Genomic DNA, 44,446 nt, shown 5'->3' on the forward strand with positions numbered 1-44,446 from the left:
CCCGGCCCCCCTTGCCCTGCGCCACGCGCCGCGCCTGCGCCCGGCCCCCGGCCCGCGGCTGCGGCACCCCGCCGTCGCCGCCCTCGGCCGTGAGCGCGCCGGGCGCGTCGTCACCACGAGCCGGGCCCTCGCCCCACTGACCTGACATCCGTGTACCTTTCACCGGCCGACGCGACGCCCCACGACCGGGCACTCCGCATACAAGAAGGACGGTCCGGGCCGCCCCCAGGTTGCACATACGAAGGTCGTAATGACCGACGAACGCCCCCGCGACCCTTCCCACCCCGTCCCCCGGAGCCCCCGCAGGCACCACAAGCCCCTGTCGGAGCATACAAGCCGGTCATATTATTCCAGCCGCCTCGCCCACCCCCGCCCCCCGACCAGGACCCCACCCCCATCTCCCCCGGCCCCCAAGGCACTTCGGCCGAACGCCCGACCCCCACCACCCGTCCGGGCTGGACCGCGAACCCCTGACGCACACTCACCAGCGCACCGGGCGGCGAGCCGCCCCGCCCGCCCGGCGGCCCGCTGCCGGAAACCCGAAAGGCCCCGGTCAGACGGTGTCTGACCGGGGCCTTCACAGGTGGGCCGCCAGGGGCTCGAACCCTGAACCTACGGATTAAAAGTCCGCAGCTCTGCCAATTGAGCTAGCGGCCCGTCGGCCGCCCCGTGCGGGGCGGGCCAGGGCGATCCTACCCGTTGGCGCCCACGCCTCCGCCAGTGGATTGTGCGGACGCGCCGGGCTCAGCGGGCGGCCGGGACGGGTGGGGTGCGGACGAGCGGGGTGTCCTGGGCGGGCGGGGTGTAGTGGGCGGCGCGGACGCGGCGGAGCCAGGCCTCGGCGGGGCGCGGGTCCGGCGCCGGGGGGAGGACGCCGGGGCGGGCGAAGCGTTCGGCGGCGGCGGCGAGCAGCGGCTCGGCGGCGGCGGGGTGTTCGGCGATGCGGTCGCCGAGCGCGCGCACCCGCTCCGGGTCGGGCAGCCGGACGACGTTCTCGCCCGTCTCGTGGAGCCGGACGCCCTGCTCGGTGAGCCGGACCAGGTGGCGGGCGTGCTTGGCGGCCCGGCGGAGACCGGCCGGGTCCGCGGTGTCCCGGCCGAGCAGCTTGCGGAACTGCTGGTCGGCGTAGCCGAGATAGGAGTTCCGGACGGCCGGGGCGCTCAGGAAGGAGCCGCGGATCGCGATCAGCTCCTCGCCCAGCGGGCTGCGCACTTCGTACAGGTCCGCCGGCAGCCAGACCAGTTCGGAGGCGGTCGGGTTGCAGGTGAGCGCCAGGCGGCACCACTTGGCGGCCTCGTGCAGGGTGGTGTCGGGCTCGGTGGTGACCTGGGACTCCGCCGGGCGGTGCAGGCCGTGGAAGTCCTCGGTCGGCGCGGCGAACAGGCCGAGCCGGTCGACGTCCGAGCCGGCGTGCGCGAAGCCGTACGCGGTCGAGCCGACCACGCCCGCGAGCAGGACGGTGCCGGGTGCGGGGGGCATGAGGTCTCCTCGGGAGTCGCGGCGGTCCGAGGAGTGTGCCCCGCCCGGGCCGCTCGGGGCGAACGAATTCCGGTGCCCCGAACCGGTGTCGGCCGCTCCCGCCGGCCACCGGGGTAGCGTGCGGACCATGGACTCCTCCCTTCCTCCCGCCGCCGACCGCCCCGAGGTCCTCCTGGTCACCGGTGCCGGGCGCGGCATCGGCGCGGCCACCGCCCTGCTGGCCGGGCGGCGCGGCTACCGGGTCTGCGTCAACTACCGCGCCGACGAGGCCGCCGCCACCGCCGTGGTGGACGCCGTCCGGGCCGGGGGCGGTACCGCCCTCGCCGTCCGGGCCGACGTCACCCGGACCGCCGAGGTGGAGCGGCTGTTCGCCACCGTGGACGCCGAACTGGGCCCGCTCACCGCCCTGGTGAACAACGCCGGCACGCTGGAGAAGCAGTGCCGGCTGGAGGAGATCGACGAGGACCGGCTGAACCGGATCTGGGCCTCCAACATCACCGGCCCGTTCCTCTGCGCGAAGCAGGCCGTCCGCCGGATGTCCACCCGGTACGGCGGGCGCGGCGGCGCCATCGTCAACGTCTCCTCCGCCGCCTCCCGGATCGGCTCGCCGAACGAGTACGTGGACTACGCGGCCGCCAAGGGCGCCGTCGACTCGATGACCCGCGGACTCGCCCTGGAGGTCGCCGCCGAGGGCATCCGGGTCAACGCCGTGCGCCCCGGCCTGATCCACACCGACATCCACGCCCTGGGCGGTGAGCCCGGCCGGGTCGACCGGGTCGCGCCCGGGCTGCCGATGCGGCGGGGCGGACGGCCGGAGGAGGTCGCCGAGGCGATCCTCTACCTGCTCTCCCCCGCCGCCTCGTACAGCACGGGCACCTTCCTGGACGTCTCCGGCGGCCGCTGAGACGACGCCGTCCGTTTCCTTCCCCGGCCGCCTCTCCCGCCCGTACGGTGGAGGCCATGACCGACGACCTGCCGGACCGTGAACCCGACCTGCCGTCCGCGTTCCTCGACATCCCCGGCGTGCGCAACTTCCGCGACGCCGGGGGCGTCGGCGCCCTGCGCACGGGCGTGCTCTACCGCTCCGGCTCCTTCCACAACCTCACGCCGGAGGGCGCCCAGCGGCTCAAGGACCTCGGCCTGCGCACCGTGATCGACCTGCGCAGCCCCTTCGAGCTGGCGACCTGGCCCGACCTGCGGTTCGGGCTCGACCACGAGGCGCTCAGCCTCCCCACCCTCCCGGCCAACCGCGAGGACATCGACCGTCCGTGGCCCGAGGACCAGGCCGAGCTCTACCCCTTCATGGCCGAGACCGCCGGCCCCTCGCTGGTCGCCGCGATCCGCCGGCTCGGTACCCCCGGCGGCGTACCGGCCGTCGTGCACTGCGCCGTCGGCAAGGACCGCACCGGTCTGACCATCGCGGTCGTGCAGTCCCTGCTGGGCGCCTCCGACGCCGAGCTGATGGCCGACTTCCTGCTCTCCAACGCCGGCCTCGGCCTGCTCGACGGCCCGACCCCCTACCTCGACGAGACCGGCACCGAACGCGTCTCCCGCCCGATCTCCACCCCGCTCCTGGCCTCGTCCCTCAGCTGGATCCGGGCCCGGCACGGCTCCCTCGCCGACTACCTGCACGCCCACGGCACCACCGACGAGGAGTTGACCGCCCTCCGGACCAACCTCTCGGCCTGACCGGGCCCGCGGGCCGCCCCGCCGCGGCCCGCGGGGCACCCCCTACCCCTGGCGCTCCAGGCGCCACCACTGCGCGGGCGAGTCGTCGTCCTCGCGCTGTTCGACCGGACTGCCGGGGGTGGTGGCGGTGAGCGGCTTGCCGCTGATGAAGCTGGTCAGGGTGTAGGTGCCCGGAGCGTCGAGGTGGTGTTCGAGGAGCCATTCCTGCGCCCCGAAGGCGTTGGGCGACCACTGCTGGATCAGGACGCCGTCCTCCGGGGAGGCACCGGTGACGTCCAGGCGCTTCCCGCTGGCGGCGTTCTCGACGTGGTACAGGGCGCCACCCGGGTGGACGGCGCCGAACCGCCAGAGCTGGGCCTCGGAGCCGCTCTCCGCTCCGAGGACGACCTTGGCACCGCTGCGGCGGCTCCCGTCGGCGACCTCCAGCAGCAGCCCGCTGCCGACGTTGCGCACCCGGTAGAGGCCGTCCGTGATCACGTGGTCAGTCACGCCGGCAGTCTCTCACCGGGGCGGCCGCCCCCGTGCCCGACGGCTCGGCCGGGCAGTCCCGACGGCCGACCGGGCCGGTGGGCGGCTCGTCGCCCCCCGGTAGCGGGCCACCACCGGGCGGGCGCCTATGCTGCGGCGAATGGTGTCCGACCGCATTCCCCCGCACGACGGCTCCCCGGATCCGTCGGACCGTCAGCAACCCGCCCTCGACCGGGCGACGGCCGAACTGGAGGCAACCGTCGCGGCCGGCGACGACGAGCGGGTGGCGGCCGCGTTCCAACGGCTCGGCGGGCTGCTGGGCCCGGCCGGCGAGGCCGAGTCGGCGGCGGTCGGCCCCCGCCTGGCGGCGCTGCTCCCGGAGCTGCCACCGTTCCCCCGGGCGCGGCTGGCGATGATGGTGGGCGCCTGCGTCGAGCGCGGCGCCGACCCGGTGGCCTGCGCCGGACAGGTGCTGGCGGGCCTGCGCGAAGCGCTGAGCGGCGCGCTGCTGCTGGTCGAGCGCTGGGCCGAGACCGGCGGCGGCGACCTGCCCGACCCGGACGAGGACGACCCGGCCCTGGCGCACGCCCGGATCGAGGACCCGGACCGGCCGGGCGAGTGGCACGCCCACCGGGCGGTGATCGGCTGGTGGACGCTCCACCTGTGGCAGATGGCCTCGTTCGCGGTCTGCACCCACGCGGCCGTCCGCACCGCGGCCTGGGCCGACGGCGTGACGGACGTCCTGCTCGAACTGATCGACCGCTACGGCGAGGGACAGCACGACCTCAAGGGCCTGACCCACCTGGCGAAGACGCTCGACGACGAGCCGCTGCTGGTGCTGGACCGCCCGAGCGGTACCGGCTACCTGCTGCGGATGGACGGTCTGACCGACAACTTCCAGTTGCACACGCTGCTCGCCGACGTGCTGATCGGCGGCGGACACCTGCCCGGCTCCCCGCCGGACCCGGAGGCCGTCGCGCTCAGCCGGACCGAGGAGCTGGACGGGCGCCGCCGGGTCACCGCGTACGGCTCGTTCAATCTGGTCGCGCCCGACGGGACGTGGATCTGGAACGAGGGCACGCCGAGCGACATCCCGGTGGTGGACGGCTTCCGCACCCTGGTGCTGGAGCCGCAGGCGTACGAGCGCAGTTGGTCGGCGGGCCGGTACATCCAGCAGGTGCCGGGGGACCTCCGGCTGGAGCGGGTGCTGGCACCGGCCGAGGCCGCGGACCGGCTCTCCCGGGCGGCGCGGGCACTGCCGTTCGAGGAGGCCTTCCGGTAGCCGTCCGGGCGGCCCCACCCGGTAGGGGCGCCCGTCGGCCCGGAGCCGGGCCGGGTGGGAGCCGGGCCGGGTGGGAGCCGGGCCGGGTGGGAGCCGGGCCGGGTGGGAGCCGGGCCGGGTGGGAGCCGGGCCGGGTGGGAGCCGGGGCCGGGTGGGAGCCGGGGCCGGTTTGGAGCCGGGCCGGGAGTCCGGCGGGTTAGGGTCGGACGATTCGAGGATGCCGAGGAGTGGAGTCGACGATGGCGAGGATCCCGAACGTGCTCTCGACCGCCGCGCCCGCCGCGCTGACCGCGGCGAGCGGCCTGGTCGGCGGCTACGGCGTCGCCCGGTGGACCGGCCGGCGCGAACTGGGCGGTGCCGTCCTGGCCGTGACCGGGGCGGGCGCCGCCGCGCAGTGGCACCGCAGCTCGGGCGCGGCCACCGCCGCCGCCCTGACCGGCCTCTACGTGGCGGCCTTCGGCGGCTCGCATCCGCTGGCGAAGAGGATCGGCGCCTGGCCGTCCGTCCTCGCCGTCACCGGCGTGGTCGCCGCCGCCTCGACCGCCGCGAGCGTGCTGGGCTCCCGCCGGAGCTGAGCCGGCCCGCCCGGACCCCGGTGGCGGCCGCCCGTCAGCCGGCCACCACGCCGAACCTGGCCTCGAAAGCGGCCCGGTTCGGCGAGACGGGCGTGCGGTCCCAGACCGCGAACACGACCCGCTCGAAGGCCGCGCCGTACTGCGCCAGCGCCCCCTCGAAGGCCTCCGCCACCTGTGCCGGGTCGTTGCCGAACACCCCGCAGCCCCAGGCCCCCAGCACCAGCGCGCGCACCTGGTGCCGGGCCGCCGCCGCGAGCACCCGGACCGCCCGCTCGGCGAGCACGCCCCGGACGTCCACCTCCGCCGAACGCCGTGCCAACTGGCCGGCGTTGGGCGCCGGCGAGGTCAGGAACGTCACCGGGTAGGGCTCTGCCAGCAGCTCGCCGTGCCCGCCCCGGATCACCGGCACGTCGGGCGAGACGATCACCCGGTGGCTGTACCGCAGGTCGTCACTGGCGCGGTGCGCCGCGTAGTAGTCCGGGGCCTCGCGCAGGCAGGTGTACAGCAGGGCGCTGCGGCAGAGGTCCTCCTCCTGGGCCCGGGCGCCGCGCAGATAGCCGCCGCCCGGGTTGCGCGCCGAGGCGAAGTTGAGCACCCCGACCCGGCCCGCACCGGCCGCCACCAGGCGCCGGGCGGCCGCGATGCTGCCCTCGGCCGTCACCTCGACGGCCGCCGCCCCCGACGCCGCCGGGGCCGGACCGGGCCCGGGCGCCGCCGCCCGCAGCAGCTCGTCCAGCGTCTGCGGCCGGTAGGACACCGTCCCCGCCCTGGCCGCCGCCAGTCGCTCCGTCACCTGGACGAGCTCGCCCCCGGCTGCCCGGTAGCTCCCCCGCTCGGCGATCTCCTCGTTCACCACCGCCACGCCATGCAGTCTGCTGCTCATGTCGGTGACCGTAAGGGACGGGGCCGCCCGCGCGCCACAGGTTATTCTCACCAGCAGAACAACGCGGCGACCGGCGGGCGGGGGAACGCGGACGGGCCCGCCCCACCGAAGTGGAGCGGGCCCGTCGGGCGTCGGCGCGGTCGCGCTACGCGGGGTCAGTTCTTCCAGCGCGGCTTGCGGTCGTCGCGGTTGAAGCCACCGGAGTTGAAGCCGCCGGAGCGGCCACCGCGGTCGTCGCCGCGGTCACGGTTGAAGCCGCCGGAGGCCTGCGGGCGGCCACCGGAGCGGTGGTCGTCACGGCGGGAGAACGGACGGCTGCTGCTGCCGGCGGCGCCACGCTCGTCGCGGTCACGGCCGAAGGCCGGGCGGTCACCGAAGGTGCGGGCCGGACGGTCGCCGAAGGAGCGGCCGCCGCGGTCGTCGCGGTCACGGTTGAAGCCACCGCCGCGGTTGTCGCGGTCGCCGAAGGAGCGGCCACCGCGGTCGTCACGGTTGAAGCCACCGGAGCCACCGCCACGGTTGTCACGGTCACCGAAGGAACGGCCGCCACGGTCGTCACGGCTGAAGCCACCGGAGCGGCCACCACGGTCGTCACGGTCACGGTTGAAGCCACCGCCGCGGTTGTCGCGGTCGCCGAAGGAGCGGCCACCGCGGTCGTCACGGTTGAAGCCACCGGAGCCACCGCCGCGGTTGTCACGGTCACCGAAGGAACGGCCGCCACGGTCGTCACGGTTGAAGCCACCGGAGCGGCCACCACGGTCGTCACGGTCACGGTTGAAGCCACCGCCGCGGTTGTCACGGTCGCCGAAGGAGCGGCCACCGCGGTCGTCACGGTCACGGTTATACGCCGGGCGCTCGGTGCGCGCCTCGCGGTAGGACGGGGCCCGCTCCTCGGTCACGGCGGCGGCCGGGGCGGCCGTCTCCGCGGGAACCTCGGCGGCCTCGGCGGTCTCGACGATCTCGGCCTCGGCGGCGGGCGCCTCGTCCTCGATGCCCAGGTCGGCGCGCTCGCGCGCGGCGCGGGCGGCCAGGCGGTCGGCCTCCTCGCGCAGCTCGGTGGCGCGGCGCTGCGCGCGCTCCAGCTGGCGGGTCATGTCGGCGAGCTCGCGCTCGGCGGCACCGGCGATGCCGGCGGCGCTCTCGGCCTGGACCTCGATCAGCGAACGGGCCCCGGTGATCTTGGCGACCTCGGCGTCGAAGGCGTGGTCGAGGATGTGGCGCGAGGCGTCGACGCCCGCGTCCTCCATCAGGCGGAACACGCCACGGCGCTGGTGCGGCAGCACCAGGGTGACGACGGCGCCGGAGCGGCCGGCGCGGGCGGTGCGGCCGGAGCGGTGCAGGTAGTCCTTGTGGTCACCGGCCGGGTCCACGTTCAGGACCAGGTCGATGCCGTCGACGTGGATGCCGCGGGCGGCGACGTCGGTCGCGACGACGACGTTGACGTAGCCGTCCTTGAAGTCGCCGAGGACGCGGGTACGGGCGCCCTGGGTCATGCCGCCGTGCAGCGCGTCGGCCTTCACGCCGGCCTCGATGAGCTGCTCGGCGACGCGGTCGGCGCCCATCTGGGTGCGGACGAAGATGATCGTGCGGCCCTTGCGGGCGGCGATCGCGTTGGTGATCGGCGCCTTGTCCTTGGGCTTCACCACGAGGATGTGGTGGGTCATGGTGGTGACCGCGCCGGCCGACGGGTCGACCTCGTGGGTGACCGGGTTCTTCAGGTAGCGCTTGACCAGGGTGTCGATCTCGTTCTCCAGGGTGGCGGAGAACAGCAGGCGCTGGCCGCCGGCCGGCACCTGGTCGAGGATCTCGGTGACCTCGGGCAGGAAGCCCATGTCGGCCATCTGGTCGGCCTCGTCGAGCACGACGGTCTTGACCTCGCCCAGCTTGGCGCTGCCGCGGTTCAGCAGGTCGCGCAGGCGGCCCGGGGTGGCGACGAGGACGTCGACGCCGCGCTCCAGCGCGTAGATCTGGTTCGACATCGAGGTGCCGCCGCAGACGACCTTGAGCTTGAGGCCGAGCACCGAGCCGAACGGCTCCAGCGCGTCGGCGACCTGCATGGCCAGCTCGCGGGTCGGGACGAGGATCAGGCCGCGCGGGTGCTTGGGCTTGGTGCGCTCGCCGCCGGCGAGGCGGGTCAGCAGCGGCAGGCCGAAGCTGAGGGTCTTGCCGGAGCCGGTACGGCCGCGGCCCAGCACGTCCTTGCCGGCCAGCGCGTCCGGGATGGTCGCGGCCTGGATCGGGAACGGGGTGGTGACGCCGCGCTTGGCGAGGGCGCGCACGACGTCGTCGTGCAGGCCCAGGTCGCCGAAGGTGATGGTGGGCTCGGCGGCCTCGGCGCTCTCCTCGGTCGCGGCCTCGTCGGCGGCGTCCTGGTCGGCGGTGGGGTCGAGGTCCTGGTCGGCGTCGATCAGCTCGACCTCGGGGGCATCGACGGGGGTGACATCGGCGGCGGACTCGCTCGCGGGCATGGCGAAGCGGGCGTCGTCAACGAGAGACATGCAAAACCTTCCGGAAGTGGCACGCGCCAAAGTCCGGGTTCTGTTTCACAACCGCCTCTATGCGGTCAGCCACGGATCGCCGGTACGCGCCAAGGGCGCCAGATGGGAATTAGGGCGCCAGTCAAATGAATCAAACGAACGATCTACCACCATAGGGGAACCTCGGGATCAAAGGCAAATGCACTGGCCAGCGCGCTAGTGGCCGCCCGAAGCGGCGCTCGGGGCCGAAGATCCGGAGTTGCCGGGCGTGGGCTCGGGCGCCGGCGTGGCGGGCGGGGCGGGGGTGACCGGGCTCGGATCGGGGGAGGCCGACGGCCGGACGGTCGGGGTCGCCGCCGGCGGGGTCGCGGCGCCGCCGCCGGAGCGCCCGTCCCCGGTGCCGCCGGTGGAACCGCCGCTGCCGGTGCCTCCGGCCGCCCCCGCACCGCCTGTGCCACCCGTACCGGCCGCCGCCCCGCCGGCCGAGGTACCGGTACCCGGTTGGGGTGCGCTACTGGCGTTCACGCCCCCGGCATCACCGTTCGCGCCCGGCGCGTCCTGCCCGGGGACGGCTCCCGGGGCCTCCTCCGCACCGGCGGCCGCACCGTTCGCGCCCGAGGACGCCCCGCCCGCCGCCGCGGTCTGACCCGCTCCCGGCGTGCTCCCGGGCTGCGCGCTCCCGGAACGCTCCGGCCGCCCGGACGCGCCACCCTGGCGGACGCCGGCCGGCGTGGCCGACGCGCCGCCCGCGGGCTTGCCCACCGTTCCGGCCTGCCCGACCGGGACGGTGCCGTGCTTCTCGTCCGCGCCCGGTCCGACCGACATGCACCCGGTCAGGCCCAGTCCGGCCACCGCCAGCACCGCCGCCGCGCGCACCACGCCGTCGCGCACCGCCACCGCCCTGGGCTTGCGCTCCGGCGCCTGCCGGACCACCACGGCCCGCACCACGACCGGCCGGTCGACCGCCGGACGGACCACCGGCGCCCGACCGGCAGAACGTTCCTTCTGAGCACCCACCTCGCGCACCGAACGCATCGCCGCCACCGAGCTCCCTCTTCCACTGCCCCACCCGGGCCCGGGCCGCCGCCGTCGCGCGCGGCACTTTCGGTGCCCAACGCGCGCCCCGGGCACCGGGACACGGGCCGCCCGACAGGAAGCGCCCGGCGCCATCCACCCGGCGCAACACCACCGGCGCGAACCCCGGCGCTCACCCCGGCGCTCGCCAAGACGCTCGCCCGGCGCTCGCCACGACGCCGAACACCGGTACGAGCGTCGACGGAATCCCCGACGACCGTGCCGGACCCGCCCGGACCCGCCCGGCCCGCTCAGCCCCAGAGCGCCGAGGCCGCCTCCGCCCCCGCGTACACCGCGGCGAGCCCCGCCGCCACGCTGCCCGCCACGTTGGCCAGCGCGTACCGCCCGGCCCCGCCCTCGGCCAGCCGCAGGGTCTCCCAGGAGAAGGTCGAATAGGTCGTCAGCGCCCCGCAGAACCCCGTCCCGAGCAGGAGTTGGACGTGCGAGGAGGCCGCGCCGGCCGCCACCGCCCCGGTCACCAGCCCGAGCACCAGGCAGCCGGCCACGTTCACGGTGAAGGTGCCCCACGGGAACGCCGAGTCGTGCCGGGCCCGCACCGCCCGGTCGGTCAGGTACCGCAGCGGCGCGCCGACCACCGCCCCGGCCACCACCAGCAACCAGTTCACCGCCCCGCCCCCTCCTCCGGCGCCTGAACGGCGGGCGCCCCGGCCGACCCCGCCGGCCGCCTCACCCCGGCCTCCGGACCCCGCCCGGGAGCAGACGGCGCGTCATCCCCGCCGCCGCCCCCACCGCGGCCAGCGCCACCAGCAGCGTCAGCCCCAGGTAGGCCGCCCCGGCCCCGGGCCGCCCGTGCGCCAGCAGCTGCCGGATGTCCAGCGCGTACGTGGAGAAGGTGGTGAACCCGCCCAGCACCCCCGTGCCGAAGAACGGCCGCAGCAACGGGTGCGCGGGCCGCCCCTCGGTGACCACCACCAGGAAGACCCCGATCACCGCGCAGCCGGTCCCGTTCACGACCAGCGTGGTCCACGGGAAGCCGGCCGGCCCGGTCGGCCAGAGCAGACCGGCCCCGTACCGCGCCGACGCCCCGATCGCGCCGCCCAGCGCGACCGCCGCCACCGCGGGCCCCTGCCCGCGCAGCACCGGCTCCCGGCGCGGGGGCGCCGCGTCGGCCGCCGCGCCCGGCCCGCCCTCCGATGTCGTCATGGGCCCATGAAACACCGGCCTCCACCGCCTGGCACACCGTCACCGCAGACCCGACAATGATCCGGTGGAGATGACCCGGGAAGACTTCGAGACGCTCGTCAGCGACGCCCTCGACCGGATCCCCCCGAAACTCGCGGCCATGATGGACAACGTCGCGGTGTTCGTCGAGGAGGAGCCCGACCCCGCCGACCCGGAGCTCCTCGGCCTCTACGAGGGCACCCCGCTCACCGAGCGCGGCGAGTGGTACGCCGGCGTGCTCCCCGACCGGATCATCATCTACCGGGGCCCGACCCTGCGGCACTGCGAGACCCACGAGCAGGCGGTCGAGGAGGTCCGCACCACGGTCATCCACGAGGTCGCCCACCACTTCGGCTTCGACGACCACGAGCTCGACGAGCTCGGCTGGTCCTGACCGGCCCGCCGGGCCCGCCACCCGGCCGGGCCGAAGTCGTTTTGGCGATCCGCCCGACATCCCATATGCTTCTCGACGTCCCCGAACGCTGGAAACAGCCGGACAGGCCGCAAGCCCTCATCGTCTAGTGGCCCAGGACGCCGCCCTTTCAAGGCGGTAGCACGGGTTCGAATCCCGTTGGGGGCACAGCAGTACCGTAGTAAAGTGCAGTGCGCAAGACCTATGTGGAGCAATCCACACCAGGTCCCGTGGAGCAGTTGGTTAGCTCGCCACCCTGTCAAGGTGGAGGTCGCGGGTTCAAGTCCCGTCGGGATCGCTCGTCTCGCAAGAGACGGTGCAGTACGGCCAGGTAGCTCAGTTGGTACGAGCGTCCGCCTGAAAAGCGGAAGGTCGCCGGTTCGACCCCGGCCCTGGCCACAGCTGCGAACAGCAGGAAGGCCCCGGAGAGTTCGCTCTCCGGGGCCTTTTGCGTGCCTGCCGCGGCCCTGCCCGGCGGCGCCGGGGCACGCCGACGGGGCGGGTACTCGATCCGAGTACCCGCCCCGTCGGCGAAGTGCAGTGCGGTGTGCGCGCCGGTCCTCCAGCTCCCGGCCGGGAGGGGCCTCAGTAGGCCGAGATCCGCTCGGGTTCCCGCGCGGCGCCGGCCGCCGCGTGCCGGGGGTGGGCGACCGCCGCGGGGCGGGGCCGGACCGGCCACCAGAGGGAGCGGCCCAGGAGGGCGGCCAGGGCGGGGACCAGGACCAGGGACAGCACGAGTGCCGAGAGCATGATGCCGAGCGCCATCGCGAAGGCGACCTGTTCGCTGCCCGGGGTGGTGGCGAGGGTGGCGAAGGAGCCGGCGAGCACCAGTCCGGCCATCGCGATGGCGGGTGTGGTGTGCCGGACCGCTCGGGCCACGGCGCCCCGGGCCGGGCCCGGGCGCTGCATCTCCTCGCGGATCCGGTCGGTGATCAGGATGTTGTAGTCGGTGCCCAGTGCCACCACGAACAGGAACAGCACCAGGGGGAGGGTGAAGCTGATGCCCGGCTCGCCGAGGGCGTGCTGGAAGAGCAGCGTCGCCGCGCCGAGGGTGGCGACGAAACCGAGGCCGACCGAGAGCATCAGGACCACCGGGGCGAGCAGGCTGCGCAGGAGCAGCAGCAGGATCAGCGCGATCAGCGCGGCCGCGACCGGGAAGACGATCCTGAGGTCGTGGTCGACGGCGGCCGAGACGTCGGCGAAGATCGCCGGTGTGCCGCCGACGTGGGCCGTCGTCCCGGCGGGCGTGTGCTGGGCGACCGCGGCCCGGATCGGGCCGGAGGCCAGGTCACGGGCCTCCGGGCTCTGCGGGTCGACGGTCGGGTAGAGGTCGATCCGGGCGGCGCGGTGGTCCTGGTTCAGCACGGTGGCCGCGACCTGGCCCACGCCGTCGACCCGGGCGAGGGCCCCGGAGAGGCCGGTCAGCCGGTCCGTGCTGAGGGTGCCCCCGTCCGTGACGGTGACGTAGACGCTCGTCGGGTCCGACACGCCGGCAGGCAACGCGTGGGAGATCTCGACCGCGGTGGCCGCCGCCGCGGTCTGCGGGCCGGAGTCGCCCCGGCCGTAGTCCATCCGCAGGCCGATCGTCCCGGCCGCCAGTGCGGCGAGCAGCGTGACGGAGGCGGCCAGCATCAGCAGCGGCCGCCGGGCGACCAGTTCGCCGAAGCGGGCGGCGCGGCGGTCGCGCGGCTCGCGGAGCAGCGCCTTGGAGGGCCAGAACATCTTGCGCCCGGCGACGGCGAGCAGCGCCGGCAGCAGGGTGAGGCTGCCCAGCAGCATCACCAGGACCGCGACGGCTATCGCGGGGCCCATCGAGCGGAACTGCCCGAAGGTGGCCAGGCCCAGCGTGGCGAACGCGGCCACGATGGTCAGCGCCGCCGAGGTGATCGCGGTACCCACCCGGGCGGAGACCTGCGCGGCGGCCTCCCGGGCCGGCTGCTCGGGCCGGGCGCGCAGGTGCTCGCGGAAGCGGAACAGCAGGAACAGCATGTAGTCGATGCCGATGCCCAGCAGGACGACGCTGATCAGCCCCGGGGTGCCCGCGTCCAGCTTGAGCCCGGTGAGCAGGGCGGCCCCCGCGACGGCCCCGCCCGCCACGCCGCCGATCAGGGCGACCGCGAGCAGCGGCAGCACCGCGGCCAGCGCGCTGCGGAACACCAGCACGTTGAGCAGGACGATGAGCCCCATCACCACGGCGCCCCCGACCGTGGACGCGGTCTTGTGGGAGTCGGCGGAGTCGACGGCGTCGGCGAGGCCGCCGGTGAAGCCGGTGCGCATCCCCGCCTCGGCGAACTGCGTCCGGGTGCCGTCCCGGAAGGCCCGGTAGACGCCCTGGACGCCCTGGTCGGCGGCGTTCCCGACCAGCTCGACCGAGAGCAGCTCGAAGCTCCGGTCGGGCGCCACCATCGCCGGGGCGATCCGGGGCGTCTGGGAACGGTCGGGGAGCAGGAACGTCGGCTCGTCGTCCGCCCTAGGCATGGCGACCCGGCGCTTGCCCAGCTTCTCCGCCTCGGCCTCGACCCGCGTCTGGTCCGCCGCGCTGAGGGCCTTGCCGTCGGACCGGGCGACCAGCACCGTCACGACGGTGGCGTCGGGGTTCAGCCCGAACTGCTCCTCGGCGATCCGCATCGCGGCGGCCGAGTCGTAGCTGCGGGGCAGGAAGTCGGCGGTCTGGCTCTGCGTGACGCGGGACATCAGCATCGGGGCCAGCGCGGTCAGGACGACGGCCAGCACGCCCCAGAGGGCGACGACCTTCCAGGGATGTCTGGTGGAGTACCCGGTCAGGGCGCGGATCACGATGTCCTCCGACGGACGGACTTGAGTGCGGATGCCTGCCGGGGACGGACTCCCCGACCGGTCTCAAGACCATCACCGCGCAGGCCCTCCGGGCGTCGTGGCGGCGGATGATCCGCACCGGGGCCCGCGCTCCCGCCCGGGCCCGCACCCAGGACCCTGGTCCTGGTCAGGGCCCCGTCCCCGGCCGTCGGGCGGGTCCGCGCACGGCGGCGGCTGTGCGAGGCTGTCGGGGGGACAGGAGGCCGGACGCAGGGGGAGTACCCAGATGCCCAGGAACCGAGGGAGCGGGCCCGGCGATGCCCGGGAGCCGCTGGACGCCGACGGCTTCGAGCCGCCGTGGACCCGCAACGACGCGCTGGTGACCGGCGGGGCCTGCGCGATGAACCTGCTCAGCTACGTGTTCTTCGCCTACCCCGACGGCCGGCACGCCGTGAGCGTGCTCGGGTTCCTCCTCGTCGCGCTGGCGGCCCTGCCGCTGCTCGCCCGGCGCAGCCACCCGGGGGCGGTGCTGTCCGCCGTCCTGGTGCTCGACGCGGCCTCCTCTCTGACGGCCTCACTGCCCGTCCACTTCGGGTCCGTGCTGGTGGTCGCCCTGTTCTCGGCGGCCCGGGCCTGCACCGGCCGGGTGACGGCGGTCGCGGCCGTCGCGACGGTGACGCTGACGCTGCTGAGCCAGAGCCACGGCCGGACGCCGACCTGGGAGGCCACCGTCAGCGCGGTCCTCTCCACCCTGATCGTGGTCGGCACCGCGCTGGCGGTGAACCAGTGGCAGCGGCAGGTGGCGGCCAACCGGCAGCTCCTCGCCGACCGCGCGGTGGCGGACGAACGGCGCCGCATCGCCCGGGAGCTGCACGACATCGTGGCCCACCACATCACCACCATGCAGCTGATGGCCGGGGGCGCCCGGGCCAACCTCGGCCGTCCGGAGGTGGTCCGGGAGGCCCTGGTCACCCTGGAGTCCTCCGGGCGGCTCGCGCTGCGCGAGATGCGCCAGCTGCTCGACGTGCTGCGGGCCGGCGACGAACCGGAGGCCGCGCCGTCGCCGCCCCAGCCCGGCGCCGACGACCTCGACCGCCTGGTGGGCGAGGCCCGGCTCGGCGGGCTGCCGACCGAGTTCGTCGTCCGCGGGCCGCAGCGTCCGCTGCCGCCGACCGTCGGCCTCACGGTGTTCCGGATCGTCCAGGAGGCCCTCACCAACACCCGCAAGTACGCCGGGCCGGCCCGTGCCTCCGTGCACCTGACGTACCGCCGGGACGGGGTCACCGTCGAGGTGCGGGACGACGGCGGGGGCGCTGTACCGGCGGAGCGGACGCCGGCGACGGGTCCGGGCGGTTACGGCCTGATCGGCATGCGCGAGCGGGTCGCCCTGCACGGCGGCACCCTCACCGTCGGTCCGCAGGCCGGCGGCGGCTTCGCGGTGCTGGCCGACCTGCCGCTGACCGGCAACGACACGGCCGACGCGGCTGAAGCGGCCGACGCGGGTGACACGGACCGGACGGCCGGGGCGGCCGTCCGACAGGAAGGGGCGTACCGATGACCGGGACGGCGACGACGGGGCCGACGACACCGCCGAGGATCAGGGTGCTGATCGTGGACGACCAGCCGCTGGTCCGGCGCGGCCTGTCACTGATCCTCTCCCCCGACCCGTCCTTCGAGGTGGTCGGGGAGGCCGAGAACGGCGCCGAGGCCGTCACCCTCGCCCGACGGCTGCGCCCGGACGTGGTGGTGATGGACATCCGGATGCCCGTCCTCGACGGGGTCGGCGCGACCGGCGAACTCGCCGCCACCGTGCCCGGCTGCCGCGTCCTGGCCCTCAGCACCTTCGACCTCGACGAGTACGTGGTGGGCGCCCTGCGCGCCGGCGCCTACGGGTTCCTGCCCAAGGACAGCTCGCCGGAGGACCTCGCCGCGGCGATCCACACCGTCCACGCGGGCGAGGCCGCCGTCGCGCCGCGCCTGCTCACCCGGCTGATCTCCACCTACGTCCGGGCCCCCGGCGGTCCGCGGCCGGCGCCCACCGGTCTGGGCGACCTGACCCCGCGCGAGGTCGAGGTGTGGCGCCTGATGGCCACCGGCCTCGACAACGGCGGGATCTCCCGCGCGCTGGACATCAGCGTCTCCACGGTCAAGAACTACATCACCAGCATCTTCGACAAGCTCGCCGTCCGGGACCGCGCCCAGGCGGTCATCGCGGCCTACGAGTCCGGACTGGTCACCGCGCGGGCGACGGCCGGGGACCAGCCCGGGTAGCACGCGCGGGTGCCTCCCCGGCCGTGGGTCGGGGAGGCACCGGTGCGTCGACGCCTCAGGAGCGGCGGCGCAGGCGGCGGCCGAGGAGGACGGCGCCGGCGCCGAGGGTGGCGAGGACGGCGGCGGCGATCGCGGGGGCGGTGCCGGACCCGGAGCCGGTGGCGGCGAGTTCACCGGTGGTCTGGGCGGCCGGGGCGACCGCGGCGGGGGCGGGGGCCTGCGGGGCCGGGGCGGCGACCGCGGCGGCAGCGGCCGGGGCGGCGGCCGGCTTGACCTCGGCGGCGGGCTTGACCGCGGCCGGGGCGGTGGGCTTCCTCGTGGCCGGCTTCGCTGCGGCGGGCTTCGCCGTGGTGGGCGCTGCGGTGGGCGTCGCGGTCGGCGTCGGGGCCGGTGCGAGGACGGTGACGGTGCTGTCCGTCTCGCACATGGTGGTGCCCTTGAACGGGGTGTCCCCCTCGTTGACGAAGAGGCAGGGACTGAGCCGGGTTGCCCCGAGCGGGGTGTTCACGTCGTAGGCGACCCGGACCCGGGTGGTCTCGGTCCGGCCGGCGGCGATGCCGGAGTTGCGGCCCTGGAGGTAGACGCCGGACAGTTCGTCACCGGTGACCTTGGCGAGGGTGTCCCAGGTGCCGTCGGCCTTGCGGATCTGAACGGTGGCGTGGGGGTCACTGAAGAGCACGTTGCCGAGGTTGACGTAGCCGGACGCGGTGGCATTGGTGAGGACGGCGTCGAACTCGATCGGCGCACCGCCGGCGACCGCGGTGTCGGGGACGGAGGCGAGGGAGGTGCGGATGGAGTCGACCCCGATGGTCCTGGTCTGCTCGGCGAGCTTGACCCAGCCGCCGGGCGCGGTCACGACGGAGCGCAGGCCGATGGAGTCGAAGCCGCCGTTGGTCGCCCCGTCGTGCGGCAGACCCATGGGCGCGCCGATGCGCAGGTCCACGGTGACCGTCCGGCCGGCCGCGACGGTGATGCCCGGCACGCTGCCCTCGTAGCTGGCCGACCCGGGGCCGGACTGGAACGACAGCGGGACGGACTCCCAGCTGCCGGTCGTGGGGTTCCGGTAGTCGATGGTGATGGCGTCCGACGGGGTGCCGAGGTCGCTGGTGGTGTCCAGTTCGAGCAGGAAGTCGGTGGTCTTCTCGCCGGTGTTGGTGATGGTCTCGGTGAACGCGACCGGCTGCCCGGCGAAGCCGACCGACGCCGGGGCCTGGACCGACAGCTTCGCGCCCTTCACCTCGTCGGCGAACGCCTGCGTCGGCAGGGCCAGCGAGCCGCCGAGTGCGACGACTCCGAGCGTGGCGGCGAGGGCGGCGGTGCGGCGCGAACGGCTGACGCGGGCGGTGCTGGACATGGTTCCCCCTGGAACGTGCCGGTTGCGGGCATGCCGAGGACAGGCCCGGCGACGCCGGCGAAGACTGGATGTGTGAGTGAGTGGCCGGGACGGGGCCGGTGAACCACCGGGTCACGGGCGAGGGATCCCCCCCGCCTTCGGAAGGTGGCCCACCTTCCGTGCCTCTCACTGAACTAGACGTGTGACCCCCGCCCGGGTTGCAGGTGGATTCGAAGAATCTTCGGGCGATCTCGCTCCACCGGCTCCACCGCAGGTCAACGGCCCTTCGACGGTCCCGGCCGATCGGCGTCCGGACCACGCGACGCGCCGAGCGGAACCTGCTGCTGATCCGCCGCCAGTTCGACGCGCACGCCCCGCTGGAGCTGCTGCCGAGCGAGAACACCGACCTGGTCTCACCCGCCGTGGGCAAGAGCCGCAACCCCGATCTCACGTACCTTCCGAGCGAGGTGCTGGAGACCACCGACCATCAGGTGCCGGCCGAGGCCGCCGCCGTCGCCGTCGAACTGGTCTCCCCCTCGAACCCCGAGAACGACTGGGTCGGCAAGGTCCGCGACTACCCCCAGATGGGCATCCCGCTCTATCTGCTGATCGACGCCGGGCAACGGACCGTCACCCTGTTCAGCCGGCCCGACGGCACGAAGTACCACCGCCGCGAGGACGTCGACTTCGGCGAGGCGCTGCACATCCCCGAGCCGTTCGGCTTCGACCTGGTCACGGGTGACCTGCTGCCGTACTGAGCGGGCGCCGGGGCCCGCGCCGCCCGTCAGGCTGTTCGGGTCTCCGTCGGACGGGTCAGCTCCGTGGTGAGCCAGTCCGCGGTGGCGGGGAGCCAGTCGGCGAGGGCGTTGCCGAGCAGGTGGTTGCCGTGCGGGACGTGCAGGAGTTCGCCCCGGGGTGCCCGGTGGGCCAGTGCCCCGGCGTTGGTGACACCGGGGATCCGGTCCTCGCCGCCCTCGACGACCAGCAGCGGGACGGTGATCTCCGGGGCCAGGGCGGTCAGGTCGACCCGGCGGGCGAAGGCGCGGGCGGCGTCCGCGCTCCCGCAGCGCTGGGTCAGGGTCGCGGTGACGAACGGGACCAGGGCGTCCCAGTCCAGCCGGTAGGGGCCGCTGACCACGGCGGCCGCCCGGATCCGCGGTTCGCGGGCGGCCGTCACCGCCGCGTAGTAGCCGCCCAGGCTGAGCCCGGTCACGCCGATCCGCCCGGTGTCCACGCCCTCCCGCCCGGTGATCGCGTCGATCGCCCGGCCGACCACCCGGTGGTAGTCCGGCTCCGGCGCGGCGGCCCCGGCCAGCACGCCCTGCCCCGGGCCGTCCAGGGCGAGGACGGCCGTACCGCGCGCCAGCAGCGCCTCGGCGACGGCGTGGAACTCCTCCTTGCCGGAGTCCATCCCCGGGACGACGATCACCAGCGGTGCGGGGCCGGGTCCGACCGGGCGGCGGAGCCAGCCCACGAAGGACTCGCCCTCGATCCGCTCGGCCGTCGGTTCGAGGTGGGCCAGCGCGGCCCGCATCGCCTCGTCCGCCTCGGTGGCGGTCGCGCCGGCCGCCGCTCGATCGGGGTGCGGGAGCAGGCCGGCGAAGTGGAACCAGCGGGCGGCCCTCCGGTAGGCCTCGCCGGCCGACACCGACCGGCCCTCGGCGGCGGCGCGGTCGGCGGCGGCGCGGTGCCGCCGGCCGGCCGCCCGGAACGCCTCGGGCCACTCCTGTGCGGAGCGCAGCGCCGAGGTGACCCGGGTGTACTCGTGCGGGTCCAGGCCGGCGCCGGTGGCCCGCGGGCGGTTCTCCTCGACGAGGGCGGCCGGCAGGTCGGGGTGGTCGAGGAAGGACAGGTCGGGGGAGCCGGTCATCGGGGAGCACGCTCATCTCATGGTCGGTGGTGCACGGTCGGGCGAAGTCAGGACGGGCTCTCGGGGCTCTCAGGGCGTGCTCAGGGCGCTCAGGGCGCTCAGGGCAGGGTGAGGACGGCCTTGCCCCGGATCCGCCGCTCCCGCAGATCGGTCAGCACGGCGGCGGTCCGCGCCCAGGGCGCGACCCGGCCGACCTCCGGGGTCAGCCGCCCCTCCCCCACCAGGCGGACCAGGGTGGCGAGGTCCTCACCGTCGGGTACGTCGGAGTCCGTGTAGTGGAAGTGCCGGAGCGTGGCGGACTCCGGCCCGGCGAAGAAGTCGAAGAAGTCCAGCGTCACCGGGGTCCGGGAGGCCTGGCCGAACCAGATCAGCGTCCCCCGGCGGGCCAGCCGGGCGAGCGCGAGCGGCAGGTCGGCGCCGCCCGTCGACTCCAGCACCAGGTCGTACGGGCCGCGGGCCGCGCCCACCGAGTGGACCACCTCCGCCGCGCCCAGCTCGACCAGCCGCCGCCCGCGCTCCGCCGAGGCGGTGACCGCGGTCAGCTCCGCGCCCGCCGCCGAGGCCAGCTCGGTGACGTAGTGGCCGACGCCCCCGGAGGCGCCGGTGAGCAGCACCCGGCGGCCGGCCAGCGCACCGGCGGTGCGCAGCAGCCGCAGCGCGGTGAGACCGGCCAGCGGCAGGGCGGCGGCGCGGACGGCGTCCAGCCCGTCCGGGATCTCGGCGAGCGAGCCGACCGGCACGCACACGTACTCGGCCCAGCCGCCGGCCGGCGGGTGGCCGACGACGCGGCGGCAGACGGCCGGCCCGGAGCCGTCGGCGGCGGCCTGCACGACCAGGCCCGCGATGTCCTTGCCGGGGCGCCAGCCCGGCCGGGGCGCCTCCAGCTGGAACGTCTCGCCGCGGTTCACCGCGAACGCCTCGACCTTCACCAGGGCCTCGCCCGGTCCCGGTCGCGGCTGCGTCACCTCCGCGAACGCCACCGTCGCGTCCGCCCGTCCGGTCGGTGTCAGCGCCCTCATGGCCCTCGGCCCTCCGTCTCCCCCTCGCCGGCCGGTCCGGCCGAGCTCGTGGTCCCAGCAGACCGCGACCGCCCGGAGCCGGTCCAACAACCGCTCGGCGGCCCCGACAACCGACCGTTGTCGGGGCCCTCCGGACGGCGGCAGGCCGTGGGCGGGCCTGGAGGCCCTAGGGTGGGCGGCCATGGATCTCGATCTCTCCCAGGTCCGCGCCTTCACCACGGCGGCCGAGGAACTGCACTTCGGCCGCGCCGCCGCCCGGCTGGCGATCAGCCAGCAGGCCCTGTCCAAGCGGATCGCCCGGCTGGAGGCGGCGCTCGGCGCCCGGCTGCTCGACCGCGACCCGCGCGGCGTCGTGCTCACCGGGGCCGGGCACCGGTTCCTGGAGCCCGCCCGGCGGCTGCTCGCCCAGGGCGACCGCGCCGTGGCGGCGGTGGCCCGTACCCGGCGCCCGCTGCGCGTCGACGTCTGGGGGCACCTGTACGCGCCGATGCGGACGGTCGCCCGGGCCGTCGACGGGGTGCCCGGGCTGGAGGTGGAGCCCGTTCCGGGGCGGGACCTCCCCTCGGTGGCGGCGGCCCTGCTGCGCGGCGAGTCGGACGCGGGCTTCGGCCGGGTGCACCCGCTGCCCGACGGCCGGGACGCGGGGCTGGCGCACCGGCTGGTCCGGCTGGAGCCGGTGGACGCGCTGCTGAGCACCGACCACCCGCTGGCCGGCCGCGACGTGCTGCGCCCGGAGGACCTGCGCTCCGACGTGCTGCGCTACCCGGCGGCGGTGGACCGGCTGGACTTCCTGACCCGGTTCGCGGACCGCTTCGGCATCGCGGAGCGGGCCGGCTCGACCAATCTGGGCCTGGAGAGCTTCGCCGACCGGATCCGCACCGACCCGTCCTGCTTCTCGCTGCTCCCCGCCGACTGCCCGCTGCCCGGCCCCGGCCGCCCCGGCATCCGGACCGTCCCGCTGGTCGACCCCACCCCGCTCTACGCCTGGTCGCTGCTCTGGCGCGACGGCGACGAGCCGGCGGCCCGGCTGGACCCGCTGCTCGGGGCGTTCACCGAGGCGGCCCGGCGCAGCCGCTGGCTGGAGTACGACCCGGCCCGTGACTGGCTGCCCGGCCCGGACGAGGCGGCCCTGGACGGCTGACGGCCTCCGGGCGGCCCGTCCTCGGCGCCCCCGGCGCCCGGAGCCCCGACCGTCGCCCCGGTCCGCCGCGGTTCCCCGGGCGCCGCCCCGGGGGCGGGGTTCGCCCGGAGGCCGTGGCGGCTGTGACACTGGAGGGGCTCGAAAACCGAGGTGCGCGCCGCCGCATCTCCTTGCGAACCTAGAGGGATGCCCGCAGTGAGTTCTCCCGCAGTCCAGTCCGCCGACGCGTCCACGGAGGGCGGCGGCCCCGGTATCGGCGAGCTGGCCGCCCGTCTGCCCGAACTGACCCTGCGCGACCAGGTGCGGATCGGGCGGCGGCTGGAGGGCGCCCGGCGGGTCCGCAAGCCCGAGGCCCGGCAGAAGGTCGCCGCCGAGATCGCCCGCGACGTCGAGCGCGCCGAGCTGCTGGTCGCGCAGCGCCGGGCCGCCGTCCCCGAGATCACCTATCCCGCCGAGCTGCCGGTCAGCCAGAAGAAGGACGAGATCCTCGCCGCCATCCGCGACCACCAGGTGGTGATCGTGGCGGGTGAGACCGGCTCCGGCAAGACCACCCAGATCCCGAAGATCTGTCTGGAGCTGGGCCGCGGGGTCCGCGGCCTGGTCGGGCACACCCAGCCCCGCCGGATCGCCGCCCGGACGGTGGCCGAGCGCGTCGCGGAGGAGATGCGCACGCCGCTCGGCGAGGCGGTCGGCTGGAAGGTCCGGTTCACCGACCAGGTCGGCCCGGACACCCTGGTCAAGCTGATGACCGACGGCATCCTGCTCGCCGAGATCCAGACCGACCGTGAGCTGCGCCAGTACGACACCCTGATCATCGACGAGGCGCACGAGCGCAGCCTCAACATCGACTTCATCCTCGGCTACATCAAGCAGCTGCTGCCCCGCCGGCCCGACCTCAAGGTCGTCATCACCTCGGCGACCATCGACCCCGAGCGCTTCGCCCACCACTTCGGCGACGCCCCGATCGTCGAGGTCTCCGGCCGCACCTACCCGGTCGAGGTCCGCTACCGGCCGATCGTCGAGGACGCCGACGACGCGGACGGCGACCACGGCCCCAGCGACGCCGACCGGGACCGCGACCAGATCCAGGCGATCTGCGAGGCCGCCGAGGAGCTCCAGGCCGAGGGCCCCGGCGACATCCTGGTCTTCCTCTCCGGCGAGCGCGAGATCCGCGACACCGCCGACGCCCTCAACAAGCTGAAGCTGAAGTTCACCGAGGTCCTCCCGCTCTACGCCCGGCTGAGTTCGGCGGAGCAGCACAAGGTCTTCCAGCGCTCCAGCTCCCGCCGGATCGTCCTGGCGACCAACGTCGCCGAGACCAGCCTCACCGTCCCGGGCATCAAGTACGTGATCGACCCGGGCACCGCGCGCATCTCCCGCTACAGCCACCGCACCAAGGTGCAGCGGCTGCCGATCGAGGCGATCAGCCAGGCCAGCGCCAACCAGCGCAAGGGCCGCTGCGGCCGTACCTCGGACGGCATCTGCATCCGGCTGTACTCGGAGGAGGACTTCCTCTCCCGCCCCGAGTTCACCGACGCCGAGATCCTGCGCACCAACCTGGCCTCGGTCATCCTCCAGATGACCGCCGCCGGCCTCGGCGACATCGCCGCCTTCCCGTTCCTGGACCCGCCGGACTCCCGCAACATCAAGGACGGCGTCAACCTCCTCCACGAACTCGGCGCCCTGGACCCCGACGAGAAGGACGTCCGCAAGCGCCTCACCCCGCTCGGCCGCCAGCTGGCCCAGCTCCCGGTGGACCCGCGGATGGCCCGGATGGTCCTGGAGGCCGACAAGAACGGCTGTGTCCGCGACGTCATGGTGATCGCCGCCGCGCTCTCCATCCAGGACCCGCGCGAACGCCCCACCGAGAAGCGCCAGGCCGCCGACGACCGGCACCGCCGCTTCCAGTCCGAGACCTCCGACTTCCTCTCCTACCTCGCCATGTGGCGCTACGTGCGGGAGCAGCAGAAGGAGCTCTCCTCCTCGGCCTTCCGCCGGATGTGCAAGGCCGAGTTCCTCAACTACCTGCGGATACGGGAGTGGCAGGACATCTACTCGCAGCTCCGCACGGTCGCCAAACAGCTCGGCGTCACCATCGAGGAGCCCCATCCCGACGCCGAACCGGACGCCGACCGGATCCACCAGTCGCTGCTGGCCGGCCTGCTCTCGCACCTCGGCCTCTACGACGTCGAGAAGCGCGAGTACGGCGGCGCCCGCGGCGCCCGGTTCGCGGTCTTCCCCGGCTCCGGCCTGTTCAAGAAGCCGCCGCGCTGGGTGATGTCCGCCGAGCTGGTCGAGACGTCCCGGCTCTGGGCGCGGATCAACGCGAAGATCGAGCCCGAGTGGGTGGAGCCGCTGGCCGGCCACCTGATCAAGCGCAGCTACAGCGAGCCGCACTGGGAGAAGAAGGCCGGCGCGGTGCTGGCCTACGAGAAGGTGACCCTCTACGGGATGCCGATCGTCGCCCAGCGCAAGGTCAACTACGGCCGGATCGACGCGGAGCTCTGCCGCGAGCTGTTCATCCGCAACGCGCTGGTCGAGGGCGACTGGGAGACCCACCACCGCTTCTTCGCCGAGAACCGCAAGCTGCTCAGCGAGGTCGAGGAGCTGGAGAACCGGGCCCGCCGCCGGGACATCATGGTCGACGACCAGACCCTGTTCGACTTCTACGACAGCCGGCTGCCCGAGGACATCGTCTCCACCCGGCACTTCGACTCCTGGTGGAAGAAGACCCGGCACGACCAGCCGGACCTGCTCAGCTTCGAGAAGTCGATGCTGATCAACGACTCGGCGGACGGCGTCACCGAGGCGGACTACCCGGACTACTGGCAGCAGGGCAAGCTCCGCTTCAAGCTGACCTACCAGTTCGAGCCGGGCAGCGACGCCGACGGCGTGACCGTCCACATCCCGCTCCCGGTGCTCAACCAGGTCACCGCCGAGGGCTTCGACTGGCAGATCCCCGGCCTGCGCGAGGAGCTGGTCACCGCCTACATCCGGGCGCTGCCGAAGGCGATCCGCCGCAACTTCGTCCCGGCCCCGGACTACGCCAAGGCGGCCCTGCGCCAGGTGAAGGACCGCCAGGAGCCCCTGCTGCCCACCCTGGAGCACGTCCTGAAGCGGATGACGGCGATCACCGTCCCGCCGGAGGCCTGGGACGACGAGCGGGTGCCGGACCACCTCAAGGTCACCTTCCGGGTGGTCGACGGCCGCAAGAAGCTCGCCGAGTCCAAGGACCTGGAGGACCTCCGGCTGCAGCTGAAGCCCAAGCTCAAGGAGACCCTCTCCTCGGCCGCCTCGGGCCAGGGCATCGAGCAGTCCGGGCTGACCGCCTGGCCGGCCTCGCTGCCGGTGCTCCAGCGCACCTTCGAGCAGCGCTCGCGCGGCCATTCGCTGCGCGCCTACCCGGCCCTGGTGGACGAGCGGGACACGGTCGGGATCAAGCTCTTCGACACCCCGCAGGCGCAGGCCCAGGCGATGTGGGAGGGCACCCGGCGGCTGCTGATGCTGACCACCAACTCGCCCGCCAAGTCGATCCAGGGCCGGCTGGGCAACCAGGCGAAGCTCGCCCTGTCGTACAACCCGCACGGCTCGATCCCGGCCCTGTTCGAGGACGTGGTGGCCTGCGCCACCGACCGGCTGATGACCTCGGCCGGCGGACCGGCCTGGGACGAGGCCGCCTTCGGCAAGCTGCACGAGAAGGTCCGCACCGACCTCTACGAACTGTCGGCGGACACCACGCTGAAGACGGCCACCGCGCTGATCGCCTTCCACCGGGCCTCGACCCGGCTGAAGGCGGTGAGCAGCCCGGTGCTGCTGACGGCGGTCAACGACATCCGGCTGCACCTGGCCTCGCTGGTGCACCCCGGGTTCGTCACCGAGGCCGGCTGGCAGCGGCTGCCGGACCTCAAGCGCTACCTGCTGGCGGTGGACCGCCGGCTGGAGGCGCTGCCCAACCACCCGCAGCGGGACGCCCAGCAGCTGCTGAAGGTGCAGCAGGTGCAGCAGGAGTACGGGGAGCTGCTGGCGGCCGTGCCGGCCGGGCAGCAGCCGTCCCCGGCGGTGCTGGCGATCCGCTGGATGATCGAGGAGCTGCGGGTCAGCTTCTTCGCCCAGTCACTGGGTACGCCGACCCCGGTCTCGGAGAAGCGGATCTCCAAGGCGATGGAGGCGGCCAGGGCCACGCTCTGAGCTGGGAGGGGCCCTCAGGAGCCAGTTCGACCTGGGGGCCCACCATGGGCTACAGTCTGTCTTGTTCGCAGCGCAGCAAAGCGAGTGAACAAGATCAGAACACTCTGGTCCTGTGGAGCAGTTGGTTAGCTCGCCACCCTGTCAAGGTGGAGGTCGCGGGTTCAAGTCCCGTCAGGATCGCCGTACCCGAGAGGCCCGGAACCGTTTGGTTCCGGGCCTCTCGCGTTTGCCCCGGGAGGGATCCCTACCCCGGACTAGGTCTAGACCACAAGCAACGACCCGCGTGATCGTCGTCACTTATCTTTTCCCGAGACCGGACACATGGCGCCCCTTCCCCAGGGGTGCCGATTTAATATGTAAAATTGCACAGCTATGAACTGTATATCCCCCCCGCCCCAGGGGCCTCAAATCGTTATCCGGAGTTCAACATTCCGGCCGCCCGGCACGATCTCCGGGAGCTCCCGCGAGCATGCAAAGGGGCTGCTTACCGGACCCGGCGGAGTCCGGTAAGCAGCCCCTTTGAAAGAGCCTTCGGCCTATCAGGCCTCGGTTCGCTGGGCGGGAATACCGGCCAGCAGGGCGCGCACCTCCGCCTCGCGGTAACGACGGTGCCCGCCAAGCGTGCGAATGGACGTGAGCTTGCCTGCCTTGGCCCAGCGGGTAACCGTCTTCGGGTCCACGCGGAACATGGTGGCGACCTCTGCCGGCGTCAGCAGGGGTTCAGCATCAGGGGTACGAGCGGTCATGAGCGGCCTCCTCGGGAGAACCGAACCAGGGCGGTTCTATCCTTCAAATTCTGCACCTTGGCCCGCGATGCCCGAAATGGCATAGACGGGCCGAGTCGGTTATAGGACGAACGGCTTGTCCTGGTGTCTACAACTACACCATCCGTCCAGCCCTATCGACCAAACCGCCAAAATTGACCCCTCACGGGTTCAAGGCTGACGGATGGCGATGGACCACCCCATAACGGGCAGTCACCTTATAGTGACATCCGGTTACGATGAGACCAGACCCGCTGTTTCCTCGCAAGGTACGCATCGGTTCCAGAACCACCCAAAAGTGGGCACGCTCATGTGAAGTTGGGCTGGTTGTCCCATTTTTGCACATAGGGGTAAGTTCGCGTCAACGGTGAGTAGTGTCACGTTCGATAGCTATTGACCCGAACCAGGACCTTGGTCATACGGCTCGGGCCGTAGGACTGTTCCAGTCTTACAAGTACCACCGACACCCCGCCCCGCCAGCACTGACGCCCCGTCGACCGGGCCCCCGCGGCACCTCGCACCCCTCCCCGCGGCCCTCCGACGCCTCCCCCGGGCCGGACCGACCCCCCTCCCCTACCCGCTGACTCAGTTCGCGTACCGCAGTGCCAGGACCCGCCGCCAGCGCACCGTCAGTTCCTCGTACACCCGCAGCGCCTCCGCCGCCTCGCCGGCCCGCAGCGCCCGCAGCCCGTCCTCCAGCTCCCCCGCCGAACGGTCCGCCAGCAACTGCTCCGGCCCCAGCAGGTGCACCAGCCCCCCGTAGTCCAGCTCCACCAGGGAACGCGGGTGGAACTCCTCCAGCCACCGCCCCACCAGCTCCGCCCCGCGCACCAGGTCCCCCTCCGGCACGGCCTCGCGCAGCGCCCGGTAGGCCCGGGCCACCCGACGGCGCGCCTGCGCCATCGGCGTCAGGTAGAACAGCGCCGCCTGCTCCCCCTTCTCCCCGCGGTCGAACCCGGCGCCGCCCGCCGAGGCCGCACCCGGCCGCCCCGCCGCGCCACCGGGCTCCGCCGCGCCCCCGGCCGGCTCCTGATCGCCCGTCCCGCCCGGGCCCCCCGCCGGCACGAAGCAGCGGTCCTCCTCCCCGAACGGCAGGAACCAGCGCACCGGCACCTCCCACCGGCTGGTCACGATCCACGGCCGGGCGTCCGGGTGCTCGGCCCGCCAGCGCTCCCGGTCCGCCTCGGCGGCCGCCCGGGTGGCCGGCGGCAGCGCGGTGTCCAGCAGCGCCACCGGCGCCGCCGCCCGCAGTTCGTCCAGCGCCTGCCAGGTGCGCAGCCGGGTCGCCCAGGGGCAGACGTACAGCACCCCGTCCACCGACCGCACGAAGGCCCGCTCGCTCTCCCGCTCCGGCAGGGCGCGGGGGGTGCGGCCGACCAGCTCCGCCAGTGCCGCCCGCTGCTCCTCCAGCGCCGCCACCGCGACCGGACGGCCGGCCTCCGCGGCATCCGGCCCGTGCGCCGCGGCATAGGCCTGCCAGCGCGCGCGCTCGGGCTCCGGGTAGGCGGCCAGCGGCTCGTAGACCCGCAGGTGGGCGGCGTAGGGCGGCAGTACGGAGGTGCGCACGACGGTCACGTTCTGCATCGTCGCACGCACCGGCCCCCGCCCGGGAGGCCTTCGGCCGGGAGCCGTTCGGGAACGCACTCCGCACGCCCCCGTCTCAGTACGCGGACAACCCGCGCAAGCTCGTACAAGAGGGCAGATCGAGGACGACCGCGCGACTACGCTTCGCCTTAGGCGCCCGCACCACAGCAGCGGGCCTCGGATACTGGAGTCACCACAGTGACCGACGTACAGACCGCATCCGCCGCGTACCCCGCACCCGGAGTGCTCAGCAGGATCTTCCGTACCGAACAGGACGGCGCCGCTCCCGGCGACGGCCACGAGCAGGTCGTCCTCTGCCACGACCGCAGCTCCGGCCTCAAGGCCATCATCGCCATCCACTCCACCGCCCTGGGCCCGGCCCTCGGCGGCACCCGCTTCTTCCCGTACGCCTCGGAGGAAGCGGCCCTGGAGGACGCGCTGAACCTCTCGCGCGGCATGTCGTACAAGAACGCGCTGGCCGGGCTCGACCTCGGCGGCGGCAAGGCCGTCATCATCGGCGACCCGAACAAGGACAAGAACGAGGCGATGCTGCGGGCCTACGGCCGCTTCGTCGAGTCCCTGCGCGGGCGCTACATCACCGCCTGCGACGTCGGCACCTACGTGCAGGACATGGACGTCATCGCCCGCGAGACCGGGTTCGTCACCGGCCGCTCGCCCGAGAACGGCGGCGCCGGCGACTCCTCCATCCTGACCGCCTTCGGCGTCTTCCAGGGCATGCGCGCCAGCGCCCAGGCCCGCTGGGGCCAGCCCACCCTGCGCGGCAAGCGGGTCGGTGTGGCCGGCGTCGGCAAGGTCGGCCACTACCTGGTCGGCCACCTGGTCGCGGACGGCGCCACCGTCGTCATCACCGACGTCTCCGAGGCCGCCGTGAACCGCGTGCGCGCCGCCCACCCGGAGGTCGAGGTGGTGGCCGACAGCGCCGCCCTGCTCCAGAGCAAGCTGGACGTCTACGCCCCCTGCGCCCTCGGCGGCGCCCTCACCGACGACACCGTGGGCACCCTCGGCGAGTTCGGCACCTCCGTCGTGTGCGGCGCGGCCAACAACCAGCTCGCCCACCCCGGCGTCGAGAAGGACCTGGCCGACCGCGGCATCCTCTACGCCCCGGACTACCTGGTGAACTCCGGTGGCGTGATCCAGGTCGCCGACGAGATCGAGGGCTTCAACTTCGACCGGGCCAAGAACAAGGCCACCCGGATCTTCGACACCACCCTGGAGATCTTCACCCGGGCCGCCGCCGACGGCGTGCCGCCGGCCGTCGCCGCCGACCGGCTCGCCGAGAAGCGGATGCGCGAGATCAGCGCGCTCCGCTCGGTGCTGCTGCCGGGTGCCCGCCGGGGCTGACCCCCGAGCGGCCGGAGCCGCTCCCCGGCGCGTCGCGGACTCCGTGACGCGCCCGGGGGGCGGCTCCTCCGTCTCCGGCCCGCCGCGGGGCCCCGAGGGCCCTCCCGGCCCCGCCGCGGGGGCCCGGGCCGACTCGTCCCGCGCGCATCACGATGTGGAACCGGATTCTCACTTCTGCGCCCGATCGGGTGATCCACCACCCCCCTTGGGGGGATAATCGATCCCGGAACGACGGACCTCAGCTACCTCCGGACCGCGCGCAAACTGCCGCAAAACCTCCCGTGACCTGGGAAGACCTGGTCTCGGGTGCGGCCGGTGCGCGCCACGTCACACCGACGACGTACCGTCCAGCGGCAGAAACAGGTACCGTTAATGCTCCAAGGGACGGTTCTCCCCATTCGGGCAGGCCGCTCTTGATCATGAACACGTGTCAGACTCGGGGCCGTGAGCCCCATCGTTGAGGGGGTCGACCCATGGGGCGCGGCCGGGCCAAGGCCAAGCAGACGAAGGTCGCCCGCGAGCTGAAGTACAACAGCGGCGGGTTCGACGCCAATCGTCTGTCCAACGAGCTGGGCGTATCGCCCTCTACCGCCTCGATCGAGCCTGAGCCGATCGAGGAAGAAGAGGACGACGACCCCTACGCGGAATACGCGGCTCGGTACGCCGACGACGACGAGGACGATGACAGCACGTCGGGGACCGGGCCTTCGCAGGCCCGCCGCCGCGCGTAGTCACAGTCTGGCCTGACCGGCCCGAGCGCCCAGAGCGCCGGGCCGGTTTTCGGCGTCCCCTGAGTGCGGGCGCTCCGCTCCGGCCCCGCCGGTCCCGTCACGGCTCCCCGGACACGCGAAGGGCCCCTCCCGCGGTCTCCACGCCGGAGGGGCCCTTCGTCGTGCCGCTCAGCCCGCGGTGAAGGCCTCGTAGGCGTTGTAGAGCGCCGCGCCGCCGTCGTGCTCGCCGGAGCGCTCGACGATGTCACCGAGCAGCCAGGACTCGACGCCGCGGTCCTCCAGGATCGACAGCACGACGTCCACCGAGTGCGGCGGGACGACCGCGACCATGCCGACGCCCATGTTCAGGGTCTTCTCGATCTCCAGGGTGGCCACCTTGCCGACCTCGGCGACGGTCTGGAACACCGGCAGCGGCGTCCAGGTACCGCGGTCCAGGCGGGCGTGCAGGCCGTCCGGGATCACCCGTGCCAGGTTGGCCGCCAGGCCGCCGCCGGTCACGTGCGAGAAGGCGTGCACCTCGGTGGCCCGGGTGAGCGCCAGGCAGTCCAGCGAGTAGATCCGGGTCGGCTCCAGCAGCTCCTCGCCGAGCGTGCGGCCGAACTCCTCGACCTTGCGGTCCAGCTTCCAGCCGGCCTCGTTCAGCAGCACGTGGCGCACCAGCGAGTAGCCGTTGGAGTGCAGGCCGGAGGCGGCCATCGCGATCACCACGTCGCCCGCGCGGACGCGGTCGGCGCCCAGCAGGGCGTCCGCCTCGACCACACCGGTGCCGGCGCCCGCCACGTCGTACTCGTCCGGGCCGAGCAGGCCCGGGTGCTCGGCGGTCTCGCCGCCGACCAGGGCGCAGCCGGCCAGCGCGCAGCCCTCCGCGATGCCCTTGACGATCGCGGCGACCCGCTCCGGCACGACCTTGCCGACGCAGATGTAGTCGGTCATGAACAGCGGCTCGGCGCCGCAGACCACCAGGTCGTCCACGACCATGCCGACCAGGTCGTGGCCGATGGTGTCGTGCTTGTCCATGGCGGCGGCGATGGCGACCTTCGTCCCCACCCCGTCGGTGGCCGAGGCCAGCAGCGGCCGCTCGTAGCGCTTGAAGGCGGACGCGTCGAAGAGCCCGGCGAAACCGCCGATGCCGCCGACCACCTCGGGGCGGCTGGCCTTCTTCACCCACTGCTTCATGAGCTCGACGGCGCGGTCGCCCGCCTCGATGTCGACGCCGGCGGCGGCGTAGGTGGCGCCGTTCTGGTTCGTGGTCACTGCGGTGCGGCCCTTTCGGGTCAGTGGGGGTTGGAACAGCGGTGGGGCCCCGGGTTCCGGGACCCCACCGTCAGGTCGTTACGGGCGGCGCAGGGCGTCGGCCGCGCCCGCTCCGCCGAGCAGGGACTGGACGCCGTCCAGGTCGCTGCCGCTGGTCGGCTTGCCGCGGACCGCGGGCGGCTGCTGGCCGCCCTTGATCTCGGCCTCCAGCAGGAGCTTCCCGAGCAGCGCCGGGTCGGGCAGCTCCATCGGGTACTCGCCGTCGAAGCAGGCCCGGCAGAGCCGGTCCTTCGGCTGCTTGGTGGCCTCGATCATGCCGTCGATCGAGATGTAGGAGAGCGAGTCCGCACCGAGCGTGCGGCCGATCTCCTCGATGGTCATGCCGTTGGCGATCAGCTCCGCGCGGGTGGCGAAGTCGATGCCGAAGAAGCAGGGCCACTTGACCGGCGGCGAGGAGATCCGGATGTGGACCTCGGCCGCGCCGGCCTCGCGGAGCATCTTCACCAGCGCGCGCTGGGTGTTGCCGCGGACGATCGAGTCGTCCACGACCACCAGGCGCTTGCCCTGGATGACCTCGCGCAGCGGGTTGAGCTTCAGCCGGATGCCGAGCTGGCGGATGGTCTGGCTGGGCTGGATGAAGGTGCGGCCCACGTAGGCGTTCTTCACCAGGCCCGAGCCGTACGGGATCCCGCTGGCCTCGGCGTAGCCGATGGCGGCCGGGGTGCCGGACTCCGGGGTCGCTATCACCAGGTCGGCCTCGACGGGCGCCTCGGCGGCCAGCCTGCGACCCATCTCCACGCGGGAGAGGTGCACGTTGCGGCCGGCGATGGAGGTGTCGGGGCGGGCCAGGTAGACGTACTCGAAGACGCAGCCCTTGGGCTTGGCCTCGGCGAAGCGGGAGGTCCGCATGCCGTTCTCGTCGATGGCGATGAGTTCGCCGGGCTCGACCTCGCGGATGAAGGAGGCGCCGCAGATGTCCAGCGCCGCCGTCTCGGAGGCGACCACCCAGCCGCGCTCCAGCCGGCCGAGCACCAGCGGGCGGATGCCCTGCGGGTCGCGGGCGGCGTAGAGCGTGTGCTCGTCCATGAAGACGAGCGAGAACGCGCCCTTGACCTTGGGCAGGACGAGCTTGGCCGTCTCCTCGATGGAGAGGTCCGGGTGGCCCGCGAGGAGGGCGGTCACCAGGTCGGTGTCGTTGGTCGCGGCGGACCGGCCCGAGCGGGAGACGTGCTCCTCACCGGGCAGTTCGGCGACCATGGCCGCCAGTTCGGCGGTGTTCACCAGGTTTCCGTTGTGCCCGAGGGCCAGCGAACCGTGAACGGTCGCGCGGAAGGTCGGCTGGGCGTTCTCCCAGACCGAGGAACCGGTGGTCGAGTAGCGGGCGTGTCCGACGGCGATATGCCCGTGCAACGACCCCAGGGAGGCCTCGTCGAAGACCTGGGAGACGAGTCCCATGTCCTTGAAGACGAGAATCTGGGAGCCGTTGCTCACTGCGATGCCCGCGGATTCCTGACCGCGGTGCTGCAGGGCGTAAAGGCCGAAGAACGTGAGCTTGGCGACCTCCTCGCCGGGAGCCCAGACACCGAAGACGCCGCAAGCGTCCTGGGGGCCTTTCTCGCCGGGAAGAAGATCGTGGTTGAGTCTTCCGTCACCACGTGGCACGCCTTCGAGTCTAGGGCAGTTGGCACAGGCTTCCGGAACCAGGGCGGCGCGGATTCTTGGGCGATCGCTCGGCAACGCGCGTAGACAAAACCCCTTACCGGGGGCGGATTTCCAGGGCGTGGAATTCGGTCGAGGGGCGCTTGGCCTTGTGGGTCGCGCCCGTTGGCGCCTTTCCGCCCGCGGACGGCCCGGAGGTTAACGGCGGGCAACGTGAGCCTGCTCACCCAGGGGCCCGGCGGGGCCGGGCGGGGCCGCCGGGCTTCGCGGGGCCGTCTTCGGCCCTCCGCTTCGACCCCTTCGGGCCTCGGTTCAGTCCTCGGTTCAGTCCTCGGTCCGGCCCTCCCCTGGCCTCCCCCAGGCTCCCCCGGGCTCCCCCGGCCTCAGCCGCTCGGGAGCAGGAGCCCCCAGGCGCCCGGGTGCACCGTCCAGGTCCGGTCCCGGACCGGGCCCACCGGCTGGCCGTCCGCCTCGTAGCCGAACCCGCGCCCCGTCACCGCGAGGGTCGCCGCCCGGGCGCGCACCAGTGCGCCGGGCGTGCGGACCACGATCTCCATCACGCCGCCGATCGCCTCCCCGCCCGGCAGGGTCACCTCGACCACCCGGACCGGCTGGTCGAGGTCGGCCAGCAGCCGGCCGTCCGCCTCGACCCGGAGCAGCGCGCTGTGCTCGCCCCGGCCGGCCTCGACCGTGAGTGAGGTCCCCTGCTCGGCCGCAGCCAGTTTCGCCCATAGCGAACGCCAGCCACCCGTACGGCCCGCTATCCGGCCCGCTCCGCTGCCGGAGATCCGCACCTTGCCGAGCGCCACTCCGCCGCCGTCGTCCACCAGTAGGTCCAGCTTGCGCGGCACGCCGCCGAGCACCGCCCGCGCGGCCGGCACCGGCTCGCCCGGCACACCGAGCGCGCGGGCCGCCACCAGCTCGTCGGACCGGCCCACCGGGACCATGCCGACCGGGTCCGCACCCAGCTCACGCTGGCGGTAGAGGGCCTGGAGCACCCGTTGCATCGCCAGGTCGGAGCCGATCACCACCGGTCGGCGGCGGCCCCGGTGCGAAAGCACCCGGTCGAGTTCGGAAGGGCTCTCCGGGTAGGCCACCTTGGCGTCCGTCCCTCCGCACAGGACGTCCCTCGCGATCCGCACCGACTCGCCGTCGGTCTGCCGGGCCGCCGGGTCGAGGAGCAGGAGGAGCGGTTCGGGGCCGCCGGTTGCGGGCGTGGACAGGGACGACACGACCGGTCCTTCCTCAGGTAATCTCTCGGTGCAAGAGCCCCTTGCGCTATTGCGCCAGGGGCTTCGTCTATCTCGGGGCAGACTGCGGCCTTCGCAGGATGCCCCAACCGGAAGGGGTGTACGCCTGTGCCGGCACTCGTGCTCGTTGGCGCTCAGTGGGGGGACGAGGGCAAGGGGAAGGCGACCGACCTCCTCGGCGGCTCCGTCGACTACGTCGTTCGCTACCAGGGCGGCAACAACGCCGGTCACACGGTGGTCATCGGCGACCAGAAGTATGCCCTGCACCTGCTGCCTTCCGGCATCCTCAGCCCGAATGTGACGCCGGTGATCGGCAACGGCGTCGTCATCGACCCGGGCGTGCTGCTCTCCGAGCTCAGCGGGCTGAACGAGCGCGGCATCGACACCTCCAAGCTGCTGATCTCGGGCAACGCCCACCTGATCACGCCGTACCACCGCACCCTGGACAAGGTCACCGAGCGCTTCCTGGGCAAGCGCCGGATCGGCACCACCGGCCGCGGCATCGGCCCGACCTACGCGGACAAGATCAACCGCGTCGGCATCCGGGTCCAGGACCTCTTCGACGAGTCGATCCTGCAGCAGAAGATCGAAGCCGCGCTGCACGACAAGAACCAGCTGCTGGTGAAGCTCTACAACCGCCGCGCCATCCCGGCCGAGCTGGTCCTGGAGGAGTACCTCGGCTACGCGGACAAGATCAAGCCGTTCCTGGCCGACACCACCCTGGTGCTCGACGAAGCGCTGAAGGCCAACAAGGTCGTCCTGCTGGAGGGCGGCCAGGGCACCCTGCTCGACGTCGACCACGGCACGTACCCCTTCGTGACCTCGTCGAACCCGACCGCCGGCGGTGCCTGCACCGGCGCCGGCATCGGCCCGACCAAGATCGACCGGGTCATCGGCATCCTGAAGGCGTACACCACCCGCGTCGGGTCGGGCCCGTTCCCGACCGAGCTGCTGGACGCCGACGGCGAGGCGCTGCGCCGGATCGGCGGCGAGCGCGGTGTGACCACCGGCCGCGACCGGCGCTGCGGCTGGTTCGACGCCGTGATCGCGCGCTACGCGACCCGGGTCAACGGCCTGACCGACTTCTTCCTCACCAAGCTGGACGTGCTGACCGGCTGGGAGCAGATCCCGGTCTGCGTCGCGTACGAGATCGACGGCAAGCGCGTCGAGGAGCTCCCGTACAACCAGTCCGACTTCCACCACGCCAAGCCGATCTACGAGACGCTGCCGGGCTGGACCGAGGACATCAGCAAGGCCCAGACCTTCGCCGACCTGCCGAAGAACGCGCAGGCCTACGTGAAGGCGCTGGAGGAGATGTCGGGCGCGCAGATCTCCGCCATCGGCGTCGGCCCGGGCCGGACCGAGACGATCGAGATCAACTCGTTCATCTGAGTCCGGACCACCAGGAGCGAGCGAGAGGCCCTGCGGGACGCTGCGTCCCGCAGGGCCTTCTCCTTGCCTCGGGACCTCTGCACTAGTGCAATAACCTCTTGCATCTAGTGCAGAGCACCGTTACGTTCGGATCATGACTGCGAAGCTGCCTGCCCCCGTCACCCTGACCGGCCGCCACGTCCGACTGGAGCCGCTGAGCCGGGACCACGCGTCCGAGCTGTGGGCCTCCGTCGGCCCCGACCCGGACGTCTGGCGCTGGATCCCGTTCGGCGCCCCGGCGACGGAGGAGGAGCTGGGCGCGATCCTCGACGTCCGGCTGGCGGAGGTGGCGGCCGGGAACGCCGTGAAGTTCGCCGTGATCGACCTCGCGAGCGGCCGCGCGGTCGGCATCACCGGGTACTACGACTTCAGCGCGGACAACGAGCTCGTCGAGATCGGCGGCACCTGGTACGCGCGCTCGGTCTGGCGCACGGCCGTCAACACCGAGGCCAAGCTGCTGATGCTCGTCCACGCCTTCGAGGACTTGGGCATGGGCCGGGTGTTCTGGAAGACGGACGCGCTCAACGACCGCTCCCGCAACGCGATCCTGCGCCTCGGCGCGTCGTTCGAGGGCATCCACCGGCGCGAAAAGCTCCGCGCCACCGGGGTCTGGCGCGACAGCGCCTACTTCTCGATGCTGGCGGACGAGTGGCCGGCGGCCAAGTCCCGCCTGGTGGAGCGCCTTTCACGCGGCTGACGGTGCGCGATGAGCTGCGCGACGACGCCGACGAAGAGCACCGACACCAGCAGCCCGGCGAGCAGGAACGCGCCCATCAGCCCCCGACCGCCACCGCGGCCCACACCGCTCTGCCGTACGTCCCGATGAGTTTCACACCCCACTCATCGGCAAGCACGCCCACCAGATCAAGCCCCCGCCCACTGGTACGCGAGTCGTCCGGGCGAGGGCGCAGGATGGGGGCGGTACCGGCGTCCGAGACGGCGATCCACAGCCTCCCGCACCGGAGTTCGAGCACCACGGTCGGCGGGCCCTCGCCGTGGACCAGGGCATTGGTGACCAGCTCGGAGAGGATGAGGCAGGGGGCGTCCGAGTCGAGACCGAGACTGCGGAGGGTGTCGCGGAGGAGGCGGCGGAGCGCTCCGACGGTTTCGGGGAGAGCCGGCGGGAAGAGGTCCAGCCTGAAGTCGACAGCCGGGTCGGAGTCGACCGGGCGAAGGAGCGGGAGCAACATCGACTGTCTCCAGTCCAGTTGAGGTGAGGGTGTTGATGAAGGGCCTTCCACCCGTGGCCTGCCCCCACCGACGATGAGACGAGGGCAGGCGTCGGCGGCCTGCATGCCCATCGGGGGTGCACTTCGGGTTCTTGATGAACCATCAGTAAGTGATTCGCTACTCAAGGTAGGCTCACCCCCTCATTAGTGCAACCACTCGTAAGGGTGATCCTGGATTGATCCTCCCCAACGAGTGGCGTCGTGCGGCCCTTGCACGCGACACTGCCGATGCCACGGGAAGGGACGAACTTTGGCTCTACGAGCGCACATCAGCGAGCGCCAGCGTCGGTACGGCGCAGAGGTGCGCCGCCTTCGCCTGGACGCCGACATCGCGGTGCAGGCGGCCGCGGCACACGTTGGGATGCGCGGCCCACAGCTGAACCACATCGAAGCGGCACGCACCGGCCTCGACGAGGACAGGATGCGCCTGCTCGCAACGCTCTATGGCTGCACGAATGAGGAGTACCTGCTCACGCTGGCCGCAATGGGTTCGAGTGACGGCAAGGGCTGGTGGAGCCGGCACCGGCGCAAGGTCCCCTCCTTCGCGCTGGACCTCGCCGAGCTGGAGCACTGGGCAACATCGGCGTATCTCAACTACGAGACATTCCTGGTGCCTGGACTGCTGCAGACCGAGCAGTACATGCGCGAGCTGTTCGAGAACAGCGAGACATCGCTCTCCGACGAGGAGATCAACGACACCGTGTGCTTCCGCCGCGACCGGCAGCAGGCTCTCGACGGGCCCGCCTCGTTCCGCTTCGTCATCCATGAGGCGGCGCTGCTGATGGCCTTTGCCGGACGCGATGTCATGCGAGACCAGCTCGCCCACTTGCTCGAAGCGGCCGAGCGTCCGAACGTCACCATCCAGATCTTCCCGTTCAGCGTCAGGGCGACGCTGCCGTACAGCGGCCCGTTCCTCATCACCGAACCGGCCTCTCCCGCTCTCTCCACCGTCGTGATCGATGCCCCGGGCGAGTCTGCATTCAATGACCTACCCGAGGCCGTGGCCCAGTTCCGCAGCAGGTTCGATGCCCTCTCCAGGCTTGCCCTCCCGCCGGGCGACCCGACTACCTCATCCCGGCCACAGTCAGGACGGGACTCCTGGGGCGTCATCCAACACATCAAGCACGGTCTGGAATTGGAAAGGTAGAGGCATGCCTCAGCACTGGCAGAAGTCGACCAGCAGCTCCCAGGACGGAGGGAACTCCGTAGAGGTCTCCACAAACAGCGAAGGCCTGATCGAGATCCGCGAGTCCGACGACCCGGGCTCGATCGTCGTCACCACGCCCAGGAAGTTCGCCCTCTGGCTCGAAGGCGTCAAGCGCGGCGAGTTCGACCACTTCGGCCACGCCTAGACGAATCGTTCCGGCGGCCCCTCGCAGGGTGCGAGGGGCCGCCGGCGGGGTTGGACCGGTCAGGAAGCCGCCTCAATGTGATCGACGACGTCCGGCTCCGTCTCTGCGACCGCTCGGCCGGTGCCATCATCGCCGAGTCCGAGGCCATCGCGCTCAGTCCCGATGACTCCATCGACTTCATCCATCGCATAGCGACGGACCTGGAAGGTTAGCGAGCCATGAGCGACTGGCAGAAGTCATCGGCAAGCGGGAACAGCAATCAGTGCGTCGAGGTCCGGATCACCGGGGACGGAATGATCGAGATCCGCGAGTCCGATGCCCCGGGCGCGATCGTCGTCACCACGCCGAAGAAGTTCGCCCTCTGGCTCGAAGGCGTCAAGCGCGGGGAGTTCGACCACTTCGGCCACGCCTAGACGAATCGTTCATCCGGGCCCTCGCAGGGTGCGAGGGCCCGGAGGGGGACAGAACCCTGCGTACAGGCCGGGTCTTTCGGGACGGCGGTGGGCGGGGTCGGGCCGGATACTGGGAGTGCTGCCCCGGAGCGGGGGGTGGTGACCGAACGACAGAGACGAGCCGTCCGTGCCGACCAGTGCGCCCGTGATCCGCAGTGACGTCCCCGGCTCGTTCCCCTGGGGCGTGTTCCACGAGCGGCATCCGAAGCTCCTGGGACAGGTCCTCGACGCGCTGCCGTACGGGCCGGCCGAGCGGGCGGCGGCGGAGCGGCTGCTGGTGGAGAGCACCACGGGCGTCCTGACGCCGCCGGGCGCGGACGTCCACGACCGGGAGCGGTGGCTGGCGTGGGGCGAGGGGCTCTGGGGCCGGCCGTGGGGCGAGGCGCCGTTCCTGTGGGCGGAGAACTGGTTCTACCACCGCCTGCTCGACGCCACCGGCTACTTCCGCCCCGGGGCCTGGCAGGGCATCGACCCGTTCGGCCCGTTCAAGGCCGCCGAACTGGCGGGCCCGGCGGTGGACGACGAGCTGGCCGCACTGGAGCCGCTGGGCGAACTGCCGCCCCGGCAGCGGGCGCGCGCCCTGGTGACGTCGGCCCTGTGGGGCAACCGCGCGGACCTGAGCTTCGGGCTCACGGCGGCCGACGACGGCCCCGTCGCCGAGCTGGTCGCCGACGACAGCGCACTGTTCCGGACCGAGCTGGAGCGGACCCGCGGCGGCCGGGTCTGCGTCGTCGCGGACAACGCCGGCCGGGAGCTGCTGCCGGACCTGGTGCTGATCGACCACCTGCTCGACGACGGCCTGGCCGCCGAGGTGGCGCTGTATGTGAAGCCCCGGCCGTACTTCGTGTCGGACGCGACCCCGGCCGATCTGCTCGCCACCGTCGAGCGCCTGCGGGCAGCCTCCACGCCCCGGGCGGCGGCGATCGGCCGCCGGCTGTGGCGGGCCCTCGGCACGGGTGAACTCACCGTCCGCGCCGACGCGTTCTTCTGCGCGCCGCTGACCTTCCACGACCTGCCCGCCGGGCTCCGGGCGGAGTTCGCCGGGGCGGCCCTGACGGTCTTCAAGGGCGACCTCAACTACCGCCGCCTGGTGGGCGACCGGCTCTGGCCGCCGACCACCCCGTTCGCGGCGGCGGTGGCGCACTTCCCGTCCTCCGTCGCGGCGCTGCGGACGCTCAAGTCGGACGTGGTCGTCGGCGTCGAACCCGCCGTCCTCGCCCGGCTGGAGGCCACCGGCGCTCCGTGGCGCACCACCGGCCGGCACGCGGTCGTCCAGGTGCACCGCCGGGCGGCCGCGGGCTGACGGCGGCCGCGCGCCGTCCGAGCGGTGAAAAGGGCGGGAGGAGGCCGCCCGGGCTTCGATACACTGCGCACGCCCACAGTGGACCTTCGCTCTGTGTGGCAGCCCGGAGCCCGGCCGACTGCGGCGCGGCCTCCGTTGCGGCCCCCAGACCCTGCGCCTGTCACGGCACTCCGGGCTGGGGTGCGTGCGGGAGAAATTGGAGCATCCGAGGATGGCTCGGCACCTGATCACCAGCGCCCTTCCGTACATCAACGGGATCAAGCACCTGGGCAACATGGTCGGGTCCATGCTCCCGGCGGACGTCTACTCCCGGTACCTGCGCCAGCGCGGGCACGAGGTGCTGTACATCTGCGCCACCGACGAGCACGGGACGCCGGCCGAGCTGGCCGCGCAGGAGGCCGGGCTGCCGGTCGCCGAGTTCTGCGCGCAGGCGCACGACCAGCAGAAGGCCGTCTACGACGGGTTCCGGCTGTCGTTCGACCACTTCGGGCGCAGCTCCTCGCGGCAGAACCGGGAGATCACCCAGGAGATCGCCCGTGAGCTGCACGCCAACGGGTTCATCGAGGAGCGGGCGATCCGCCAGGTGTACTCGGTCACCGACGGGCGGTTCCTGCCGGACCGGTACATCGTCGGCACCTGCCCGCACTGCGGCTACGACAAGGCGCGCGGCGACCAGTGCGAGAACTGCACCCGGGTGCTCGACCCGACGGACCTGCTGGAGCCGCGCTCGGCGATCAGCGGCAGCGCGGACCTGGAGGTGCGCGAGACGAAGCACCTCTTCCTGCTCCAGTCGAAGCTGACCGACCAGGTCGAGGAGTGGGTCGACGCGCACGGCGACCAGTGGCCCGTCCTGGCGTCCTCGATCGCCCGCAAGTGGCTGACCGAGGGGCTGCAGGACCGCGCCATCACCCGTGACCTGGAGTGGGGCGTCCCGGTGCCGGCCGACGTGTGGCCGGAGCTGGCGGCCGCGGGCAAGGTCTTCTACGTCTGGTTCGACGCCCCGATCGAGTACATCGGCGCGACCAAGGAGTGGGCGGACTCGGCGGCCGGCGGCGAGACCCGGGACTGGAAGTCCTGGTGGTACGAGGCCGACGACACCGTCCGGTACACGGAGTTCATGGCCAAGGACAACGTCCCGTTCCACACGGTGATGTTCCCGGCCACCCTGCTCGGCTCGCGCAAGCCGTGGAAGAAGGTCGACTACGTCAAGGCCTTCAACTGGCTGACGTACTACGGCGGCAAGTTCTCGACCAGCCAGAAGCGGGGCATCTTCACCGACGTCGCGCTGGAGCTGCTGCCGGCCGACTACTGGCGCTACTTCCTGATGGCGCACGCCCCCGAGTCGGACGACTCCAGCTTCACCTGGGACCTCTTCTCCTCGGTCGTCAACAAGGACCTCGCCGACACCCTCGGCAACTTCGTGAACCGCGTGCTCTCCTTCAGCCGCAAGCGGTTCGGCGACGACGTCCCGGCCGGGCACGCGGCGGGCGAGGCGGAGCAGCGGCTGGGCGCGCAGATCGCCGACCTGCTGGCCGAGTACGAGACCCAGCTGGAGGCGCTGAACTTCCGCAAGGCCGCGCAGAGCCTGCGCACGCTGTGGAGCGCCGGCAACGCCTACCTGGACGAGAAGGCGCCCTGGCTCCAGGTGAAGACCGACCCGGAGGCCGCCGCGCTGACCCTGCGGACGGCGATGAACCTGATCCACCTCTACGCCGTCGTCTCCGAGCCGTTCATCCCGGCGGCGGCGCAGGCCATGCGCGAGGCGTTCGCGCTCGCGGACGACGCCCCGGCCCGCACCCGGGCGTGGGTGAGCGCCGAGGAGGCGCGCGCGCTGGACTTCGTGCCGGCGGGCACCGCGTTCACCGTGCCGCCGGTGCTGTTCGCCAAGATCACCGACGAGGACCTGGCCGCCTGGACCGCCCGCTTCGGCGGCGGTGAGTAGCGGCACACCGTAGGAGTGGTGGCCCCCGTCGCCGGTCGGCGACGGGGGCCGCTCCTGTGAGGACGGCCGGTCAGGGGCCCGTTTCGGCGGTCACCCAGGCGAGGTAGCCGCCGCTGCCGGAGACCACCGGGACGGCGACGACCTCGGGGGTGTCGTAGTCGTGGTGCTCGGTGATGAACGCGGTGAGCCGGGCGGTGAGCCCGGCGCGGGTCTTGAGGTCGACGCGCCACTCGGCGCTCTCCCGCACCTCGCCGTCCCAGCGGTAGACCGACCGGACCGGGTAGAGCTGCGCGCACGCGGCCAGCCGCTCGCGCACCGCGGCGGCGGCCAGGGCGCGGGCCTTGGACTCGTCGTCGTGGGTGGTGGTGACCACGACGACATCGGGGTTCGAAGCTGCCATGCGGCGACCGTACCGCCCGGCGTTCGGCACCGTCGTACGCAGCGTTCGGCACCGCACCGCCGGCGTTCGGCACCGTACCGCCGGCATTCGGCACCGTACCGCCGGCATTCGGCACCGGACCGCGCAGGAAGTCGGCCGGATCGACTTCCTGTGCGCGGGGGGGCGGGTGGGGTGAAGGTGCGGGAGCGGCCGGGTGGTGCGCTCAGCCGAGGGAGCGGCGGGCCGTGCCGAGGAGCGGGGCGAGGTCGGGGGCGGCGGCGGCCTCCTCGTCCAGAGCGGCGCCGAGGGTCTCCTCGTAGGTGGCGCGGGCCTCCTGGTGACGGGCGCGGCCGGCGGCGGTGATCACCGTGTAGACGCCGCGCCTGTCGTCCGGACAGAGGTCCCGGTAGGTGAAGTCCGCGTTGTGCAGGCGGGCGACCAGTCGGGTGACCGAACTCTGGTTGAGGCCGAGGACGGCGGCGAGGTCCTGCATGCGCAGCTCGCCCTTGGGGGCCTCGGAGAGGAAGCCGAGGGCGCGGTACTCGGACAGGCCGAGCCCGTGCCGGCGCTGGAGCGCGGTGGCAAGCCGGCCCTCGACATGGGCGTGGAGGGCGGTGAGCCGGCTCCACATCCGGGAATCCGACGGCCCGGCGTCCGGGTCGCCGCTGGTGGGGCTGGGTTCCGGGTCCATGGGCTGCTCCTGGCACAGGCGGGGCGGATTGACACAGGTTACTTGTACATGCATGCTCTTGCCCAGTCGACATTAATTTGCACATACATGCAATCACTTACCCGCGACGAACCCGGGGGGTTCTCCCATGGCCTGGATCTACCTGCTGATCGCCTCGCTCTTCGAGGTCGTCTTCGCCCTCGCGACCAACGCCACCCACGGCTTCACCGCGCTGGGCCCGTCCCTGCTGACCGCCGGGGCGGCGGCGGGCGGGATCTTCTTCCTCAGCCTCGCCCTGAAGACCCTGGACGTCGGGGTCGGCTACACGGTGTGGACCGGGATCGGCTCGGTCGGCACCGTCGTCCTCGGCTCGGTGATCTTCCACGAGTCGATGAACCCCGGAAAGGCGGCGGCCTTCGTCCTGATCATCGGCGGGGTGCTCGGCCTCAAGCTCTCCGACCGCCCCGGCGGCGCGGAGCAGCCGGCGGGGAGCGCCGAGCGGCCGGCCGGGGGCAGCGACCGGCCGGCCGGGAAGGCGGAGCAGCCGGCCACCGCCTGATCCCGCGCAGCCGGCCCACCCCGCCCTCCTCCGCCGCCCCACCACCCAAGGAGCCCACCGTCATGGCCTGGATCTTCCTCGCGATCGCCGTCGTCTTCGAGATCGTCTTCGCCCTCGGCACCAACGCCACCCACGGCTTCACCAAGCTCTGGCCGTCCGTCCTCACCCTGGTCGCCGCCGCGGGCGGCATCTTCACGCTCAGCCTGGCGCTCAGGACGCTGGACGTCAGCGTCGGCTACACCATCTGGACCGGGCTCGGCTCGGTCGGCGCGGTCGTCCTCGGTGCCGTGCTCTACAAGGAGCGGATCACGCTCCCCAAGCTGCTGTCCTTCGCCGCGATCATCGCCGGTGCCGTCACCCTGAAGCTGGCCTCCGGCCTCTGACCGCCGGCGGGCGCGCCGTCCGCG

General features: G+C 73.1%; 41 protein-coding genes and 5 tRNA genes. 26 read left to right on the plus strand and 20 right to left on the minus strand.

The features are described 5' to 3' along the window. Positions 1–584 precede the first annotated feature (584 nt). Positions 585–657, minus strand: a tRNA-Lys gene (locus ACFWA9_RS18490). An 87-nt stretch (positions 658–744) separates the two neighbouring features. Beyond that, positions 745–1,479, minus strand: coding sequence for a DNA polymerase beta superfamily protein (locus ACFWA9_RS18495; RefSeq protein WP_380388279.1), 735 nt, complete (start codon positions 1,477–1,479; stop codon positions 745–747). A 127-nt stretch (positions 1,480–1,606) separates the two neighbouring features. On the opposite strand from ACFWA9_RS18495, the gene ACFWA9_RS18500 reads away from it, so the two are divergent. After that, positions 1,607–2,383: an SDR family oxidoreductase gene (locus ACFWA9_RS18500; RefSeq protein WP_380388281.1), complete on the plus strand. Its 777-nt coding sequence runs from the start codon at positions 1,607–1,609 to the stop codon at positions 2,381–2,383. 56 nt (positions 2,384–2,439) lie between these two features. Next, positions 2,440–3,168, plus strand: a complete 729-nt coding sequence (locus tag ACFWA9_RS18505; RefSeq protein ID WP_380388283.1) for a tyrosine-protein phosphatase — start codon at positions 2,440–2,442, stop codon at positions 3,166–3,168. A 42-nt stretch (positions 3,169–3,210) separates the two neighbouring features. Here ACFWA9_RS18505 and ACFWA9_RS18510 read toward each other — a convergent pair whose 3' ends face one another. After that, on the minus strand, positions 3,211–3,657 hold the full coding sequence (locus tag ACFWA9_RS18510) for an RICIN domain-containing protein (protein WP_329489032.1): 447 nt from the start codon (positions 3,655–3,657) through the stop codon (positions 3,211–3,213). 139 nt (positions 3,658–3,796) lie between these two features. Here ACFWA9_RS18510 and ACFWA9_RS18515 point away from each other — a divergent pair, with 139 nt between their 5' ends. Beyond that, positions 3,797–4,918 (plus strand): hypothetical protein, encoded by a 1,122-nt coding sequence (locus tag ACFWA9_RS18515; RefSeq protein ID WP_380388285.1) that lies wholly within the window; start codon positions 3,797–3,799, stop codon positions 4,916–4,918. 239 nt (positions 4,919–5,157) lie between these two features. Next, on the plus strand, positions 5,158–5,493 hold the full coding sequence (locus tag ACFWA9_RS18520; protein ID WP_380388287.1) for a hypothetical protein: 336 nt from the start codon (positions 5,158–5,160) through the stop codon (positions 5,491–5,493). Between the two features lie 34 nt (positions 5,494–5,527). Here the strand turns inward: ACFWA9_RS18520 and ACFWA9_RS18525 are convergent, their stop codons facing one another. From ACFWA9_RS18525 to ACFWA9_RS18545, 5 genes are all read right to left on the minus strand, one after another. Beyond that, the gene (locus tag ACFWA9_RS18525) at positions 5,528–6,376 is read right to left on the minus strand and encodes a TIGR02452 family protein (protein WP_380388289.1); all 849 of its coding nucleotides are present in this window, start codon (positions 6,374–6,376) and stop codon (positions 5,528–5,530) included. Positions 6,377–6,531: 155 nt separating this feature from the next. Beyond that, positions 6,532–8,874, minus strand: a complete 2,343-nt coding sequence (locus ACFWA9_RS18530) for a DEAD/DEAH box helicase (protein WP_380388291.1) — start codon at positions 8,872–8,874, stop codon at positions 6,532–6,534. Positions 8,875–9,069: 195 nt separating this feature from the next. Beyond that, positions 9,070–9,870, minus strand: coding sequence for a hypothetical protein (locus ACFWA9_RS18535; protein WP_380388293.1), 801 nt, complete (start codon positions 9,868–9,870; stop codon positions 9,070–9,072). Positions 9,871–10,178: 308 nt separating this feature from the next. Next, on the minus strand, positions 10,179–10,553 hold the full coding sequence (crcB, locus tag ACFWA9_RS18540; protein ID WP_329489026.1) for a fluoride efflux transporter CrcB: 375 nt from the start codon (positions 10,551–10,553) through the stop codon (positions 10,179–10,181). Positions 10,554–10,614: 61 nt separating this feature from the next. Continuing rightward, positions 10,615–11,091, minus strand: a complete 477-nt coding sequence (locus ACFWA9_RS18545; protein WP_380388295.1) for a fluoride efflux transporter FluC — start codon at positions 11,089–11,091, stop codon at positions 10,615–10,617. A 70-nt stretch (positions 11,092–11,161) separates the two neighbouring features. Between ACFWA9_RS18545 and ACFWA9_RS18550 the strand changes: the two genes are divergently transcribed. The 4 genes from ACFWA9_RS18550 to ACFWA9_RS18565 all read left to right on the plus strand — a co-directional run bounded on the left by ACFWA9_RS18550 (position 11,162) and on the right by ACFWA9_RS18565 (position 11,920). Next, complete coding sequence (locus ACFWA9_RS18550) at positions 11,162–11,503, plus strand: metallopeptidase family protein (protein WP_329489024.1); 342 nt, start codon at positions 11,162–11,164, stop codon at positions 11,501–11,503. Positions 11,504–11,616: 113 nt separating this feature from the next. Next, positions 11,617–11,689: transfer RNA gene (locus ACFWA9_RS18555), tRNA-Glu, on the plus strand. 56 nt (positions 11,690–11,745) lie between these two features. After that, positions 11,746–11,819, plus strand: a tRNA-Asp gene (locus ACFWA9_RS18560). Between the two features lie 27 nt (positions 11,820–11,846). Further along, positions 11,847–11,920 (plus strand) — tRNA-Phe (locus ACFWA9_RS18565). A 186-nt stretch (positions 11,921–12,106) separates the two neighbouring features. Here ACFWA9_RS18565 and ACFWA9_RS18570 read toward each other — a convergent pair. Then, positions 12,107–14,317 (minus strand): MMPL family transporter, encoded by a 2,211-nt coding sequence (locus ACFWA9_RS18570; RefSeq protein ID WP_359805552.1) that lies wholly within the window; start codon positions 14,315–14,317, stop codon positions 12,107–12,109. Positions 14,318–14,582: 265 nt separating this feature from the next. Here ACFWA9_RS18570 and ACFWA9_RS18575 point away from each other — a divergent pair, with 265 nt between their 5' ends. Both ACFWA9_RS18575 and ACFWA9_RS18580 read left to right on the plus strand, forming a co-directional pair. Continuing rightward, the gene (locus tag ACFWA9_RS18575; protein ID WP_380388297.1) at positions 14,583–15,854 is read left to right on the plus strand and encodes a sensor histidine kinase; all 1,272 of its coding nucleotides are present in this window, start codon (positions 14,583–14,585) and stop codon (positions 15,852–15,854) included. Continuing rightward, positions 15,851–16,567: a response regulator gene (locus tag ACFWA9_RS18580; RefSeq protein ID WP_380388299.1), complete on the plus strand. Its 717-nt coding sequence runs from the start codon at positions 15,851–15,853 to the stop codon at positions 16,565–16,567. The genes ACFWA9_RS18575 and ACFWA9_RS18580 overlap by 4 nt, the downstream gene beginning before the upstream one ends. Before the next feature lie 55 nt (positions 16,568–16,622). Here ACFWA9_RS18580 and ACFWA9_RS18585 read toward each other — a convergent pair whose 3' ends face one another. Further along, positions 16,623–17,921: a hypothetical protein gene (locus tag ACFWA9_RS18585; protein WP_380388300.1), complete on the minus strand. Its 1,299-nt coding sequence runs from the start codon at positions 17,919–17,921 to the stop codon at positions 16,623–16,625. Between the two features lie 203 nt (positions 17,922–18,124). Here ACFWA9_RS18585 and ACFWA9_RS18590 point away from each other — a divergent pair, with 203 nt between their 5' ends. Further along, positions 18,125–18,658, plus strand: coding sequence for a Uma2 family endonuclease (locus ACFWA9_RS18590; RefSeq protein ID WP_380388302.1), 534 nt, complete (start codon positions 18,125–18,127; stop codon positions 18,656–18,658). A gap of 26 nt (positions 18,659–18,684) precedes the next feature. Here ACFWA9_RS18590 and ACFWA9_RS18595 read toward each other — a convergent pair whose 3' ends face one another. Both ACFWA9_RS18595 and ACFWA9_RS18600 read right to left on the minus strand, forming a co-directional pair. Beyond that, positions 18,685–19,770 carry an alpha/beta hydrolase family protein gene (locus tag ACFWA9_RS18595; RefSeq protein WP_380388304.1) on the minus strand — a complete coding sequence of 362 codons (1,086 nt, stop codon included), beginning with the start codon at positions 19,768–19,770 and terminating at the stop codon, positions 18,685–18,687. Positions 19,771–19,868: 98 nt separating this feature from the next. Then, a complete protein-coding gene (locus tag ACFWA9_RS18600; protein WP_329489018.1) occupies positions 19,869–20,789 on the minus strand; it encodes a zinc-binding dehydrogenase in 921 nt (306 codons plus the stop codon). Positions 20,790–20,970: 181 nt separating this feature from the next. On the opposite strand from ACFWA9_RS18600, the gene ACFWA9_RS18605 reads away from it, so the two are divergent. From ACFWA9_RS18605 to ACFWA9_RS18615, 3 genes are all read left to right on the plus strand, one after another. Then, the gene (locus ACFWA9_RS18605; protein WP_380388305.1) at positions 20,971–21,930 is read left to right on the plus strand and encodes a LysR family transcriptional regulator; all 960 of its coding nucleotides are present in this window, start codon (positions 20,971–20,973) and stop codon (positions 21,928–21,930) included. A gap of 186 nt (positions 21,931–22,116) precedes the next feature. Continuing rightward, entirely contained in the window at positions 22,117–26,118 is a 4,002-nt protein-coding gene (gene hrpA, locus ACFWA9_RS18610; RefSeq protein WP_380388307.1) for an ATP-dependent RNA helicase HrpA, read from the plus strand. Positions 26,119–26,224: 106 nt separating this feature from the next. Next, a tRNA-Asp gene (locus ACFWA9_RS18615) sits at positions 26,225–26,298 on the plus strand. Between the two features lie 359 nt (positions 26,299–26,657). Here the strand turns inward: ACFWA9_RS18615 and bldC are convergent. Both bldC and ACFWA9_RS18625 read right to left on the minus strand, forming a co-directional pair. Next, entirely contained in the window at positions 26,658–26,864 is a 207-nt protein-coding gene (gene bldC, locus ACFWA9_RS18620; RefSeq protein ID WP_014137253.1) for a developmental transcriptional regulator BldC, read from the minus strand. 603 nt (positions 26,865–27,467) lie between these two features. After that, the gene (locus tag ACFWA9_RS18625; RefSeq protein WP_380388308.1) at positions 27,468–28,457 is read right to left on the minus strand and encodes a hypothetical protein; all 990 of its coding nucleotides are present in this window, start codon (positions 28,455–28,457) and stop codon (positions 27,468–27,470) included. Between the two features lie 207 nt (positions 28,458–28,664). Between ACFWA9_RS18625 and ACFWA9_RS18630 the strand changes: the two genes are divergently transcribed. Together ACFWA9_RS18630 and ACFWA9_RS18635 are read left to right on the plus strand one after the other, a co-directional pair. After that, positions 28,665–29,828 (plus strand): Glu/Leu/Phe/Val dehydrogenase dimerization domain-containing protein, encoded by a 1,164-nt coding sequence (locus ACFWA9_RS18630; protein ID WP_380388310.1) that lies wholly within the window; start codon positions 28,665–28,667, stop codon positions 29,826–29,828. Between the two features lie 473 nt (positions 29,829–30,301). Beyond that, positions 30,302–30,559 carry a DUF3073 domain-containing protein gene (locus tag ACFWA9_RS18635; protein ID WP_329489015.1) on the plus strand — a complete coding sequence of 86 codons (258 nt, stop codon included), beginning with the start codon at positions 30,302–30,304 and terminating at the stop codon, positions 30,557–30,559. Between the two features lie 168 nt (positions 30,560–30,727). Here the strand turns inward: ACFWA9_RS18635 and purM are convergent, their stop codons facing one another. The 3 genes from purM to ACFWA9_RS18650 form a co-directional block, all read right to left on the minus strand. Continuing rightward, positions 30,728–31,813, minus strand: a complete 1,086-nt coding sequence (purM, locus tag ACFWA9_RS18640) for a phosphoribosylformylglycinamidine cyclo-ligase (protein WP_380388312.1) — start codon at positions 31,811–31,813, stop codon at positions 30,728–30,730. 78 nt (positions 31,814–31,891) lie between these two features. After that, positions 31,892–33,475, minus strand: a complete 1,584-nt coding sequence (gene purF, locus ACFWA9_RS18645) for an amidophosphoribosyltransferase (protein WP_329489013.1) — start codon at positions 33,473–33,475, stop codon at positions 31,892–31,894. Between the two features lie 380 nt (positions 33,476–33,855). Beyond that, entirely contained in the window at positions 33,856–34,704 is an 849-nt protein-coding gene (locus ACFWA9_RS18650; protein WP_380388314.1) for a diacylglycerol kinase, read from the minus strand. A gap of 126 nt (positions 34,705–34,830) precedes the next feature. Here ACFWA9_RS18650 and ACFWA9_RS18655 point away from each other — a divergent pair, with 126 nt between their 5' ends. Next, positions 34,831–36,114: an adenylosuccinate synthase gene (locus ACFWA9_RS18655; protein WP_352291206.1), complete on the plus strand. Its 1,284-nt coding sequence runs from the start codon at positions 34,831–34,833 to the stop codon at positions 36,112–36,114. A 133-nt stretch (positions 36,115–36,247) separates the two neighbouring features. Further along, positions 36,248–36,850, plus strand: coding sequence for a GNAT family N-acetyltransferase (locus tag ACFWA9_RS18660; protein ID WP_380388316.1), 603 nt, complete (start codon positions 36,248–36,250; stop codon positions 36,848–36,850). Positions 36,851–36,926: 76 nt separating this feature from the next. Here the strand turns inward: ACFWA9_RS18660 and ACFWA9_RS18665 are convergent, their stop codons facing one another. Further along, the gene (locus tag ACFWA9_RS18665) at positions 36,927–37,343 is read right to left on the minus strand and encodes an ATP-binding protein (RefSeq protein ID WP_380388317.1); all 417 of its coding nucleotides are present in this window, start codon (positions 37,341–37,343) and stop codon (positions 36,927–36,929) included. Between the two features lie 340 nt (positions 37,344–37,683). Between ACFWA9_RS18665 and ACFWA9_RS18670 the strand changes: the two genes are divergently transcribed. The 6 genes from ACFWA9_RS18670 to metG all read left to right on the plus strand — a co-directional run bounded on the left by ACFWA9_RS18670 (position 37,684) and on the right by metG (position 42,431). Then, entirely contained in the window at positions 37,684–38,529 is an 846-nt protein-coding gene (locus tag ACFWA9_RS18670; RefSeq protein WP_380388319.1) for a DUF5753 domain-containing protein, read from the plus strand. A gap of 4 nt (positions 38,530–38,533) precedes the next feature. Next, the gene (locus tag ACFWA9_RS18675) at positions 38,534–38,734 is read left to right on the plus strand and encodes a DUF397 domain-containing protein (protein WP_380388321.1); all 201 of its coding nucleotides are present in this window, start codon (positions 38,534–38,536) and stop codon (positions 38,732–38,734) included. A 77-nt stretch (positions 38,735–38,811) separates the two neighbouring features. Next, positions 38,812–38,946 (plus strand): hypothetical protein, encoded by a 135-nt coding sequence (locus ACFWA9_RS18680; RefSeq protein WP_380388322.1) that lies wholly within the window; start codon positions 38,812–38,814, stop codon positions 38,944–38,946. Between the two features lie 6 nt (positions 38,947–38,952). Further along, positions 38,953–39,147, plus strand: coding sequence for a DUF397 domain-containing protein (locus tag ACFWA9_RS18685; protein ID WP_352291210.1), 195 nt, complete (start codon positions 38,953–38,955; stop codon positions 39,145–39,147). 184 nt (positions 39,148–39,331) lie between these two features. Next, positions 39,332–40,489, plus strand: a complete 1,158-nt coding sequence (locus ACFWA9_RS18690; RefSeq protein ID WP_380388324.1) for a damage-control phosphatase ARMT1 family protein — start codon at positions 39,332–39,334, stop codon at positions 40,487–40,489. A gap of 211 nt (positions 40,490–40,700) precedes the next feature. Then, positions 40,701–42,431, plus strand: a complete 1,731-nt coding sequence (metG, locus tag ACFWA9_RS18695) for a methionine--tRNA ligase (protein ID WP_380388326.1) — start codon at positions 40,701–40,703, stop codon at positions 42,429–42,431. Between the two features lie 70 nt (positions 42,432–42,501). Here metG and cutA read toward each other — a convergent pair whose 3' ends face one another. Together cutA and ACFWA9_RS18705 are read right to left on the minus strand one after the other, a co-directional pair. Continuing rightward, entirely contained in the window at positions 42,502–42,831 is a 330-nt protein-coding gene (gene cutA / locus ACFWA9_RS18700; protein WP_380388328.1) for a divalent-cation tolerance protein CutA, read from the minus strand. Between the two features lie 202 nt (positions 42,832–43,033). Continuing rightward, complete coding sequence (locus tag ACFWA9_RS18705) at positions 43,034–43,501, minus strand: MarR family winged helix-turn-helix transcriptional regulator (protein WP_380388330.1); 468 nt, start codon at positions 43,499–43,501, stop codon at positions 43,034–43,036. A gap of 127 nt (positions 43,502–43,628) precedes the next feature. On the opposite strand from ACFWA9_RS18705, the gene ACFWA9_RS18710 reads away from it, so the two are divergent. Together ACFWA9_RS18710 and ACFWA9_RS18715 are read left to right on the plus strand one after the other, a co-directional pair. After that, positions 43,629–44,039 (plus strand): DMT family transporter, encoded by a 411-nt coding sequence (locus ACFWA9_RS18710; RefSeq protein ID WP_380388332.1) that lies wholly within the window; start codon positions 43,629–43,631, stop codon positions 44,037–44,039. A gap of 62 nt (positions 44,040–44,101) precedes the next feature. Beyond that, positions 44,102–44,422 (plus strand): DMT family transporter, encoded by a 321-nt coding sequence (locus ACFWA9_RS18715; RefSeq protein ID WP_380388334.1) that lies wholly within the window; start codon positions 44,102–44,104, stop codon positions 44,420–44,422. Positions 44,423–44,446 lie beyond the last annotated feature (24 nt).

Source organism: Kitasatospora sp. NPDC059973 (genome assembly GCF_042737525.1).
Lineage (GTDB): Bacteria > Actinomycetota > Actinomycetes > Streptomycetales > Streptomycetaceae > Kitasatospora.

What these genes read in the sequence shown, in the direction of transcription:
- ACFWA9_RS18710 (WP_380388332.1), top strand. Translation starts at nt 43,629, where the DNA reads ATGGCCTGGATCTACCTGCTGATCGCCTCGCTCTTCGAGGTCGTCTTC.
- cutA (WP_380388328.1), bottom strand. Translation starts at nt 42,831, where the DNA reads ATGGCAGCTTCGAACCCCGATGTCGTCGTGGTCACCACCACCCACGAC.
- ACFWA9_RS18525 (WP_380388289.1), bottom strand. Translation starts at nt 6,376, where the DNA reads ATGAGCAGCAGACTGCATGGCGTGGCGGTGGTGAACGAGGAGATCGCC.
- ACFWA9_RS18665 (WP_380388317.1), bottom strand. Translation starts at nt 37,343, where the DNA reads ATGTTGCTCCCGCTCCTTCGCCCGGTCGACTCCGACCCGGCTGTCGAC.
- ACFWA9_RS18505 (WP_380388283.1), top strand. Translation starts at nt 2,440, where the DNA reads ATGACCGACGACCTGCCGGACCGTGAACCCGACCTGCCGTCCGCGTTC.
- ACFWA9_RS18605 (WP_380388305.1), top strand. Translation starts at nt 20,971, where the DNA reads ATGGATCTCGATCTCTCCCAGGTCCGCGCCTTCACCACGGCGGCCGAG.
- ACFWA9_RS18580 (WP_380388299.1), top strand. Translation starts at nt 15,851, where the DNA reads ATGACCGGGACGGCGACGACGGGGCCGACGACACCGCCGAGGATCAGG.
- ACFWA9_RS18520 (WP_380388287.1), top strand. Translation starts at nt 5,158, where the DNA reads ATGGCGAGGATCCCGAACGTGCTCTCGACCGCCGCGCCCGCCGCGCTG.
- ACFWA9_RS18550 (WP_329489024.1), top strand. Translation starts at nt 11,162, where the DNA reads ATGACCCGGGAAGACTTCGAGACGCTCGTCAGCGACGCCCTCGACCGG.
- ACFWA9_RS18635 (WP_329489015.1), top strand. Translation starts at nt 30,302, where the DNA reads ATGGGGCGCGGCCGGGCCAAGGCCAAGCAGACGAAGGTCGCCCGCGAG.
- bldC (WP_014137253.1), bottom strand. Translation starts at nt 26,864, where the DNA reads ATGACCGCTCGTACCCCTGATGCTGAACCCCTGCTGACGCCGGCAGAG.
- ACFWA9_RS18545 (WP_380388295.1), bottom strand. Translation starts at nt 11,091, where the DNA reads ATGACGACATCGGAGGGCGGGCCGGGCGCGGCGGCCGACGCGGCGCCC.
- ACFWA9_RS18600 (WP_329489018.1), bottom strand. Translation starts at nt 20,789, where the DNA reads ATGAGGGCGCTGACACCGACCGGACGGGCGGACGCGACGGTGGCGTTC.
- ACFWA9_RS18705 (WP_380388330.1), bottom strand. Translation starts at nt 43,501, where the DNA reads ATGGACCCGGAACCCAGCCCCACCAGCGGCGACCCGGACGCCGGGCCG.
- ACFWA9_RS18495 (WP_380388279.1), bottom strand. Translation starts at nt 1,479, where the DNA reads ATGCCCCCCGCACCCGGCACCGTCCTGCTCGCGGGCGTGGTCGGCTCG.
- metG (WP_380388326.1), top strand. Translation starts at nt 40,701, where the DNA reads ATGGCTCGGCACCTGATCACCAGCGCCCTTCCGTACATCAACGGGATC.
- hrpA (WP_380388307.1), top strand. Translation starts at nt 22,117, where the DNA reads ATGCCCGCAGTGAGTTCTCCCGCAGTCCAGTCCGCCGACGCGTCCACG.
- ACFWA9_RS18575 (WP_380388297.1), top strand. Translation starts at nt 14,583, where the DNA reads ATGCCCAGGAACCGAGGGAGCGGGCCCGGCGATGCCCGGGAGCCGCTG.
- ACFWA9_RS18500 (WP_380388281.1), top strand. Translation starts at nt 1,607, where the DNA reads ATGGACTCCTCCCTTCCTCCCGCCGCCGACCGCCCCGAGGTCCTCCTG.
- ACFWA9_RS18585 (WP_380388300.1), bottom strand. Translation starts at nt 17,921, where the DNA reads ATGTCCAGCACCGCCCGCGTCAGCCGTTCGCGCCGCACCGCCGCCCTC.
- ACFWA9_RS18685 (WP_352291210.1), top strand. Translation starts at nt 38,953, where the DNA reads ATGAGCGACTGGCAGAAGTCATCGGCAAGCGGGAACAGCAATCAGTGC.
- ACFWA9_RS18515 (WP_380388285.1), top strand. Translation starts at nt 3,797, where the DNA reads ATGGTGTCCGACCGCATTCCCCCGCACGACGGCTCCCCGGATCCGTCG.
- ACFWA9_RS18675 (WP_380388321.1), top strand. Translation starts at nt 38,534, where the DNA reads ATGCCTCAGCACTGGCAGAAGTCGACCAGCAGCTCCCAGGACGGAGGG.
- ACFWA9_RS18595 (WP_380388304.1), bottom strand. Translation starts at nt 19,770, where the DNA reads ATGACCGGCTCCCCCGACCTGTCCTTCCTCGACCACCCCGACCTGCCG.
- ACFWA9_RS18715 (WP_380388334.1), top strand. Translation starts at nt 44,102, where the DNA reads ATGGCCTGGATCTTCCTCGCGATCGCCGTCGTCTTCGAGATCGTCTTC.
- ACFWA9_RS18660 (WP_380388316.1), top strand. Translation starts at nt 36,248, where the DNA reads ATGACTGCGAAGCTGCCTGCCCCCGTCACCCTGACCGGCCGCCACGTC.
- ACFWA9_RS18530 (WP_380388291.1), bottom strand. Translation starts at nt 8,874, where the DNA reads ATGTCTCTCGTTGACGACGCCCGCTTCGCCATGCCCGCGAGCGAGTCC.